General features: G+C 73.3%; 49 protein-coding genes and 2 pseudogenes. 17 read left to right on the top strand and 34 right to left on the bottom strand.

The window, feature by feature from the left end; translation table 11 throughout:
- Positions 1 to 307 precede the first annotated feature (307 nt).
- The 3 genes from ACWDVG_RS26360 (at position 308) to ACWDVG_RS26350 (ending at position 4,104) form a co-directional block, all read left to right on the top strand.
- A complete protein-coding gene (locus tag ACWDVG_RS26360; protein WP_451702528.1) occupies positions 308 to 1,348 on the top strand; it encodes a substrate-binding domain-containing protein in 1,041 nt (346 codons plus the stop codon).
- A gap of 126 nt (positions 1,349 to 1,474) precedes the next feature.
- A complete protein-coding gene (locus ACWDVG_RS26355) occupies positions 1,475 to 3,067 on the top strand; it encodes a sugar ABC transporter ATP-binding protein (RefSeq protein WP_451702526.1) in 1,593 nt (530 codons plus the stop codon).
- Positions 3,064 to 4,104, top strand: a complete 1,041-nt coding sequence (locus tag ACWDVG_RS26350) for an ABC transporter permease (RefSeq protein WP_451702524.1) — start codon at positions 3,064 to 3,066, stop codon at positions 4,102 to 4,104. Before ACWDVG_RS26355 ends, ACWDVG_RS26350 begins: the two co-directional genes overlap by 4 nt.
- Positions 4,105 to 4,131: 27 nt before the next feature.
- Here the strand turns inward: ACWDVG_RS26350 and ACWDVG_RS26345 are convergent, their stop codons facing one another.
- The 6 genes from ACWDVG_RS26345 to ACWDVG_RS26320 all read right to left on the bottom strand — a co-directional run bounded on the left by ACWDVG_RS26345 (position 4,132) and on the right by ACWDVG_RS26320 (position 9,597).
- Positions 4,132 to 4,707: a hypothetical protein gene (locus ACWDVG_RS26345; RefSeq protein ID WP_451702522.1), complete on the bottom strand. Its 576-nt coding sequence runs from the start codon at positions 4,705 to 4,707 to the stop codon at positions 4,132 to 4,134.
- Entirely contained in the window at positions 4,704 to 5,879 is a 1,176-nt protein-coding gene (locus ACWDVG_RS26340; RefSeq protein ID WP_451702520.1) for an ROK family glucokinase, read from the bottom strand. The genes ACWDVG_RS26345 and ACWDVG_RS26340 overlap by 4 nt, the downstream gene beginning before the upstream one ends.
- A 37-nt stretch (positions 5,880 to 5,916) precedes the next feature.
- Entirely contained in the window at positions 5,917 to 6,717 is an 801-nt protein-coding gene (locus ACWDVG_RS26335) for an ATP-binding cassette domain-containing protein (RefSeq protein WP_451702518.1), read from the bottom strand.
- On the bottom strand, positions 6,714 to 7,763 hold the full coding sequence (locus tag ACWDVG_RS26330; RefSeq protein ID WP_451702517.1) for an ABC transporter permease: 1,050 nt from the start codon (positions 7,761 to 7,763) through the stop codon (positions 6,714 to 6,716). Before ACWDVG_RS26330 ends, ACWDVG_RS26335 begins: the two co-directional genes overlap by 4 nt.
- Positions 7,760 to 8,779, bottom strand: coding sequence for a sugar ABC transporter substrate-binding protein (locus ACWDVG_RS26325; protein ID WP_451702514.1), 1,020 nt, complete (start codon positions 8,777 to 8,779; stop codon positions 7,760 to 7,762). The genes ACWDVG_RS26330 and ACWDVG_RS26325 overlap by 4 nt, the downstream gene beginning before the upstream one ends.
- A gap of 98 nt (positions 8,780 to 8,877) precedes the next feature.
- A complete protein-coding gene (locus ACWDVG_RS26320; protein WP_451702536.1) occupies positions 8,878 to 9,597 on the bottom strand; it encodes a GntR family transcriptional regulator in 720 nt (239 codons plus the stop codon).
- Positions 9,598 to 9,736: 139 nt separating this feature from the next.
- Between ACWDVG_RS26320 and ACWDVG_RS26315 the strand changes: the two genes are divergently transcribed.
- The gene (locus tag ACWDVG_RS26315) at positions 9,737 to 10,828 is read left to right on the top strand and encodes a Gfo/Idh/MocA family protein (RefSeq protein WP_451702512.1); all 1,092 of its coding nucleotides are present in this window, start codon (positions 9,737 to 9,739) and stop codon (positions 10,826 to 10,828) included.
- On the opposite strand, the gene ACWDVG_RS26310 is transcribed toward ACWDVG_RS26315, so the two are convergent.
- The 4 genes and pseudogenes from ACWDVG_RS26310 to ACWDVG_RS26295 form a co-directional block, all read right to left on the bottom strand.
- Complete coding sequence (locus ACWDVG_RS26310; protein ID WP_451702509.1) at positions 10,817 to 11,242, bottom strand: PaaI family thioesterase; 426 nt, start codon at positions 11,240 to 11,242, stop codon at positions 10,817 to 10,819. The two genes, ACWDVG_RS26315 and ACWDVG_RS26310, sit on opposite strands and share 12 nt — an antisense overlap.
- A gap of 4 nt (positions 11,243 to 11,246) precedes the next feature.
- Positions 11,247 to 12,425, bottom strand: a complete 1,179-nt coding sequence (locus tag ACWDVG_RS26305) for a cytochrome P450 family protein (protein WP_451702506.1) — start codon at positions 12,423 to 12,425, stop codon at positions 11,247 to 11,249.
- 9 nt (positions 12,426 to 12,434) lie between these two features.
- Positions 12,435 to 13,123, bottom strand: a pseudogene (locus ACWDVG_RS26300) (response regulator).
- Positions 13,120 to 14,331, bottom strand: a complete 1,212-nt coding sequence (locus ACWDVG_RS26295; RefSeq protein ID WP_451702504.1) for a sensor histidine kinase — start codon at positions 14,329 to 14,331, stop codon at positions 13,120 to 13,122. The pseudogene ACWDVG_RS26300 and the gene ACWDVG_RS26295 overlap by 4 nt, the downstream one beginning before the upstream one ends.
- Before the next feature lie 145 nt (positions 14,332 to 14,476).
- Between ACWDVG_RS26295 and ACWDVG_RS26290 the strand changes: the two genes are divergently transcribed.
- Positions 14,477 to 14,698 (top strand): hypothetical protein, encoded by a 222-nt coding sequence (locus ACWDVG_RS26290; protein WP_451702502.1) that lies wholly within the window; start codon positions 14,477 to 14,479, stop codon positions 14,696 to 14,698.
- A 78-nt stretch (positions 14,699 to 14,776) separates the two neighbouring features.
- On the opposite strand, the gene ACWDVG_RS26285 is transcribed toward ACWDVG_RS26290, so the two are convergent.
- Both ACWDVG_RS26285 and ACWDVG_RS26280 read right to left on the bottom strand, forming a co-directional pair.
- A complete protein-coding gene (locus ACWDVG_RS26285) occupies positions 14,777 to 15,130 on the bottom strand; it encodes a hypothetical protein (protein ID WP_451702501.1) in 354 nt (117 codons plus the stop codon).
- 11 nt (positions 15,131 to 15,141) lie between these two features.
- Positions 15,142 to 16,077 (bottom strand): DMT family transporter, encoded by a 936-nt coding sequence (locus ACWDVG_RS26280; protein ID WP_451702499.1) that lies wholly within the window; start codon positions 16,075 to 16,077, stop codon positions 15,142 to 15,144.
- Between the two features lie 265 nt (positions 16,078 to 16,342).
- Here ACWDVG_RS26280 and ACWDVG_RS26275 point away from each other — a divergent pair, with 265 nt between their 5' ends.
- Positions 16,343 to 17,083, top strand: coding sequence for an SDR family oxidoreductase (locus ACWDVG_RS26275; RefSeq protein ID WP_451702497.1), 741 nt, complete (start codon positions 16,343 to 16,345; stop codon positions 17,081 to 17,083).
- 314 nt (positions 17,084 to 17,397) lie between these two features.
- On the opposite strand, the gene alc is transcribed toward ACWDVG_RS26275, so the two are convergent.
- Entirely contained in the window at positions 17,398 to 18,513 is a 1,116-nt protein-coding gene (gene alc / locus ACWDVG_RS26270) for an allantoicase (protein ID WP_451702495.1), read from the bottom strand.
- 1 nt (position 18,514) lies between these two features.
- Complete coding sequence (gene allB, locus ACWDVG_RS26265) at positions 18,515 to 19,849, bottom strand: allantoinase AllB (RefSeq protein ID WP_451702534.1); 1,335 nt, start codon at positions 19,847 to 19,849, stop codon at positions 18,515 to 18,517.
- Positions 19,850 to 20,178: 329 nt separating this feature from the next.
- Between allB and ACWDVG_RS26260 the strand changes: the two genes are divergently transcribed.
- Positions 20,179 to 20,979, top strand: a complete 801-nt coding sequence (locus ACWDVG_RS26260) for an IclR family transcriptional regulator (RefSeq protein ID WP_451702493.1) — start codon at positions 20,179 to 20,181, stop codon at positions 20,977 to 20,979.
- A gap of 26 nt (positions 20,980 to 21,005) precedes the next feature.
- Here ACWDVG_RS26260 and ACWDVG_RS26255 read toward each other — a convergent pair whose 3' ends face one another.
- Entirely contained in the window at positions 21,006 to 21,677 is a 672-nt protein-coding gene (locus ACWDVG_RS26255) for an ABC transporter ATP-binding protein (RefSeq protein ID WP_451702491.1), read from the bottom strand.
- Positions 21,674 to 22,756 (bottom strand): ABC transporter permease, encoded by a 1,083-nt coding sequence (locus ACWDVG_RS26250; RefSeq protein WP_451702489.1) that lies wholly within the window; start codon positions 22,754 to 22,756, stop codon positions 21,674 to 21,676. The genes ACWDVG_RS26255 and ACWDVG_RS26250 overlap by 4 nt, the downstream gene beginning before the upstream one ends.
- 112 nt (positions 22,757 to 22,868) lie before the next feature.
- Here ACWDVG_RS26250 and ACWDVG_RS26245 point away from each other — a divergent pair, with 112 nt between their 5' ends.
- Together ACWDVG_RS26245 and ACWDVG_RS26240 are read left to right on the top strand one after the other, a co-directional pair.
- A complete protein-coding gene (locus tag ACWDVG_RS26245; RefSeq protein WP_451702488.1) occupies positions 22,869 to 24,029 on the top strand; it encodes a histidine kinase in 1,161 nt (386 codons plus the stop codon).
- A complete protein-coding gene (locus ACWDVG_RS26240; RefSeq protein ID WP_451702487.1) occupies positions 24,026 to 24,652 on the top strand; it encodes a response regulator in 627 nt (208 codons plus the stop codon). Before ACWDVG_RS26245 ends, ACWDVG_RS26240 begins: the two co-directional genes overlap by 4 nt.
- Before the next feature lie 84 nt (positions 24,653 to 24,736).
- Here ACWDVG_RS26240 and ACWDVG_RS26235 read toward each other — a convergent pair whose 3' ends face one another.
- From ACWDVG_RS26235 to ACWDVG_RS26210, 6 genes are all read right to left on the bottom strand, one after another.
- The gene (locus tag ACWDVG_RS26235) at positions 24,737 to 24,943 is read right to left on the bottom strand and encodes a hypothetical protein (RefSeq protein ID WP_451702485.1); all 207 of its coding nucleotides are present in this window, start codon (positions 24,941 to 24,943) and stop codon (positions 24,737 to 24,739) included.
- A 122-nt stretch (positions 24,944 to 25,065) separates the two neighbouring features.
- On the bottom strand, positions 25,066 to 25,455 hold the full coding sequence (locus ACWDVG_RS26230) for an amphi-Trp domain-containing protein (RefSeq protein WP_451702483.1): 390 nt from the start codon (positions 25,453 to 25,455) through the stop codon (positions 25,066 to 25,068).
- Between the two features lie 42 nt (positions 25,456 to 25,497).
- Positions 25,498 to 25,695, bottom strand: coding sequence for a hypothetical protein (locus ACWDVG_RS26225; protein WP_451702481.1), 198 nt, complete (start codon positions 25,693 to 25,695; stop codon positions 25,498 to 25,500).
- Positions 25,696 to 25,792: 97 nt separating this feature from the next.
- Positions 25,793 to 27,430, bottom strand: a complete 1,638-nt coding sequence (locus ACWDVG_RS26220) for an MFS transporter (protein ID WP_451702479.1) — start codon at positions 27,428 to 27,430, stop codon at positions 25,793 to 25,795.
- Positions 27,431 to 27,575: 145 nt separating this feature from the next.
- The gene (locus ACWDVG_RS26215) at positions 27,576 to 30,233 is read right to left on the bottom strand and encodes a LuxR C-terminal-related transcriptional regulator (RefSeq protein WP_451702477.1); all 2,658 of its coding nucleotides are present in this window, start codon (positions 30,231 to 30,233) and stop codon (positions 27,576 to 27,578) included.
- Between the two features lie 148 nt (positions 30,234 to 30,381).
- Entirely contained in the window at positions 30,382 to 30,720 is a 339-nt protein-coding gene (locus ACWDVG_RS26210; RefSeq protein ID WP_451702475.1) for a DUF5955 family protein, read from the bottom strand.
- A gap of 187 nt (positions 30,721 to 30,907) precedes the next feature.
- On the opposite strand from ACWDVG_RS26210, the gene ACWDVG_RS26205 reads away from it, so the two are divergent.
- The 3 genes from ACWDVG_RS26205 to ACWDVG_RS26195 all read left to right on the top strand — a co-directional run bounded on the left by ACWDVG_RS26205 (position 30,908) and on the right by ACWDVG_RS26195 (position 34,784).
- Positions 30,908 to 31,522 carry a nucleotidyltransferase family protein gene (locus ACWDVG_RS26205; protein ID WP_451702473.1) on the top strand — a complete coding sequence of 205 codons (615 nt, stop codon included), beginning with the start codon at positions 30,908 to 30,910 and terminating at the stop codon, positions 31,520 to 31,522.
- Positions 31,523 to 31,747: 225 nt separating this feature from the next.
- Positions 31,748 to 33,370: a malate synthase A gene (aceB, locus tag ACWDVG_RS26200; protein ID WP_451702472.1), complete on the top strand. Its 1,623-nt coding sequence runs from the start codon at positions 31,748 to 31,750 to the stop codon at positions 33,368 to 33,370.
- A 268-nt stretch (positions 33,371 to 33,638) separates the two neighbouring features.
- Complete coding sequence (locus ACWDVG_RS26195; RefSeq protein ID WP_451702470.1) at positions 33,639 to 34,784, top strand: GDSL-type esterase/lipase family protein; 1,146 nt, start codon at positions 33,639 to 33,641, stop codon at positions 34,782 to 34,784.
- 75 nt (positions 34,785 to 34,859) lie between these two features.
- On the opposite strand, the gene ACWDVG_RS26190 is transcribed toward ACWDVG_RS26195, so the two are convergent.
- Entirely contained in the window at positions 34,860 to 36,656 is a 1,797-nt protein-coding gene (locus ACWDVG_RS26190; RefSeq protein ID WP_451702469.1) for a hypothetical protein, read from the bottom strand.
- A 66-nt stretch (positions 36,657 to 36,722) separates the two neighbouring features.
- A complete protein-coding gene (locus tag ACWDVG_RS26185; protein ID WP_451702467.1) occupies positions 36,723 to 37,727 on the bottom strand; it encodes a fibronectin type III domain-containing protein in 1,005 nt (334 codons plus the stop codon).
- A gap of 181 nt (positions 37,728 to 37,908) precedes the next feature.
- Between ACWDVG_RS26185 and ACWDVG_RS26180 the strand changes: the two genes are divergently transcribed.
- Positions 37,909 to 38,478: a hypothetical protein gene (locus ACWDVG_RS26180; RefSeq protein WP_451702465.1), complete on the top strand. Its 570-nt coding sequence runs from the start codon at positions 37,909 to 37,911 to the stop codon at positions 38,476 to 38,478.
- 115 nt (positions 38,479 to 38,593) lie between these two features.
- Here ACWDVG_RS26180 and ACWDVG_RS26175 read toward each other — a convergent pair whose 3' ends face one another.
- The 9 genes from ACWDVG_RS26175 to ACWDVG_RS26135 all read right to left on the bottom strand — a co-directional run bounded on the left by ACWDVG_RS26175 (position 38,594) and on the right by ACWDVG_RS26135 (position 46,580).
- Positions 38,594 to 39,247, bottom strand: a complete 654-nt coding sequence (locus ACWDVG_RS26175) for an aspartate/glutamate racemase family protein (RefSeq protein ID WP_451702464.1) — start codon at positions 39,245 to 39,247, stop codon at positions 38,594 to 38,596.
- A 59-nt stretch (positions 39,248 to 39,306) separates the two neighbouring features.
- Entirely contained in the window at positions 39,307 to 40,662 is a 1,356-nt protein-coding gene (locus ACWDVG_RS26170; protein ID WP_451702532.1) for a nucleobase:cation symporter-2 family protein, read from the bottom strand.
- Positions 40,663 to 41,047: 385 nt separating this feature from the next.
- Positions 41,048 to 42,439, bottom strand: a complete 1,392-nt coding sequence (locus ACWDVG_RS26165) for an 8-oxoguanine deaminase (protein ID WP_451702462.1) — start codon at positions 42,437 to 42,439, stop codon at positions 41,048 to 41,050.
- A 45-nt stretch (positions 42,440 to 42,484) separates the two neighbouring features.
- Positions 42,485 to 43,837, bottom strand: a complete 1,353-nt coding sequence (locus ACWDVG_RS26160; RefSeq protein WP_451702461.1) for a nucleobase:cation symporter-2 family protein — start codon at positions 43,835 to 43,837, stop codon at positions 42,485 to 42,487.
- Between the two features lie 112 nt (positions 43,838 to 43,949).
- The gene (gene pucL / locus ACWDVG_RS26155; protein WP_451702459.1) at positions 43,950 to 44,873 is read right to left on the bottom strand and encodes a factor-independent urate hydroxylase; all 924 of its coding nucleotides are present in this window, start codon (positions 44,871 to 44,873) and stop codon (positions 43,950 to 43,952) included.
- A gap of 5 nt (positions 44,874 to 44,878) precedes the next feature.
- Entirely contained in the window at positions 44,879 to 45,268 is a 390-nt protein-coding gene (gene uraH, locus ACWDVG_RS26150) for a hydroxyisourate hydrolase (protein ID WP_451702458.1), read from the bottom strand.
- The gene (uraD, locus tag ACWDVG_RS26145) at positions 45,268 to 45,786 is read right to left on the bottom strand and encodes a 2-oxo-4-hydroxy-4-carboxy-5-ureidoimidazoline decarboxylase (RefSeq protein ID WP_451702456.1); all 519 of its coding nucleotides are present in this window, start codon (positions 45,784 to 45,786) and stop codon (positions 45,268 to 45,270) included. Before uraD ends, uraH begins: the two co-directional genes overlap by 1 nt.
- Positions 45,787 to 45,942: 156 nt before the next feature.
- A complete protein-coding gene (locus tag ACWDVG_RS26140) occupies positions 45,943 to 46,281 on the bottom strand; it encodes a helix-turn-helix domain-containing protein (RefSeq protein WP_451702530.1) in 339 nt (112 codons plus the stop codon).
- 44 nt (positions 46,282 to 46,325) lie between these two features.
- Complete coding sequence (locus tag ACWDVG_RS26135) at positions 46,326 to 46,580, bottom strand: hypothetical protein (RefSeq protein ID WP_451702454.1); 255 nt, start codon at positions 46,578 to 46,580, stop codon at positions 46,326 to 46,328.
- 137 nt (positions 46,581 to 46,717) lie between these two features.
- Here ACWDVG_RS26135 and ACWDVG_RS26130 point away from each other — a divergent pair, with 137 nt between their 5' ends.
- From ACWDVG_RS26130 to ACWDVG_RS26115, 4 genes are all read left to right on the top strand, one after another.
- A complete protein-coding gene (locus tag ACWDVG_RS26130; protein WP_451702452.1) occupies positions 46,718 to 47,551 on the top strand; it encodes a TIM barrel protein in 834 nt (277 codons plus the stop codon).
- A gap of 65 nt (positions 47,552 to 47,616) precedes the next feature.
- Positions 47,617 to 48,507, top strand: coding sequence for a 2-hydroxy-3-oxopropionate reductase (locus ACWDVG_RS26125; protein WP_451702450.1), 891 nt, complete (start codon positions 47,617 to 47,619; stop codon positions 48,505 to 48,507).
- A 176-nt stretch (positions 48,508 to 48,683) separates the two neighbouring features.
- On the top strand, positions 48,684 to 50,141 hold the full coding sequence (locus ACWDVG_RS26120; RefSeq protein ID WP_451702448.1) for a catalase: 1,458 nt from the start codon (positions 48,684 to 48,686) through the stop codon (positions 50,139 to 50,141).
- Positions 50,142 to 50,624: 483 nt separating this feature from the next.
- A complete protein-coding gene (locus ACWDVG_RS26115) occupies positions 50,625 to 51,290 on the top strand; it encodes an HNH endonuclease (RefSeq protein WP_451702445.1) in 666 nt (221 codons plus the stop codon).
- Here the strand turns inward: ACWDVG_RS26115 and ACWDVG_RS26110 are convergent.
- A pseudogene (locus tag ACWDVG_RS26110) lies at positions 51,226 to 51,618 on the bottom strand (MFS transporter); the annotation flags it as partial. The gene ACWDVG_RS26115 and the pseudogene ACWDVG_RS26110 sit on opposite strands and share 65 nt — an antisense overlap.

Genomic DNA, 51,618 nt, shown 5'->3' with positions numbered 1-51,618 from the left:
GCCAACTCGATCTTCAACGACACCGTCGGCAAGGCCTACGTCAGCAACACCACCCTCACCGAAGGCCTGAAGGCCTGGCAGGACACCAGCGTCAAGTACGGCAACGACCAGGGATTCACGGTCAACAAGTAAGGCACCACCGCCCCGGGCCTCCCCCTCCGGGAGGCCCGGGGCCCCTCCCCCGGCTCGCGCCAACGGGCCACACCCTGCCCTCAGATGTTTGTATTTGTTTGTGTGCGAAGGGTTGTGATGGCCCGTCGGGCGCCTCGCGGCCCGCCCCTCGCCTCCCGGAATCAAGGAGCCACCGATGAACCGTTCCGCATCCCGCCGTGTCGCCGTCGCCACCGGCCTTCTCGTCACCCTCGGGCTGAGCACGGCCTGCTCGTCCGGCAAGACGTCCGCCTCGGACGACTCCGTCGCGAAGGTCGACGGCAAGATCTCGATCACGTACCTGCAGAAGCAGGGCGACCAGGAGTACTTCATCGGCGAGGCCGCCGGCGCGAAGGAGAAGGCCGCGCAGCTCGGCATCGACCTGAAGGTCGTCAACCTGGGGAACGACGCCAACAAGACCGTCAGCGAGGTGCAGTCGGCCATCGCCCAGAAGACGAACGGCGTCATCATCGTCGTCCCGGACCCGGCGGTCGGCCCGCAGGTCGTGCAGACCGCCAAGGACGGCGGCGTCGTGCTCCTCACCTCCGACGACCAGATCTGCACCACCGGCCCCGACCCGGCCGCCTGCGGCAAGGCCGACCTGGTGCCCCGCATCGGCTTCAGCGGCGCCCAGATGGGCGAGGAGGTCGGCAAGCGTGCCGCCGCCGAGTTCAAGAAGGCCAGCTGGACGGCCGCCGACACCCGGATCGTCTCCGCCTGGAAGCAGGACGTGACCGTGTGCGGCGACCGCGTCGCGGGCGCGAAGAAGGCGTTCGACGCGGCCGTCCCGGGCGTGAAGACCATCGACGTCCCCACCGACAACACGCCCACCGGCGCCCAGGACAAGATCGCCGCGACGGTCACCGCCAACGCCGGGGTGAAGAACTGGGTGATCTGGGGCTGCAACGACGAGAACGTGATGGGCGGCGTCACGGCGCTCGCCAACGCCGGCATCTCCGCCGACCGTGTGATCGGCGTGGGCCTCGGCGCCTACCTGGCCTGCAAGGAGTGGCAGTCGGACAAGGCGACCGGTATGAAGGCCGCGCTGTTCATCAACGGCAAGGACGTCGGCGCGCTGGCCGTCCAGACCATGTACGACAAGCTCAAGAACGGCAAGGACTTCCCGGCCGAGGCCTTCGCCCCGACCACCATGGTCGACCGGACCTCGTGGAAGAGCGCCGGCGTCACCTGCGGCTGAGGGACGCCCCGCCCCCGGTACTCCCGGCCAGCGGCCGCCGCTCGACGCGCCGCCGGCCGGTGAACCCCTCCCCTTCGTCGGGCCCTCCGACCACGACTGCACGCTGCCTTCGAGGTGAACCGATCCATGACACCAGCCCCCCACCCGGGTTCCGCCCCGGGTTCCCCCGACGGCCCGCCTCCCGCGGGCTCCCGCCCCCCGTCCGTCGGAGTGTCGGGCCTCGTCAAGCGCTTCGGTGAGGTCCGGGCCCTGGGCGGCGTCACCCTCGACTTCCCCGCCGGGCAGGTCACCGCCCTCATGGGCGAGAACGGCGCGGGCAAGTCCACCCTGCTGAAGACCCTCACCGGCGACCACCAGCCGACCGAGGGCCACGTGGTCGTGGACGGAGTCCCCGTCACGCTCGACTCCCCGGCGCGCGCCCGCGCCGCCGGCATCCGGATCATCCCGCAGGAGCCCGAGATCGTCCCGCACGTCTCGGTCGCCGAGAACGTGTACGCGGGCGCGCTGCCCCGCACGCGCGGGCGGGTGCTCGACCGGGCCGAGCTCGACCGGCGCATCAGGGCCGACCTGGACCGGCTCGGCTTCGCCCACGTCCTCGACCCCGATCTGCTCGGTTCACAACTCACCCCGGCGCAGAGGCAGTTGGTCGAGATCATGCGCGCGCTGACCGGTGACACGCCCGCCCGTCTGATCGCCTTCGACGAGCCCACCTCCTCGCTCTCCGAGAACGAGGTGGAGGCGCTGTTCGCGCTGATCCGGCGCCTGCGCGAGGAGGGCATCGCCCTCGTCTACGTCTCGCACCGCATGCAGGAGATCTTCCAGCTCGCCGACCGCATCGCGGTCCTGCGCGACGGCAACCTCGTCGGAGTCCAGGACGCGCGGACCACCGACGAGAACGAGCTGGTGCGCCTCATGGTGGGCCGTGACCTGTCCGCCATGTTCGTACGGCAGAAGGTCGCCACCGACCGGCTCGTCCTCGACGTCCGGAACCTCACCACCGACGACGTCACCGACATCTCGCTGCGCGTGCACGCGGGCGAGGTCGTCGGGCTGGCGGGCCTCATCGGTGCCGGGCGCTCCGAGCTGGCCCTCGCCCTCGCCGGCGACCTGCCCGTCCGGTCCGGGACCGCCACCCTCGACGGCGTACGGCTCCGCAGCGGCCGGCCCGGCGACGTCATCCGCGCGGGACTCGGCCTGGCGCCGGAGGAGCGCAAGGCCCAGGCGCTCTTCCTCCAGCAGTCCGTCAAGGAGAACACCTCCCTCGTCGTGCTCGACCGGCTGCGGCGCTTCCGCTTCGTGCGGCGGTCCGCGGAACGCCGCCTCGCCCAGGACTTCTCCGACCGGCTGAGGGTGCGCACCCCGTCGATCGACCACGAGGTGCGCAAGCTGTCCGGCGGCAACCAGCAGAAGGTCGTGCTCGCCCGCTGGCTCGCCCGCAAGCCGAAGGTCCTCATCCTCGACGAGCCCACCCGCGGCATCGACGTCGGTGCGAAGGCGGAGATCTACCAGATCGTCGCCGACCTGGCCGCCGAGGGCGTCGCCGTACTCGTCATCTCCTCGGAGCTTCCCGAACTCCTCGGTCTGGCCGACCGGGTCGTGGTCATGCAGGGCGGCCGGATCACCGGCGAACTCGACCGCGGTGAAGCCACCGAAGAATCCATCCTCGCACTCGCCATGGCCGACGACATCGCCGGCGCCGCACCTGGAGCCTCCTCATGACCCTCACCACCACCCCCGGACCGGATGTGAAGGAACCCCGCGACGGTGCCGCCCCCGCTCGGCGCCGGTCGGGCCTCCTCGCCGGCATCGGCGGTCAGAACATCAGCCTCATCGGTGCGCTCGTCGTCGTCCTCGTCCTCTTCGGCGTCCTCAACGAGAACTACCTGAGCCTGTCGAACATGCAGGTGATCGCCGAGGCGGCGACCATCACCGGGCTCCTGGCCGTCGTGCAGACCGTCGTCATCATCTGCGGCGGCCTCGACATCTCCGTCGGCTCGCAGGTCGGCGTCGCGTCCGTCGTCAGCGCGATGGTCTTCACGACGACCGGCTCCGGCGCGTTCCTCGGCATGGCCGCGGCGATAGTCGTCGGCGTCCTCATCGGCGCGCTGAACGGCCTGGTCATCGTCTACGGACGGGTCAACCCGACGATCGCCACCCTCGCCGGGCTCGCCGCCTACAAGGGCCTCGCCCAGCTGCTCTCCGACGGCCGCGCGCAGGGCTACGTCCTCAACAACGACGTCTTCGTCTTCCTCGGCCGCGGCAAGATCGCCGGGCTTCCGGTCATGGTGTGGATCCTGATCGTCGTCTCGGTCACGGTGCACCTGCTGCTCAAGTACACCGACATCGGCCGCAACCTGTACGCCATCGGCGGCAACGACACCGCGGCGCGCCTCGCCGGCATCAGCATCAACAAGTACCTGATCTGCGTCTACACCCTGATCGGTGTCGTCGCCGCCGTGGCCGGCATCCTGCTGACCGCGCGCACCGGCTCGGGCCAGCCCGTCTCCGGCAGCGAGGGCCTCGAACTGAAGGCCATCACGGCCGCCGCGCTCGGCGGCGCCGCCCTCAAGGGCGGCAAGGGCGGCATCGGCGGCACCCTCCTGGCGGTGGCGCTGCTCGGCTGCCTGGAGAACGGCCTCACCGTCGAGGGCATCAACACCTTCTGGCAGAACGTCGCCCAGGGCGCGCTGCTCGTCATCGCCGTCGTCATCCAGCAGCGCCGGAGCGGCGAACGCGCCGTCGGACTGCCCCACTGACGGCCGGTGTGCGCGGTCTCCGCGGCGTCAGGGACTCGTCGTGGAGACGGCGTACACCGTCGGGAAGGCCGGATCCGTCAGGTCGACGGTGATGTCCGTCGCGGGCCGGGGTTCCTCGCGGGTGACGGTGGTCCCGGACCAGGCCGGGCCCGGGGTGAAGGTCCAGCCGACGATGTCCGCGTCGCGGTCGCCGACGGTGACCCGGCCGGGGGTGAGCCCGGCTCGGCTCGTACCGGACTCGGCGAGGAAGGTGTCGAGCCCGGTGGCGGTCGTGGTGAAGCGGACGTAGAGGCGGCTGGTCTTCCAGTTGCTGGTCTCGTAGTACGCGACGCCCCACGAGCCGGCCGGGATAGGGACCTCGAAGACGCGGCGCTTCATCAGAGAGGGCCAGTTGTCCTGGAGGCCGACGACGGAGGACTCGCGCTCCTTGTCCAGGCCGCTGTCGCGGCTCTGGCCCGCGGAGATCACGAGGTAGCCGGCCGGGATGCCGACGAGCAGGACGATGATGATCGCCGTGAGCCACCGGCGGCGGATCATGTGCCGGTGGTCCTCCGGCAGCTTGTCCTCCCGGCGGGGTGGACTGGTCTGGTGGGGCACGGTCATGGACGGGGTTCCTCGGGGGTGCGGTCGGTGCGCCCCTGGGTGCCGTTGCGGAAGGCCTGGGCGTAGCGCTCGTACCGTTCGTACCGCTCGACCCGGCGCCGGTTGGCGCGGCGGAAGCGGCGGGCGACGAGCCGGGCGAGGTCGGCGGCGCCGACCATGCCGGCCTCGGGGCCGAGCTGGGCGCGGGTGATGCGGGCCTCGGGGCGGTAGCCGCGGCCGGTGAGGTGGCGCCGGAAGGCGTCCCGCGCGGGGCCGATGAGCAGGTCGTCGGCGGCGGAGACGCCGCCGCCGATGACGAAGCAGGACGGGTCGAGGGCCGCGGCGAGGTTGGCGATGCCGACGCCGAGCCACTGGCCGATGTCCTGGAGGAGCTCGACGCACATGGCGTCGCCCTCGCGGGCCAGCTCGGTGATGAGGGGCCCGGTGATCTCCGGGACGTTCCCCTTGACCCGCTCGATGATGTTGTACGCGACCGGGGAGTCGGCGGCGGCCAGCTCGCGGGCCTCGCGGACGAGGGCGTTGCCGGAGCTGTACTGCTCCCAGCAGCCGCGGTTCCCGCAGGGGCAGCGGTGGCCGCCGGGGACGACCTGCATGTGGCCGAACTCTCCGGCGACCCCGTACTTGCCGCGCTTGACCTGGCCGTCCTCCAGGATGGCGCCGCCGATGCCGGTGCCGAGGGTGATCATGACGAGATGGTCCTCGCCGCGTCCGGCGCCGAAGCGCCATTCGGCCCAGGCGGCGGTGTTGGCGTCGTTGTCGACCATGACGGGGACGGCGAGCCGGCCCTGCAGGGCGTCCCTGAGGGGTTCGTTGCGCCAGGCGAGGTGGGGGGCGAAGAGCACCCGGGCCCGGTCGGCGTCGACCCAGCCGGCCGCGCCGATGCCGACGGCGTGGACGTCGTGCCGGTCGGAGAGGTCGAGGACCAGTTCGACGATGGTGTCCTCGACGACCTTGGGGCTCTTGGACTTGTCGGGGGTCTCGGTGCGGAGCTTCTCCAGGATGTTGCCGTCGGCGTCGACGACCCCCGCCATCACCTTCGTACCGCCGATGTCGATGCCGACGGTCGGCACCCGGGGTGCCGTCAGGTGGGAGCGCCGCTCCCGGGTCCCGACGGTCCGCAGCACGGTCCCGCGCGCGGATCCTCGGTGGGCGAGGTCACGGTAGGTACTCATCGGCTCCGATTCTGCCAGGTGGGGTGTCGGGAGGCCGTCAGGTGGCGGTGGGCCGCTCCAGCTCGTGGCGGAGGTCCTCCAGCTCGCTGCCGCCTGCCATCTGGCGGGTCAACTCGTCGAGCGTGACGGAGTCCTTGGAGTGGCTCGCGGCCATGACGCCCCGCTTGAGGAGGACGAATCGGTCGCCGACGAGGTAGGCGTGGTGGGGGTTGTGCGTGATGAGGACCACGCCGAGGCCCTCGTCGCGCGCGGCGGCGACGTACTTGAGGACGACGCCGGACTGCTTGACGCCGAGCGCGGCGGTGGGCTCGTCGAGGACGAGGACCTTGGCGCCGAAGTGGACGGCGCGGGCGATGGCGACGCACTGGCGCTCGCCGCCGGAGAGCGTGCCGATGGGCTGGTCGACGTCGCGGAGGTCGATGCCCATGCGGAGCAGGGCCTCGCGGGTGGTGGTCCGCATGCGGGCGACGTCGAGCCGCTTGAGCGGGCCCCTGCCCTTGGTGGGTTCGGAGCCGAGGAAGAAGTTCCGCCAGACGGGCATGAGGGGGACGACGGCGAGGTCCTGGTAGACGGTGGCGATGCCGCGGTCGAGGGCTTCGCGCGGGTTGGCCAGGCTGACGTCCTCGCCCTCGATGCGGAAGGCGCCGGCGTCGTGGCGGTGCAGGCCGGCGACGATCTTGATGAGGGTGGACTTGCCGGCGCCGTTGTCGCCGAGGACGCAGGTGATCTCGCCGGCCCGGACCTCCAGGGAGACCCCTTCGAGGGCGCGGATGTTCCCGTAGTACTTGCTGACGTCGTCGAGCTCGACGAGCGGGGCGGTGGTGTTCGCCGTCGTCACTTGGTGGCCTCCACGCGCTTGCGGATCCAGGCGTTGAGCAGGGTGGCGAGCAGCAGCATCGCGCCGAGGAAGAACTTGAACCAGTCGGGGTTCCACTCGGCGTAGACGATGCCCTTGCTGGTCATGCCGAAGATCAGGGCGCCGACGGCGGAGCCGATGGCCGAGCCGTACCCGCCGGTGATCAGGCAGCCGCCGATGACGGCCGCGATGATGTAGATCAGCTCGTTGCCGACGCCTTCGCCGGACTGGACGACGTCGAAGGAGAAGAGCAGGTGCTGGCCGGAGACCCAGGCGCAGAAGGCCACGCCCAGGTAGAGGCCGATCTTCGTACGGAAGACGGGGACGCCGACCGCGCGGGCGGCGTCGGCGCCGCCGCCGACGGCGAAGATCCAGTTGCCGAAGCGGGTGCGCAGCAGGATCCAGGTGGCGAGGGCGACGAGGCCGAACCACCACAGGATGGTGACCTCCAGGTCGACGCCGCCGACGGTGAGGTGGGAGGCGAAGAGCGCGTGGGCGGAGGGGAAGCCCTCCATGTCGGCGATGGTCTTGGTGGAGACGGTGCCGGCGATCAGCTTGGTGAGGCCGAGGTTGAGGCCGGTCAGCATGAGGAAGGTGCCGAGCGTGATGATGAAGCTGGGCAGTTTCGTGCGGGTCAGCATGTAGCCGTTGAAGGCGCCGACCGCGAGGGTGACGAGCAGCGAGACGCCGACGCCGACCCAGACGTTCGCGGTCATCTGGTAGCTGAACATCGAGGAGACCAGCGCCGAGCTCGTGACGAGGACGCCGGCGGAGAGGTCGAACTCGCCGCCGATCATCAGCAGGGCGACCGGGACGGCCATGATGCCGAGGGTCGAGGCCGCGTAGAGGACGGTGCCGAGGCTGGAGGGGTTCAGGAAGCTGTCGGCGACGACCGCGAAGAAGGCGAAGACGGCGACGGCGCCGACGACCGAGCCCAGCTCGGGGCGGGCGAGCAGCTTCTTCAGCGGGGTGGTGCGGAGCAGTCGTTCGTCGACGTGGTCGAGGCCGGAGGGGGTGGTGGAGCTCATCGGGTGCCCCGCTCGGTGTACTCCTCGAGCGCGGCGGCCTGGTCCTTGGTGATGATCTGGGGGCCGGTCAGCACCGGCTTGCCGCCGCCGAGGACGTCGGCGTTGTAGCGGTAGAGCCAGAGCAGGTCGACGGCCTCGTACCCCTGGAGGTAGGGCTGCTGGTCGACGGCGAAGCCGAGGGTGCCGGCCTTGAGGGCGGCGGCGACCTTGGCGTTGAGGTCGAAGGTGTCGACCTCGGCCTTGCTTCCTGCGCTCTTCGCGGCCTGGACGGCGGCGTCGGCGAAGGGGGCGCCGAGGGTGACGACGGCGTCCACGTCCTTGTCGGACTGGAGCTTGGCCTCGATGGACGCCTTCACGTCGGGCATGTTGGTGCCGTCGACGTAGAGGTTGACCAGTTCGCCGCCGAAGGTCTCCTTGGCCCCGGCGCAGCGCTGCTCGTGGCCGACGTTCCCCTGCTCGTGCAGGACGCAGAGGGCCTTCTTCCGGCCACGCTTGTCGAGTTCCTCGCCGACGGCCTGGCCGGCGACGGTCTCGTCCTGGCCGATGTGGGTGAGCGCGCCGAAGGCCTTGGACTGCTCGGCGCCCGAGTTCACGGTGATGACGGGGATGCCGGCCTTGACGGCCTTCTCGACGGAGGCCTTCATCGCGTCGGGCTTGGCGAGGGTGACGACGAGCCCGTCGACGCCCTTGGCGACGTAGGAGTCGATGAGCTGCGCCTGCTGCTGCGCCTCGTCGCTGTGGGCGTAGAGGAAGTTGATGTTGTCCTTGACGGCGGCCTGCTTGGCGCCGTTCTGGACGATGTCCCAGAAGGTGTCGCCGTCGCCCGAGTGGGTCACCATGGCGAAGGTCCAGCGGGGGGTGTTCACGGCCGCCCTGCCCTGGGCGGCCGCCGCCTTGCGGGCGTCCTCCGCCCGCTTGCCGCCGGTGCTGCTGCACCCGGCGAGCGCTCCCGTGAGCGTGAGCGCGAGCACGGCGCCGACTGCGGCGCGTACCCCTCCTGTCCGAAGCCTGGTCACGAGGCCGTGCCCTCCTTTGTGTCCTTCTGCGTGCATTGCAGTATCGGTCATGCGGGTCGCGCCGCTCGTCAGGGGGGTTGCCGCGGCTCGCGGCGGGGCTACGGACGGACCATCAGCTGGAACTCGAAGGAGTAGCGGCCGGCCCGGTAGAGGTGCGCTCCGTACTCGACCGCGCGGCCCGTGTCGTCGAAGGTGGTGCGTCCCATGGTGAGGAGGGGGGCGCCCTCCCGCTCGTCGAGCAGGGCCGCCTCCTCGGCGGTCGCGGCGCGGGCGCCGACGGTCTGGCGGGCGCTGTGCAGGGTGCGGGCGGCGGAGCGGAGCAGCCGGTAGAGGCCGGTGGTGGCCAGCTCCTCGCTGTCGGCGGCGAGGAGCCCGGCGGGCAGGTGGTTGCGGAGGTACGCCATGGGCTCGCCGTGCGCGGTGCGGAGCCGTTCGAGGTAGTGGACCTCGGTGCCCTCGGGTACGCGGAGGGCGGCGGCGACCTCGGCGGTGGCGGGTTCGAGGCGGTCGACGAGGACGCGGGTCGCGGGGCGGTGCCCGGCCGCCTCCAGGTCGTCGAAGAGGCTGCTCAGCTCCAGGGGGCGGCGGACGGTGCTGTGGACGACCTGGGTGCCGACGCCCCGGCGGCGGACGAGGAGGCCCTTGTCGACGAGGGTGTGGATGGCCTGGCGGACGGTGGGGCGGGAGAGGCCGAGGCGGGTGGCGAGGTCGATCTCGTTGCCGAGGAGCGTGCCCGGGGTGAGGGTCCCGTTCGCCACCGCGCTCTCCAGCTGCTGGGCGAGCTGGAAGTAGAGCGGGACCGGGCTGCCGCGGTCCACGGCGAGCGGGGGCAGGGAGGAGCCGGGCTGCTTGGACACGCGTGGGAGCGTAGCCCCGCGCGCCGGGGACGGGAAGCCGTGCCGTCCGTTTGTCCTGACAAACCTTGACAGCGCGGACGGGCGCCTCCACGGTGGGCGCATGCGCATCGGACTGATCGGTACGGGACGGATCGGCGGTTTCCACGCGGGTGTGCTGGCCCGCCATCCGGCGGTCGGGGCGCTGGTCCTGGCGGACGCGGACCCGCTCCGGGCGGCCGGGGTCGCGCGGGTGCTCGGCGCGCGGGCCGTGCCCGACGTGGACGCGCTGCTCGGGCAGCCGCTCGACGCGGTGGTGATCGCCTCGGCGACGGCCGCGCACGCGGAGCTGATCGCGCGGGTGGCCGGGGCCGGTCTGCCGGCCTTCTGCGAGAAGCCGATCGCGCTGGACGTGCCGGGGACGCGGGCGGCGCTCGCGGCGGTGGCGGCGGCGGGGACGGAGCTCCAGCTCGGCTTCATGCGCCGCTTCGACGCCGGATACCGGGCGGCCAGGGAGGCGGTGCGCGCGGGGCGGCTCGGCCGGCTGCACACGGTGCGCGCGGTCACCTCCGACCCGGAGCCGCCGCCCGCCGCGTACCTGCCGCTCTCCGGCGGACTCTTCCGCGACTGTCTCGTGCACGACTTCGACGTCGTCCGCTGGGTGACCGGCCGGGAGGTCGTGGAGGTCTACGCGACCGGAGCGGACGCGGGCCCCGCCATGTTCCGCGCGGCGGGTGACGTGGACACGGCGGCCGCGCTGCTCACCCTGGACGACGGGACGCTGGTGACGGCGACCGCGACCCGCTGCAACGGCGCCGGGTACGACGTGCGGATGGAGCTGGCGGGCGACCGGGACCAGATCGCGGTGGGCCTGGACGACCGCACGCCGCTGGCCTCCGTCGAACCGCAGGGCCCGGCCGCGCCGGTCAAGCCCTGGCCGGGGTTCCTGGAGCGGTTCGCCCCGGCGTACGAGGCCGAGCTGGACGCCTTCGTACGGCTGGTGCGCGGCGAGGCGGCGAACCCCTGCGACGGCCGGGAGGCCCTGGCGGCGCTGCGCATCGCCGAGGCGTGCGAGCGCTCGCGCCGGGAGCGCCGCCCGGTGCGGCTCACCGAGGTCGGCGGGGCGGCGGCGGGCGGGCCGACGGTGGGCGGGGCGGTGGGCGGGCGCGCCGTGGACGGGCCGGCGGTGGGCGGCGGGGCTGGGTCAGCCGGCTGACAGCACCGTGCCCTGGGCGACCGCGCACAGGGTCTCCGTGCCGTGCTCGTCGACGGTCGACAGGTCGCACCGCACCACCGCCTGGCGTCTTCCGGCGTGGACCACCTCCGCCCGGGCCCGCAGCACGCCGTCCGTCGCGGGCCGCACGTACTGGATGGAGAACCCCGCCGTCAGCACGGCCGCGCCGAGCTCCGCGCCCGCGGCGAACGTGATCGCGTTGTCCGCCGCGTACGACAGCACCCCGCCGTGCAGGAAGCCGTTCTGCTGTCTCAGCTCCTCGCGGTGGTCCACCTCCAGGACCGCCCGGCCCTCGCCGAACGCGGTGAGGCGCGCGCCGACGAAGCGGCTGAACGGCTGCGCGTCGAGGACCTTTCGGGCGAGGTCGAGGTCGAGGGCGGGGTTCTGGTCGCTCAAGGCTTCACCACCGGACGGGGAGACGACGGGTCCCGCGCATGAGCATGCCGGGCAACCACTCCAACGGACCGGCACCCGTGTCGAGTTCCAGCCCCGGGAAACGGTCGAGGACCGTCCGGAGCGCGACCTGCGCCTCCAGGCGGGCGAGCGGGGCGCCCAGGCAGTAGTGGATGCCGTGCCCAAAGGCGAGGTGGCCGCGCGGGTCACGGGTGATGTCGAAGCGGTCGGGGTCGGGGAAGCGCTCGGGGTCGCGGCCGCCCGCGGCGAGGGAGACGAGGACCGGCTCGTACGCGGGAATCACCGTCTCCCCGACCGCCACGGCCTCCCGGCTGAACCGGAACGTGGCCGTCTCCACCGGCCCCTCCCAGCGCAGCGTCTCCTCGATCAGGCCGTCGAGCAGGCCGGGATCGGCCCGGAGCGCGGCACGCTGACCGGGGTGGGTGAGCAGCGCCCGTACGGCGTTGGCGATGAGGTTCACGGTCGTCTCGTGGCCCGCGAGCAGCAGAAGGTAGGCCAGGCCGCGCAGTTCGGGGAGCGACAGCCGGTCGCCGTCCTCGGCCCGGGCGGTGATCAGGGCGGAGAGCAGGTCGTCGGTGGGCCCGGCGGCCCGCTTGTCCTCCACGAGTTCGCCGAGGTAGGCGGCGAGGCTCTCGATCGCCTCCCGCTCGGGTTCCGCTCCGCTGGGCGCGACGATCTCGTTCGACCAGCGGCGGAAGGCGTCGCGGTCGGCCGCCGGGACACCGAGGAGTTCGCAGATGACGGTGATGGGCAGGGGGAAGGCGAGGGCGTCGACGAGGTCGGCGCGCCCGGCCGGTTCCATCGCGTCGAGGAGGTCGTCGGTGAGCCGCTGGACGCGGGGCCTGAGCGACTCGACGCGCCGCCCGGTGAACTCCCCGGCGATGAGCCGGCGCAGCCGGGTGTGGTCGGGCGGGTCGAGGACCAGCAGGTTGGGGCCGATGAGCTCCTCGTCGAGCATGGTCGTCCCCAGCACGGACGGCGACTTGGACAGCCTCGGGTCGCTCAGCGCGGCCCTCGCCTCCTCGTGGCCGACGACCAGCCAGACCACGGCCCCGTCGGGCGTGCGCACCCGGTGGACCGGGCCGGCCGCACGCATCTTCTCGTAGTACGGGTAAGGGTTCGCGGTGAAGTCCGCGCCGTACTCCCCCAGATCGATGACGGACATCGTCCGAGCCTAGACGCCGTCCTCGTCGGCCGACAGACCGGCCTCGTGCACCAGGAGGGCGCTCTGCACGCGGTTGTTGAGGCCGAGCCGGGCCAGGATCCGGGAGACGTACGTCTTGACGGTGGGCACGCCCATGTAGAGACCGGCGGCGATCTCTGCGTTGGAGTGGCCGCGGCCGACGGCGACGGCCACCTCCCGCTCCCGGTCGGTGAGTTCGTCGAGGCGGGCGGCGGCGGCCGCGCGGCCGGGGGCGGCGGCGTGCGGGGACGGGGGCTGCTCCCCCGCGACGTGGCTCATGAGCTGGCGGGTGACGGCCGGGGAGAGGACCGGTTCGCGGCCGCGACGCGGCGGACGGCCGCGACGATCTCGGCGGGCGGGGTGTCCTTGAGGACGAACCCGGCGGCCCCGGCGCGCAGGGCGCGCAGGACCTGTGCGTCGGCGTGGAAGGTGGTGAGCACGACGACCTCGGGGGCGCCGGGAAGGGCGCGGAGGCGTTCGGTGGCGGTGAGCCCGTCGACGCGCGGCATGCGGATGTCCATGAGGACGACGTCGGGGGCGAGCCGCTCGACGAGGTCGGGGACGTCACCGCCGTCGGCCCCCTCGCCGACGAGTTCGATGTCCTCGGCGCCGCCGAGCATGAGGGCGAGTCCCGCGCGGACGAGGGGGTCGTCGTCGACGACGAGCAGCCGGATGGTCATGCGGGCCACGGTAGCCAGGCGTGCAGCGCGAAGCCGCCGTCGGGGGCCGGTCCGTGCTCCAGGCGGCCGCCGGCGAGGGCGGCGCGCTCGGTGAGGCCGATGAGGCCCTGGCCGGAGCCGGGGACGTGCGGGACGGGCCCGGCGGGGGCGGGGTTGCTGATGCCGACGGTGAGGCCCTCGCCGGGGCGGCCGCGGACGGTGACGGTGACCTCGGCGCCGGGTGCGTGCTTGCGTGCGTTGGTGAGGCCCTCCTGGGCGATGCGGTACACGGTGCGGCCGGTGGCGGCGGGGACGCCCGTCGGGTCGTCGACGGTGGAGTCGAGCCGGACCGTCATCCCGGCCTCGCGGGATTCGGCGACGAGGGCGTCGAGGGTGGCGAGCGTGGGCTGGGGCCGGTCGGGGGCGCCGTCCTCCCCCGGGGCGCGCAGCACGCCGATGATCTCGCGGAGGTCCTGGAGGGCCTCGTGGGCGCTGTCGCGGATCACTCCGGCGGCGCGGGCGATCTGTTCGGGCGGGGCGTCGGGCCGGAACTCCAGGGCTCCGGCGTGCACGCTGAGCAGGGTGAGGCGGTGGGCGAGGACGTCGTGCATCTCGCGGGCGATGGCCTCGCGGGCGAGGCGCTGGGCCTGGGCGGCGCGGAGTTCGGCCTCGGCCTCGGCGCGGCGGGCGCGTTCGCGGAGCGCTTCGACGAGCTGGCGCCGGGAGCGGACGAGCATGCCCCAGGCGGTGACGAGGAGGACGAGGAGCAGGCTGAGGACGATGTTGAGCCCGGTCGAGGTCTCGGGGTCGGGGCGGACGAAGACCGAGACGACCGAGCTGACGAGGGCGAGCGCCGCGATCCAGGCGATGTCGCGGAAGGGGCGGCGCACGGCGAGGCTGAAGAGGCTCGCCAGGAGGGCGCCGGCGGCCACGGGGACGACGGTGGCGACGAGGACGAGGGCGATCGTGAGCCCGGCGGGCCACCGGCGGCGGAGCCAGAGGGCGCAGCAGGCGGCGGCGCCGATCACCTGGTCGGTGAGGGCGACGGCCTCGCTGGTGTACTTGGCGCTGGTCTCCGCGGCGAGCACGCCGACGAGCGCGGCGAGCAGGAAGAGGACGGTGTCGACGACCCAGTCGCGGACGGTGCGGCGGGGCGGGGCGGCTCCGTCCCCGCCCGGTTCGGCCAGGTGGGAGGGGAGCAGCCAGCGCTGCCGGTCCGTTGGTGTCATAGCGGCAATGTACGCAGGTCGGGGGCGGTCCTGCGGCCGTGCGGGCCGTCGGGATACCCGAGTCGCTCAGGTCGAGACTTTCGTATCGACGGGGCAAGACGATCGGCGGGCGCGACGGGCGGGGCGGCCCCGGCATGATCGGGCCATGAAGGGATTTCTCGAGGGCCTGGGGGCCCTGCTCGTGGTGGCCGGGGTGTGCGGAGTGATCCGCGAGCTCACGGACGGCTGGTTCAGGTTCGTCGGTCTGACCCGGTTCCTCACGGAGAACGTGGGGTTTCTGGAGGGCCGGGAGCTGTTCGCGAACATCGTCGTGGCGGCCCTGGGTGTGGTCCTCGCGATCGGCGCGAGCCGAATAGCGAAGGGCTGACCCGGCGGGAGCGGGCCGGGCGACGGGCGGGGGTGGCGACCGGGCGGGGGTGGCGACCGGTCAGGCGCTGGCGCGTGGTCAGGCGCTGGCGCGGTCCAGGCGGTTGACCTCGGCCAGGTGCTCGGCCATGCGGTGGGAGACGGAGCCGCTGGTGTAGAGGACGGTGCCGACGACGGTGAGGGGCACGGAGCCGCCGAGGAGGGCGAGGAGCCCGGGCCAGTCGCGGGACTCGACGCAGTCGTCCTCGTGGACGTATGCGCTGGTGAGGAGCGGGGGGCAGGGGCTGCCGCCGTCGGCGTCGTCGTAGGGGGTGAGGAGGAGGACGGCGAACCAGACCCAGAGCAGTCCCGCCACGGCGAGCAGGCCGAGGCCCCAGCCCTGGGTGCGCCGTGCGCGGGCGCGGAACGCGTTGTCGTAGACGAGTGAGCGCATGGTCGTTGAACCTATCGGGCGTCGCTGTCCACGGCGCGGCGGCCCCAGGTGGTGCCCGCGAGGACGAGGGCGGCGCCGGCCAGCCCGAGGGCGCCGGGGCGGTCTCCGGCGACGGCGATGCCCGCGGCGGCGGCCCAGAGGGGCTCGGTGCCGAGGAGGAGGCTGACGCGGGACGGAGAGGTGCGGCGGACGGCCCACATCTGCACGAAGAACGCGAAGAGCGTGCAGAAGACGGAGAGGAAGAGGAGCCCGGCCCATTCGCGGGGGCCGAAGTCGAGGGCCACGGCCCAGGGCGAGGCGCCGGTGCCGGGAAGGGCGGCGATCATCGCGAAGACGGCGACGGCGGAGCCGAGCTGGACGGTGGTGAGGGAGAGGGAGTCGGCCGACGCGACGGCCTTGATGCGGGCCATGGCGAGGACGTGGACGGTACGGGCGAGGGCGGCGAGCAGCATGAGGAGGTCGCCGAGGGAGGGGGCGGTGAACCCGCCGCCCTGGGTGAGCAGGACGACGCCCGCGACGGAGAGCGCGGCCGCGGCGAGGAAGGCCCGGGGCGGCCGGACCCGGGTGACGGCGGCCTCGGCGAGCGGGGTGAAGATCATGGTCAGGCTGATGATCAGGCCCGCGTTGGTGGCGGAGGTGTGGACGACGCCGTACGTCTCCAGGAGGAAGATCCCGCTGAGGATCAGACCGAGGACGCCGGCGCCGCGCCACTGGGCCGGGGTGAGGGCCCGCAGCCGCCGCAGCCCGGCGGCGACGAGGACGGGCAGCACGACCGCGAAGCGCAGGACGAGGACGGCGACGACGGTGTGGGTGGTGGTGATGCCCTTGGCGGCGAGGTAGCTGGCGCCCCAGACGACGGCGACGAGCAGCACCGGAAGGTCGGTGAGCCAGGCGCGGCGGGGGGCGTCGAACGGTACGGACGCGGCGATCGGGGACGAGGCTGCCATGGCGGGCCGGTTCTCCAACTGTGGGGGCGGTGGTGGAGACTTCGGCGGCTCGCACGGGGAGGATCACCGTACCGGGACAGGCCCGTGGTGGCTACACCTTTCAGTGGCTGCCGTGCTCGGGGCGGCCCGCGCGCCGGTAGGTGGGGGACGGACGCCTTCGATGAAGGGGAGGCGGATCTCGGTGTCCGATTCCTGCCAGCGCGGGGCCACCCGGCGACCGTTTCATTGAACCCGCAAGCACACGGTTGTTTTACGGAGGTTCGGGATGTCCACGATGAACGGTGCGGCGGTGCTGGTGACGGGCGGCAGCCGGGGGATCGGAGCGGCCACGGCCCTCCGCCTGGCCCGGGAGGGCGCGGACGTCGCCTTCACGTACGTCCGGGACGAGGCGCGGGCCAAGGAGGTGGCCGCGCGGATCGAGGCGTACGGCCGCAAGGCGTTTCCGCTGCGGGCCGACGCGGCGGACGCGGGGGACGCGGCGGGTGCGGTGGAGTGGGCGGCCGACGCCCTCGGCCGGCTCGACGTGCTGGTGAACAACGCGGGGGTGGGCGTCCTCGGCCCGTTGGAGTCGCTTCCCCTGACGGAGGTGGACCGGGTTCTCGCGGTGAACGTCCGCGGGGTTTTCCTGGCCTCGCAGGCCGCGGCGGCCCGCATGGGCGAGGGCGGGCGGATCGTCACGATCGGCACGTGCATGGTGACGCGGGTGCCCGGTCCCGGCGGCACCCTGTACGCCACGAGCAAGGCGGCCCTCGTGGGCCTGACGAAGGCGCTGGCGCGCGAGCTCGGCGCCCGCGGCATCACGGCGAACCTCGTCCACCCGGGCCCGATCGACACGGAGATGAACCCGGCCGACGGCCCGTACGCCCCCGGCCAGTCGGCGATGACGGCACTGGGCCGGTTCGGCACCCCGGAGGAGGTGGCCTCCACGGTCGCCTTCCTCGCGGGCCCGGACGCGCGCTACGTGACGGGCGCCGAGTTCGCGGTGGACGGCGGCCACGCCGCCTGACCCCGCGCGGTCACGCCCCGAGCGAGCGAGCCGAAGGGCGCCGACGGGGGAACGGCGGCGAGCGCGCGGAGCCTCGCGAGGAACGAGGGAGGCGAGCACGCACGACGCCGTGAGCCCGGCACAAGGCGCCCGGAGGCGAGCCGAGCCGTAAAAAGGGGCCCCGAGCCGAGCCGCAGAAGAGCAGGGCGCGCCGGTGCTGTCGGGCCGGCGCGCCCTCGCGGGCCGGGCGGGGTGTCGTACCCGCCCGGCGGGTGGCCCGGCCCGGCGGGCGGGGGCGAGCGGTGTCGGCCGCTCGGCCCCGGCCCGCCGGGGCGTCAGCCGCCCAGCTCCTGGTGGCGGGCGGTCAGCCGCGCCGCCCCGGCCTCCGTGAGGGAGCCGAAGAGACGGAGGCGGGAGATGCCGCCGTCGGGGTAGATGTCGATCCGTACGCGGGAGCCGACCGCCGGGGCGTCCAGGACGAACCGGTGGTTGGTGTCGGGCTGGAGGCGCGTGCGGGGCAGGATCTCGGTCCACTCCTCGGAGCCCTCGGCGGCGACGGAGAGGGCGGCCCAGCCCGCGCTGTTGCCCTTGAGGTACGCGGTGTCGATCTCGACGGCGCGGATCTCGGACTCGGCGGCCAGGCTGTAGCGGATCCAGTCGTTGCCCTTGTCGCGGCGGCGCCGGGTCTCCCAGCCGTCGTCCATCTTGCGGGAGCGCCCCGGCTGGATGGTGTTGGTGGCCGGGGAGTAGAAGCGGTCGGAGGCGTCCTCGACCTGGCCGCCGTTCTCGAGCGCGGCGAGGTCGAAGGTGCCGAGGACGGCCAGCCACGCGGGGTCGGGGGCGACCTCGCCGTACACGCGGAGGCGGGCGATGCCGCCGTCGGGGTGCTGGTTGACCCGCAGGTGGGTGAAGCGCTGCTCGACGTCAACGGCGAAGCCGTTGGCGGCGTGGCCGCCGACGGCGGTGCGCGGGACGAGGGTCGTCCACTTCACGTCGTCGGCGAGGAGCTGCTCGGGCGAGGGCGAGCCGGGGACGGAGGTGGCCTCGACGGACACGGCCTGCGGGTAGTTTCCGCGGAAGTGGGCGGTGTCCAGGACGATGCCGCGTACGACGCCGGGGGCGCCGAGCCGGACGAGCGCCCAGTCGTGGTCGTCCTCGGTGGGGTGGGGCTGCGCGGCGGAGACGCCGCGGCGGCGCCGGGTCTCCCAGCCGTCCATGATCTTGCCCTTGTGGCCGAAGTGCTCGGGGTCGAACTCCGCGGCCTCGGGCTTGAGGAGGTTCTCGCGCTCGGCGAAGAACTCGTCGTTGGCGGCGATCACGCCCGCGCCGAGGCGCCGGTCGGCGAGGTCGGCGTACTGGGCGAAGGGGAAGTCCGCGGTGCGGTAGTCGGCGTAGGGGTCGCCGCCGCCGTAGGGGCTGGCGTCACCGGTGAAGCGGGGTATGGCGGACACGTCAGTTGTTCCTTTCGAGGAGGCGGCCGGCGGGTTCGGTGAGCGTGCCGCGGTCGTTGATCCGCTGTCCGCGCAGCCAGGTGGAGGTGACGACGCCGCTGAGGGTCTTGCCCGCGTAGGCGGTGATCCGGTTGCGGTGCTGGAGTTCGGCCGGGTCGACGGTGAAGGTGGCGTCGGGGTCCAGGACCGCGAAGTCCGCGTCCCGTCCGGCCTCGATCGCGCCCTTGCGGGTCAGGCCGGCGAGTGCGGCGGGTCCGGCCGACATCCAGCGCGCGACGTCCTCCAGGGTGTGGCCGCGGCGGCGCGCCTCGGTCCAGATGGCGGGGAGGCCGAGCTGGAGGGAGGAGATGCCGCCCCAGGCGGAGGAGAAGTCCGGGGTCTTCAGGTCGGCGGTGGACGGAGAGTGGTCGGAGACGATGCAGTCGATCACTCCGTCGGCGAGGCCCTGCCAGAGCGCGTCCTGGTTCACCGACTCGCGGATCGGCGGACAGCACTTGAACTCGGTGGCGCCGTCGGGGATCTCCTCGGCGGTCAGCGTGAGGAAGTGCGGGCACGACTCGACCGTGATCTTCACGCCCTCGGCCCTGGCGGCGGCCAGCAGGGGCAGCGCGTCCGACGACGACAGGTGCAGGACGTGGACGCGGGCTCCCAGGCGGCGGGCCTGGGCGATCAGGTTCTCGATCGCGGTGTTCTCCGCGTCGCGGGGCCGCGAGGCGAGGAAGTCCGCGTAGTGGGCGGAGGACTTCTGGGGGGCGGCCGCCAGGTGGTGGGGGTCCTCGGCGTGCACGATCATCAGGCCGCCGAACCCGGCGACCTCCGCGAGCGAGGTGGCCAGCTGCTCCTGGTCCAGCTCCGGGAACTCCTCGACGCCGGAGGGCGAGAGGAAGCACTTGAAGCCGTAGACGCCGGCGTCGTGCAGCGGTCGCAGGTGCTTGACGTTGTCCGGCAGGGCGCCGCCCCAGAAGCCGACGTCGACGTGTGCCTTCGGCCTGGCGACGTCCTGCTTCACCCGCAGGTTCTCCACCGTCGTGGTCGGCGGCAGCGAGTTCAGCGGCATGTCGAGCAGCGTGGTGATGCCGCCGGCGGCCGCCGCGCGGGTGGCCGTCCAGAAGCCCTCCCACTCGGTGCGGCCCGGGTCGTTCACGTGGACGTGCGTGTCGACCAGGCCCGGCAGGACCACGTGGTCGCCGACGTCCTCCAGCCGGGCGCCCGACGGCACCTCCGCCTCGTACGGCCACACCGCCGCGATCGTCCCGCCGGCCACGGCGACCGATGCGGGGCGGGTCCCCTCCGGGGTGATGACGCGCGTCGAGCGCAGGACCAGGTTGACGTCCACCCGTACCCCTTCTTCCAACAACTCCAGCAGGAATTTCAACGAACTGTTGAAGGAGTCTTCACTTCCGGACGACATGTCGTCAAGGGCACACTTCCAGCATCGGGCGCCGGCGAACCCGTCTTGGACGTTTCCACGAAGTGGAATGTGAATTTCGTAAGGTAGAACGTAGCTCCCCACAGAGGGCGGCGAACCCGCACCGCCCCCGGCCCTCGCCGACACCGGACAAACACCCCCTGACCGGCCCGGACGGCGACACCGGGACATGTGTCACCCGACCGGCGGCCCGGTAGGCTGCTGCCTTGCCCGCCTGCCTCGAAAGGACCGTTGCCGTGCCGACGTCCAGCGCCAGCACCACCGACGCCGCCAAGCCCGCCGCGAGCGGGGGCGTCCAGTCCCTTGAGCGTGCCTTCGACCTCCTGGAGCGGATGGCCGACGCCGGGGGCGAGGTCGGCCTGAGCGAACTCTCCGCCAGCAGCGGACTCCCCCTGCCCACCATCCACCGGCTGATGCGGACCCTCGTCGCCTGCGGGTACGTGCGCCAGCAGCCCAACCGCCGGTACGCGCTCGGACCCCGCCTCATCCGGCTCGGCGAGTCCGCTTCCCGCCTCCTCGGCACCTGGGCCCGCCCCTACCTCGCCCGGCTCGTCGAGGAGACCGGCGAGACCGCGAACATGGCCCTGCTCGACGGGGACGAGATCGTGTACGTCGCGCAGGTGCCGTCCAAGCACTCCATGCGCATGTTCACCGAGGTCGGACGCCGGGTCCTCCCCCACTCCACCGGCGTCGGCAAGGCGCTCCTCGCCCACACCCCGGCGGAGGAGGTGCGCGCGCTCCTCGCCCGCACCGGGATGCCCGCGGCGACCGAGAAGACCATCACCACGCCCGAGGGGTTCCTCGCCGCGCTGGAGGCGGTCCGGGAGACCGGGTACGCCGTCGACGACAACGAGCAGGAGATAGGGGTGCGGTGCCTCGCGGTGTCCGTCCCCGACTCCCCCACGGCCGCGGCGATCTCGATCTCGGGACCGGCCGGACGCGTCACCGAGGCGGCCACGGAGAAGATCGTCCCGATCCTCCAGGAGGTCGCCCGCGAGCTCTCCACGGCCCTCACCACGACGACGCCCCCCGCGTAGCGACCCCGCCGGGGATCCTCCGGGGCTCAGGACGACGCCAGGCGGCCGTCCTGGGCCCTGAGCGTGCGGGTGGCGTGCGGGAGGTGTGCCGGATCGTGGGTGACGAGCACCGTCGCCGTCCCCCGCTCCCGGGTCAGGGCCGCGAGCAGCTCCACCACCGCCGCCCCCCGCTCATGGTCCAGCGCGCTGGTCGGCTCGTCCACCAGCAGCACCGACGGCTCGTTCATCAGCGCCCGCGCGATGTTCACCCGCTGCCGCTGCCCGCCCGACAGCTGGTGCGGCCGCCGGTGCCCCAGGTCCGCGAGGCCCACCGCGTCGAGCAGCTCGACCGCCCGGGTCCGCACGGACTTCGGCGGGCGCCCGGACAGGTGCGCCATGACCTGGAGCTGTTCGAGGGCGGTCAGCGAGGGCAGCAGGTTCGGCTGCTGGAAGACGATCCCGATGTGCTCGCGCCGCAGCTCGGCGCGGGCGGCCGGGGTGAGCGCCCCCGTCTCCGTACCGCCGACGACGACGCGTCCCCGGTCCGGCGTGACGAGGGTGGCGGCCACCGCGAGGAGGCTGGACTTGCCGGAGCCGGAGGGGCCGACGACCGCGGTGAGACCGCCCGCCGGGACGGCGAGGGAGACGGCGTCGAGGGCGGTGAGCCGCCCGTCCCCGTCGGGGTAGGTGAGGGTGACGGCGTCGAGTTCGAGGCTCATCGGACGCTCCCGAGCGCGGTGAGGGGGTCGACGGCGGTGATCCGCCGGACGGAGAGGGCGGCGCCGAGGACGCCGAGGACGCCGAGGACGGCGGCGGGCCCGAGGACGGTGAGCGGCTCCAGGACGAAGGGCACGTTCCCGCCGCTGACGAGCGCGCCGATGCCGGCGGCGAGGCCGGTGCCGAGCAGGGTGCCGGCGGTGAGCATGAGGACGGCCTGGCCGAGGGCGTCCTTCAGGAGGTACGGGGTGGAGGCGCCGAGCGCCTTGAGGACGGCGATGTCGCCGCTGCGCTGGATCGTCCACACGGCGAAGAAGGCCCCTGTGACCAGGGCGGAGATGACGAAGAGGAAGCCGCGCATCAGCTGCAGGGAGCCGTTCTCGGCCTGGTAGGACCCCAGGGCGGTGAGGGCGTCGTCGACGGTCCTCGCCTCGGTGCCGAGGGCCCGGTCGCCGGCCGCCCAGTCGGCGCCGCCGTCGCTTCCGGTGAGCGCGATGACGGTGGCCTGTTCCCGCGGGGTGCCGCCGGTGTGCCCGAGCAGCTGCCAGTCGTCGAGGGAGGTCCACACGACGGGCGTGTGGCTGTACGAGGCGTCGCCGGCGACCGCCGTGACGGTGAGGTGGAGCGGGCCGAGCCGCACCCGCGCCCCTGCCCCGGCGCCGAGTTCCTCGGCCGCGGAGGCGGAGAGGACGGCCGTACCGGGCGCGACGGCGGCGGGCGCGAGCCCGGCGTCCGGTTCGGTGCCGAAGACGGAGACGGCGGCGGTGCGGTCCCCGGCGGCGGCGTCGAGCGTGCGGATGCCGAGCGGCGCGGCGGCCGTGACGCCCGGCCGCCGCGCCCAGCCGCGCCACTGCTCCTCCGTGACCGCGGAGTGGGTGAAGGAGACCGGCCGGCCGGCGGGCGGGGCCGCGAAGGCGAGCCGGTCGGCGGGCAGCCCGGTGATCGCGGAGACGTTCTCCCGCGCGAGCCCGGCGGTGAGCCCGGACAACAGGCCGACGAGCAGGGTGATCAGTACGATCACCGCGCCCATGAGGGTGAACCGCCCCTTGGCGGATCTGAGGTCTTTCCATGCCACGAACATGCCGACCAGAGTGGTCCTCGTGGTCCCCGCGGGGCATCGCGCCTCGGATGGCTCCGGATTCAAACTTTCGGTTGAGCCGGGATCCCCGCGCCCTGTCTACGCTGGGAGGATCATGGATCCCCGCTCGCTCACCCCCGCCCTGCGCGCGCTGCGCCTCTGCCTCCACCTGCTGATGGCGGGGCTGCTGGTGCTCGCCGCGGTGCGGGCGGACTCGGCGGCCGGGACGGCCCTCGCCGCGGTCACGGGAGCGGTCTACGCGGCCGGGACCCTGCTGCCGCCGGTCCGCCGCTCCCCGCGGGCCGCGGCCCTGTGGCTGGGGACGCTCGCCGCGTCCTGGCTGGCGCTGCTCTGGCTCACGCCGGAGGCGCTGTGGGTGGCGTTCCCGCTGTACTTCCTCCAGCTCCACCTGCTGCCGGCGCGCTGGGCGCTGCCGGCCGTCGCGCTGACGGCGGGCGCGGCGATCCTCTCGTACGTGGGACACGGCGCCGCGCCGAATCCGGGGGTCTTCATCGGGCCGCTGCTGGGGGCGGCGGTCGCGGTGGCGACGGTCCTCGGCTACCAGGCGCTGTACCGGGAGAGCGAGCGGCGGCGCAGGCTGATCGAGGAGCTGATCGAGACGCGGGAGGAGCTGGCGGCGGCCGAGCGGCACGCGGGGACGCTCGCCGAGCGGGAGCGGCTCGCGCGGGAGATCCACGACACCCTCGCGCAGGGGCTCTCGTCGATCCAGCTGCTGCTGCGCGCGGCGGAGCGGGCGCTGCCGCCGGGCTCCCCCGCGGCCGGCCACATCGACCGGGCCCGGCAGGCGGCGCAGGACAACCTCGCGGAGGCGCGGCGTTTCGTGCGGGCGCTCTCCCCGCCGGATCTGGCGCACGGTTCGCTCGCGGCGGCGCTCGCGCGGCTGTGCGAGCCGGGCGCCGGGCCGCGGGTCCGCTTCTCGGTGAGCGGGACGCCGGTCGAGCTGCCCACCCCGTACGAGGTGGCGCTGCTGCGGATCGCGCAGTCGGCGCTCGGGAACGCCGTCCGGCACGCCGGGGCCTCGCGGGCGGAGATCACGCTGTCGTTCATGGACGCCTCGGTCACCCTGGACGTGGTGGACGACGGCCGCGGCTTCGACCCCGCCTCCGTGCGGCCCTCCTCGGAGGGCGGCTTCGGGCTTCCGGCGATGCGCTCGCGGGCGGAGTCGCTGGGCGGTTCGTTCACCGTCGAGTCCGCGCCCGGCCAGGGCACGGCCGTCGCCGTCTCCCTCCCCCTCCCCGCCGGAGCCCCCGCATGAGCATCCGACTCCTCCTCGCCGACGACCACCCGGTGGTACGGGCGGGGCTGCGCGCCGTCCTCGACACGGAGCCCGGCTTCGCGGTGGTCGCGGAGGCGGCGACGGCGGAGCGGGCGGTGGAGCTGGCCGCGGCGGGCGGGGTGGACGTGGTCCTGATGGACCTGCAGTTCGGCTCCGGGATGCACGGTTCCGAGGCGACGGCGGCGATCACGGCGCTGCCGGAGGGGCCGAAGGTGCTGGTCCTGACGACGTACGACACGGACGCGGACATCCTGGCGGCGGTGGAGGCGGGGGCCTCGGGCTACCTCCTGAAGGACGCGCCGCCGGAGGAGCTTGCGGCGGCGGTACGGACGGCGGCGGCCGGCCAGTCGGCGCTGGCCCCCGCGGTGGCGCACCGGCTGATGGACCGGATGCGGACGCCCGCGGAGGCGCTGACGAAGCGGGAGCTGGAGGTGCTCCAGCTGGTGGGCGAGGGCCTGTCGAACCAGCAGATCAGCAAGGCGCTGTTCCTGTCCCAGGCGACGGTGAAGTCCCATCTGGTGCACGTCTTCGCCAAGCTGGGCGTGGACTCGCGCACGGCGGCGGTCGCGGCGGCGACCGCCCGGCGGCTGATCCGGCGCTAGCGCCCACGCGGCCGGCGACTGGTCCGGCGCCGACGCCGACGCCCACGCCCACGCCCACGCCCACGCCCACGCCCACCGTCAGGATCAGGCCGTGCAGTCCGACGCGGGCCGTGCGACGTCCAGGAGGTCCTGGAACGACTGCATGCACGGCAGGCAGTGCCGGTCCGTGCTCGTTCCGTCGGCGCCGCGGTCGACGGGCTGACCGCACAGACTGCTGGCCGCCTCCTTGGCGATCACGTGCCAGACCAGAAGTCCGTTGGAACTGTCGGGTGCGATGTGCATCTCGTACATGACGTCTGCCGTTCTCCCGGTGACCGGTTTCCGTTCCACCCAACGCGCTCTCGGCGCCCACCGCACGCGGCCGGGCCGAGCGGGTGAATCGGAAGCACGCTCGTCGCCCGAACGGCCCAGGCTCAGGTGCGCTTCGCGGCGGGACGCCTCGCCCTCCCGGACGCGGTGGACTTGCGGCCGCGGGACGCGGGCGCCTCGGTCTTCGCCGCGGTCCCGGTCTTTCCCTCGGTCCCGGTCTTCGCCGCGGTCCCGGCCTCGGCCTCGCCGTCGACCGGCTCGGTCCCGCCGTCCGTCCGCCACTTCAGCTCGATCTCCAGCTCGATCTCGCCGCCGTCGACCTCGAACTCCACCTCGCTGCGCAGCTCGTCCGGAACCCGCAGGCTCAGCACGCCCTGCCCCAGCGGCAGCTCGGCGTCCTCCCCGGCCCTGAGCGCGCGGGCCAGCGCCTCCAGCTGGTCGGCTGCCTCGGCGCGGGACAGCGAGCTCTTCTGCTCGAACTTCAGGTCCGTCACGGTTACCTCCGGGGTGTGCGGGGGCCGCGCGGGAACGCGCGGTCAATCCGGCAGGCGCCGCAGTTCCACCACGTGCAGGCCGAGCGACTGGAAGCGGGCCAGCAGGCCGTAGAGATGGGCGGGGTCCACGAGGGGGCCGAACAGCACCGTCTGGCCCGAGATCATCACGTGCTCCAGCTCGGGGAAGACGTCGATCAGCGTCTGCGACATGAGCCCGTCGACGCGGATCTCGTACTGCATGGGAGCCCTCCCGAAGACGACTGCCTGAGGCCTGTGCTGCCCGTGGTGTCATGGTCGGCCGCGCGCGCCCCCTCCGTCCTCACCCGGTGCGGGTGACTCACGCGCCCGTGGGGCGGCGCTCTTCCCGGGCCGGTCCGCCCGGCGCCCGGCCCTGGCCCCGCGCGGCGCCGTTCGCACCGGGCAGCCCGCGCGTCACGAGGAAGCTCGCCAGGGTGATGCCGCCGGTCGCGAGAACGGCCGCCTTCAGGCCGTCGAGCTGGGCCTCGGCGTACGACTCGGTGACGGCGTCCACCTCGCCGGGCGGCAGTCCCGCGTCCCGGGCGGCCGAGCGGACCTGGTCCGTGGAGACGAAGCTGACCCCTGCCTCCAGGGCGACGCTCGTCTGCTGCCGCGCCTCCGCCGAGAGGCGCGGGTCGTCCTCCACCTGCCGGGTGAAGGCCTGGGCGAGGGCTCCGATCAGGAGCGAGCCGATCAGGGCCGTACCCAGGGCGGAGCCCAGGTTCTGGGCGGTGAACTGCAGGCCGCCGACCTCGCTGCGCTCCTCCTCCCCCGCGCTGGACTGCACGACGTTGCCGAGCTGCGAGGCGAGCAGGCCCGTCCCCAGGCCGAGCAGCGCCATGGCCGCGAAGAACTGCCCGTCGTCGATGACGGGGTCCACGGTGGCGATCAGCCAGACGATCGAGGCGAGCAGCACCACCAGGGCCACGCGGACGACCCGTCGCGGGCCCGCCCGGCGGCCCAGTCTCGCGCCGCCCAGCGAGGCAACCAGCATGGTCACGGAGACCGGCAGGAGCCGCAGTCCCGTCTCGAAGGCGTCGAGGCCCTGCACCACCTGGAGGTACAGCGGGATGGTGAAGAACAGGCCCAGCAGGATGAGGTTCTGGCTGACGAGGCTCATCAGACCCGAGCTCAGGGCGGGTCTGCGGAACAGGGCGAAGTGGACCAGGGGGTCCTCGCCCCGGGCCTCGCGCCGCTCCTCCCAGGCCCGGAAGAGGTACAGGACGCACAGGCCGGCCGCGACGACGAACAGGGTGGGGGCGAAGCCGAACACCGTGAAGGGCGGGTTGCGCGGCTGCACCCAGCCCCAGCTGCCGCTCTGCAGCACGCCGAGCACGCCGAGCGCCAGGCCCGCGGCGGACAGCACCGCGCCGACGACGTCGAGTCCCGGACGCCGCGCGGCCCGGGGCCCGACCGGGATCGCCTTCCGGCCGAGCAGCACGGCCAGGACCACCACGACCTCGCCCGCGAAGACCAGCCGCCACGTGAGGTACGTCGTCACCCAGCCGCCCAGCAGGGGGCCGACGGCGATGCCGGCGCCGGCCAGGCCGCCGATCACCCCGTACGCGACGGAGCGGTCCCGGCCGCGGTAGGACTCGGCGACCAGGGCCGCCATGGAGGGGAGCACCAGGGCGGCGCCGAGCCCCTCGACGACGGACCAGCCGAGGGCCAGGACCCACAGGGAGGGCGAGACGGCGGTCAGGGCCGAGCCGACGCCGTAGACCGCCATGCCGATCAGGAACACGCGGCGGCGGCCGAGGATGTCCCCGATCCGGCCGCCGATGATCATGAAGGCCGCCATGACCAGGGCGTACAGGGTGATGACGGCCTGGATCGCCGTCACCTCCGTGTCGAAGTCCTCGACCAGCCGGCTGATGGACACGTTCATGACCGAGGTGTCCAGCACCATCAGGAACTGGGCCGTCCCCAGCACGATCAGAGCACGCCAATGTCGCACGGTCGCCACCTCGCCGGGCCTGTCCGCCGGTCCTTCCCGGCGGTACGGGACACGTGCCCGTGCCTCCCATGGCACCCCATGCGGGCGGCGGGCGCCTCACCCGCTCCGGGTGAGGGCCGGGGGTTCGGCGCGGACGACGGTGCGTTCACAGCACCCCGAGCTCACGGGCGCGCCGTACGGCGTCGTTGCGCCGGTGCGCCGAGAGCTTCCGGTAGACGCTCTTGAGGTGGGTCTTCACCGTGTTCACCGACACGTGCAGGTCGGCGGCGATGTCCTCGGTGGACATCGTCCTGGCGAGCCGCACCAGAACCTCGCGCTCCCGCGCGCTGAGCCGTTCGACCAGGGGTCCCGGCCGGTCCGGATGGTCCGCGTGCGGCGCACCGCCGGGGACGAGCCAGCCCACGGCCAGCGCCCGCAGGGCGGGGTCCGCCAGGAGGGGGGCGATCCAGGGTTGCGCCTCGTGGAAGGGGCGGCGCAGCTCCTCGCGGCGCGCTGCCAGGAGGGCCCGGGCGAGCAGCTCCCGGGCGGCGCCGGGGTCTCCCGCCAGCGTCGCCGCGCGGGCCCGCACCAACGTGGCCCGGACCGCGACCGCCGGGCCGGTCCGCGGGTGTGCCGCGAGGCCGTCGAGCAGCTGGAGCGCCGTATCCGGGTCGCCCGCGGCCAGGTGGGTCCGCGCCGCGCCGACCAGGCACATCGGCTCCTGTCCGGTGACCGCCCGCAGGGCTTCGACGGCGTGGGCCGGGCGGCCTTCGGCCAGGTGGGCGGCCGAGACGACGAGGGCGGCCCGGTCGGCGGCCCAGGGTGACGGGTCGGCGGCGGGGACGGTCCCGGCGACGGCCGCCAGGGCGGATCGCGTACGCCCACGGGCCAGGTGCACGTCGGCCGTGACGAGGCGGCGGGCCTCCGCCGCCACCGGGTCGCCCGGCGCGCGGGCGGGAAGGCCGGCGAGGAGGGCCTCCGCGCGGTCCAGGTCGGCCCGGTCCACGGCGACCGCGGCCAGCACGACCTGCCCGAGGCCGGTGCCGGACGGCTGCGGGAGCCCGTACCGCTCGGCCTCGGCCGTCATCGCGAGGACCTTGCGTTCGGCCGCGCCCGGCCGTCCGTCGAGGTGGTCGAGGAACGCCAGGTGTTCCAGCGCCTCCCCGCGCGTCGGCGCCGTGGCCCCCGTGCGGGGCCCGCGCACCACCGCCGTGAGGTCGGCCCGCGCCTCCTCGAAGCGGCCGGCCCGGACCCGGACCGAGCCCAGGTGCGTGAGCAGCAGGGCGCCGACCTCCGGGTGGGCGTCCCGCAGGCGGGAGGGCAGGCGCGGCATGAGTCGCCGGGCGGTCGCGGCGGCCTCTTCGGCCCGCTCGGCGGAGCCCGCCAGCCTCCCGGCGAGCGCCTCCAGGAGGGCTCGGCTCACCTGGTCCGCCGGGGAGCCCGGCTCACGGTCGGCCGAACGGTCGGCGGAACGCTCGCCCGCGCGGTCGAGGTGGTCCAGGCCTTCGTCGACGTCGCCCCGCGACAATGCGCACGCCGCCCGTACGAGGTGGGTGGCCCGGTCGCCCGTCTCGGCCTCCGGCCCCGTGAACCAGTCGGCCGGTACGTCGGTGCCGCGCCCGGTGACCAGCTGCCCGATCGCGAGCTCGTCGACCAGCGCCCGGGCGAGGTAGGTCCAGTCCCGGGCGGCGGCTCCGTGGGCCAGCATGTCCGGCAGCGCGCCGGAGCGGTGCAGCCAGCGGGCGGCGCGACGGTGGAGCTCCCGTTCCAGGCCGGGGGCGCGCCGGCGCAGGTGGACCCGGAGGATCTCCCGGAACAGGGGGTGGAGCCGGTACCACCCGTGGCCGAGGTCCTCGACGAAGGCGTTGGCCCGGTGGAGGGCGGCGAGGGCTTCCGCGGCGTCGCCGCGCTCCGTCAGCTCGTCCGCCAGTTCGGGGCGGAACCGGTCCAGCACGCTGACGCGCAGCAGCAGGTCCTGGACCGGGGCGTCCTGCCGCTCCAGCACCTCGGCCAGAAGGAAGTCGGCGATCGTCCCGCGCCCCGCCTCGAACTCCTTCAGGTAGCGCTCGGGGTCCGGGCTCGCCCGCGCCGCGAGGGCGCTCAGCCGGAGTCCGGCCGCCCATCCCCCGGTGCGTTCCACCAGGGCCCGCGCCGACGCCCCGGACAGGGGCAGTCCGTGCCGCTCCAGGAGTTCGACCGCCTCTTCGGTCGTGAAGGCCAGGTCGGCGTCCCGGATCTCGGTCATCTCGCCGGCGAGACGGTAGCGATGGAGCGGAAGGAGCGGCTCGGTACGGGAGACGAGCACGAGGCGCAGTCCCGGGCTCGCGTGCCGCAGCACGAAGTGCAGTTGGCGGGCCACCTCCGGGTTCGTCATCCGGTCGAACTCGTCGATCACGACGACGGCGGGCGGTCGGCACTCGGACAACTCCGCGGCGAGGCGGCTCAGCAGCGCGGGGTGGACCCGGGCCGCGTCGGAGGGCAGGGCGGTCACGACGGACACGGGCACCTCCCCGAAGTGCAGGGACCTGAGGAGATGGGCCCAGAACGTCCCCGGCCCCTCCACCGCCTCGTCGAGCGTGAGCCAGGCGACGGGCTCCTCCAGGCCGGCCGCCCAGTCGGCGACGAGGAGCGTCTTGCCCGCGCCCGCGGAGCCGTTGACGAGGACGAGCGGGGTCGGCGGGGGCGCTCCGAGGTGCTGGACGAGACGGTGCCGGCGCAGGAAGGTGGCCGGGCGGTTCGGCGGGGCGAAGCGCGTCCGCAGGAACGGGTCGTCCAGCGGATCCGTTCCCAGGGGTGCGCCCGTGGGCTCGTCGCGGCTCGGCACCGGTCCCACCGCCCTTTCGGTCGGGGCCCGCGGTGGCGGGCCCGTTCCTCCAGGGTGGGAGTCCCCTCGTTCGCCCGTCCACCGGAGGGAGCTGCGGGGCACCCTCCCGCCTCCGGGGCCCGGCCCGCGTCCGGGCGGGGCGGGCCGGTCAGGCCGGTCGGTCGCCGGCCGGGGGACCGGGGGGCGGCGGGCCGAAGAGTTCGACGGCGCTCCGGACGGCGGCGAGGCCCTCGGCGAGCGCGCTGACGGAGCCGACCGAACCGGCGACGAGGAGAAGCGAGCGGCGCAGGCGCCGGACCTCGGGCGCGCCGCTGACCGCCATGGCGTCGAGCGCGGCGAGTTCGTCCTCGGCGATGACCCGGTCGGCGAAGTCGGCTCGGTGGGCGGCCAGTTCGCGGCGGAGCCGGGAGACGGCGGCCCGCAGTTCGGCCACTCTGGGGTCCACGCCCTCGCCGGTCACTCGCCTCTGCCCCACGCTTCGCAACATGGTTCTCCCCCTCGCACGACCCTGTGCGCAGAACTCCCCGCTCCGAAGGCTGCGGGCAGAGCCGTCCGACGACGGCCGGACGCCCGGAGCCGCGGCCAGTTAACTCCTTCGCCACCCCGGCGCGCCACCCTTGGTGGACGGAATTCAGGCGACCGTGTCATTCCGCCTGATGGGGTATGCAGTTCTCATGAGAGCTGCGCAGGATCGAACACCCGTCGTCGCCGGACTGCTGCTCGCCGCCGGGGGCGGCCGCCGTCTCGGCGGGCGGCCCAAGGCGCTCCTGACCCACCGGGGGCGTCCGCTGGTCGAGCACGCGGTGCGCGTGCTGCGGGAGGGGGGCTGCGAGGTGGTGCACGTCGTCCTGGGCGCCGCCGCCGGGGACGTACGGGAGCGGGCGGAGCTGTCCGGGTGCGTGCTGGTGGAGAACCCGGAGTGGGCCGACGGCATGGGTTCCTCGCTGCGGGTGGGGCTGGCCTCGCTCGCGTCGGATCCGCGCGGGGCGGACGCGGCCCTGGTCTCCCTGGTGGACCAGCCGGGGATCGGGCCCGCGGCGGTGGCCCGGGTCCGGACGGCGTACGGCTCGCGGGAGTCGCTCGCGGCGGCGTCGTACGACGGGAAGCGGGGGCATCCGGTGCTGTTCGGCGCGGACCGCTGGGCGGGGATCGCCGAGGGGGCGGTGGGCGACCGGGGCGCGCGGGACTATCTGGCGGCGCACCGGGATGCGATCACCCTGGTGGACTGTTCGGATGTGGCCGAGCCGTACGACATCGACACGGAGGCGGACCTGGCGCACCTGGAGTGAACGGCCTGGCACCCGGAGCCACGTTGTGTCGACCCGAAGAATCTCGACATCAACAAACCATTGAACTTCCACCATGAGGAAACTAGTATCCACTGTTCAGAAGCGCCTGATCCTCTGACGGCGCTCGCGGCCGTATCTCGGCTCCTGCGGCACTCCGTGCCGTCCCGTGACGCCCGGCGGCCGCCTGGCACCGCCCGCGAAGTCCGCTGAAGGAAGTGACAGTCCATGTCCGCACCAGCGCCGTCCCCCCTGGCCGTCGTCGAAGCCGAGCCCCTGCCGCGTCAGGAGGAGGTGCTCACCGAGGCGGCGCTGGCCTTCGTCGCCGAGCTGCACCGGCGGTTCACCCCGCGCCGGGACGAGCTCCTCGCCCGCCGGGCGGAGCGCCGCGCCGAGATCGCCCGCACGTCCACGCTGGACTTCCTGCCGGAGACCGCGGCGATCCGGGCCGACGACTCCTGGAAGGTCGCGCCCGCCCCGGCGGCCCTGAACGACCGCCGTGTCGAGATCACCGGCCCGACCGACCGCAAGATGACGATCAACGCGCTCAACTCCGGCGCGCGGGTCTGGCTCGCCGACTTCGAGGACGCCTCCGCGCCGACCTGGGAGAACGTCGTCCTCGGCCAGCTCAACCTGATCGACGCGTACACCCGGAAGATCGACTTCACGGACCCGCGCTCGGGCAAGTCGTACGCCCTGAAGCCCGCGGAGGAGCTGGCGACGGTCGTCATGCGCCCGCGCGGCTGGCACCTGGAGGAGCGCCACCTCACCTTCGACGGACGGCCGGTGCCGGGCGCGCTCGTCGACTTCGGCCTCTACTTCTTCCACAACGCCCAGCGCCTGATCGACCTCGGCAAGGGCCCGTACTTCTACCTCCCGAAGACGGAGTCGCACCTGGAGGCCCGCCTCTGGAACGACATCTTCGTCTTCGCGCAGGACTACGTCGGCATCCCGCAGGGCACCGTCCGCGCCACGGTCCTCATCGAGACCATCACGGCCGCGTACGAGATGGAGGAGATCCTCTACGAGCTCCGCGACCACGCCGCGGGACTCAACGCCGGCCGCTGGGACTACCTGTTCTCGATCGTGAAGAACTTCCGTGACGGCGGGGCGAAGTTCGTGCTGCCGGACCGCAACGCGGTCACCATGACGGCGCCGTTCATGCGCGCGTACACCGAACTCCTCGTCCGCACCTGCCACAAGCGCGGCGCGCACGCGATCGGCGGCATGGCGGCCTTCATCCCGTCCCGCAAGGACGCCGAGGTCAACAAGGTCGCGTTCGAGAAGGTCAAGGCCGACAAGGACCGCGAGGCCGGCGACGGCTTCGACGGCTCGTGGGTCGCCCACCCGGACCTGGTGCCGATCGCCATGGCCTCCTTCGACGCCGTCCTCGGCGAGAAGCCGAACCAGAAGGACCGTCTGCGCGAGGACGTCTCCGTCGCGGCCGGCGACCTGATCGCCATCGACTCGCTGGACGCCCGGCCCACCTACGACGGTCTGCGCAACGCCGTCCAGGTCGGCATCCGTTACATCGAGGCCTGGCTGCGCGGCCTCGGCGCCGTCGCCATCTTCAACCTGATGGAGGACGCCGCCACCGCCGAGATCTCCCGCTCCCAGATCTGGCAGTGGATCAACGCCGGCGTCGCCTTCGAGAACGGCAGGACCGCCACCCCCGAACTCGCCCGCGAGGTCGCCGCCGAGGAGCTGGCCGCCATCCGCGCCGAGGTCGGCGAGGAGGCGTTCGCGGCCGGGAAGTGGCAGCAGGCCCACGACCTGCTGCTGCACGTCTCCCTCGACGCGGACTACGCCGACTTCCTCACGCTCCCCGCGTACGAGCAGCTCGTCGGCTGAGACCGCTGGACCGGCTGACCGCACAGCGGCCGACCAGCTTCACGACAGGGCCCCACCACCGGTGTCGCACAGCACCGGGGCGGGGCCCTGTCGCGTTTCCCACCGCCTTGCCCATGACTGTTTCCCGGTGGTCACACAGGGGACGTGACGCAACCGAGATATGCAGCTACCTAGCGGTAATAAGTCGCGCCGTGCGAGATTCCGCCATGCCACCGGCCGGCGGCTGTCCCCCACGTCACTGCGCACCGCACACCGCAGGAGCACAGCCATGCCCACGTCCCCCCACCGCGCCCTGCGCGCGTTCCTGGCTCTGTGTACCGCCGCCGGACTCGCCTCCGTCGCGGCCCCGACCGCCCAGGCCTCCCCCGGCTCCGGCCCCACCGCCGTCGTCGCCATGGGCGACAGCTACATCTCCGGCGAGGCCGGGCGCTGGCAGGGCAACGGCCTGTCCAACTCGGGCAGCCGCTACGGCACCGACCGCGCCTGGACGGGCAGCGGCTACGACCCGTCCCGGGTCTACGGCAGCACCGCGGGCGGCTGCCACCGCTCCGACACCGCCGAGGTGAAGAGCGCCGGACCGATCGCCGCCACCCTGATCAACCTCGCCTGCTCGGGCGCCACCACGCAGAACGTCTTCCGCGCCTCCCAGGGCGGCGTCGCCTACAAGGGCGAGGCCCCGCAGGCCGACCAGCTCGCCGCCGTCGCCGCCTCGCACGACGTGGAGCTGATCGCCCTCTCCGTCGGCGGCAACGACCTCGGCTTCGCCGACATCATCAGCACCTGCGCCACCGACTACATCGTCTGGTACTCCTACTGCCACGACGACCAGCAGGCCGAGGTCGACGCGAAGATCGACGGCGTGATGGCCTCGGTCGGCAAGGCCGTCGACGAGGTCCGGGCCGTGATGGCCGCCGCGGGGTACGCCTCCGGCGACTACCGGATCGTGCTCCAGTCGTACCCCTCCCCCATCCCCCGCGCCGCCGAGAACCGGTACGCGGAGAGCGGCTGGGCCCGTACGAACACCGGCGGCTGCCCCTTCTGGAACGCCGACTCCACCTGGGCGAGGGACTCCCTCGTGCCCCAGATCGCCGGTCGGCTGAAGCAGGTCGCCGTGGCCAAGGGCGTGCAGTTCCTGGACCTGCGCGACGCGCTCCAGGGCCGCGAGGTGTGCGCGAAGGCGAGCCGGCAGGCGACCTCGACGATCGCGCCGTCGGCGTCGACGAGCGAGTGGGCCCGCTGGATCGACAGCCAGAGCACCCAGGGCCTGGTCCAGGAGTCGATGCACCCCAACGCCTACGGCCAGCAGGCCCTCGGCCGCTGCCTGGCGCTGATCCACGCCGTCCCGTCCGGCCACCGGTCGTGCCGGAACACGGCGGGCGCGGGTGCTTCGGGGATGTACCTCACGACGGGGTGACGGTGACGGCGCCGGGCCGTGACCGTCAGGGCACGGTGACGCCTCGGCTCGGCGCCGGAGCCCCCACCCTGACCGTCACGGCAGGGTGATGCCGAGCGGGCCGAGGACGCGTTCCGTCTCGTGGGGGTCCGCCTCGGCCATCGCCCGGACCAGGGCGGCCGAACCGCCCGGCCAGTCCGCCGCCGCCGCGTCGAACGCGGCGCGGCGCGACTCCAGCGGACCCCTCTTGCCGGGCAGCTCGTCCAGGACGTACAGCGCGCGGGCCGAGATCGGGACCTGGAGGTGGTCGGCCTCTTCGCCGCGGGCGCGCAGGGCCCGGTGGGCGTATGCGCCGACGACCGGGTCGCGGAGCGCGCCGCGCAGGGCCTCGGCCGGCGCGGTGTGCGTGTCCAGGACGGCGAGCAGCCTCCGTACGGCGGCGGCCTCGGTGGTCCTCGCGTGGACGGTGCCGAGGGCGGCGAGCAGGTCGGACCAGGCCCGGCCGGTGTCCACGCGCGCGTGGAGCCAGTGCGCGAGGACGCGCGCGGCGGTCGTGGCGGGCCAGTCGGCGGCCGCGGCGACGAGGGTCGGCGCGCTCCACGCGGCGGCCTCCGCGGCGTCGGGCGCGGTCACGCCGCGGACCCGGAGCAGATAGCGGACGGCGCCGGCGCCGCGCGGGGTGAGTCCGAAGGCGTCACCGGACCGGAAGACGAGTCCGGTGGCGGCGAGCCGGTCGACGACGGCCGCGAGCTCGCGGGCCGGGCGGTCGAGCCGGGACCGGTCCGCCTCGCTCAGTCCCGCGAGGCCGAGGAGCCGGACGAGTTCCGGCAGGGGCGGGACGGCGTACGCGTCGGGGGCGTCCGGCGGGACGGTCACCTCCACGTCCTCCACGGCGGGGTCGACGGACCAGTCCTCGTACTCGGCGGCCTTGCGGGCGACGGACTCGGCGGTGCCGCCCCGCTGGTAGACCAGGTAGAGCAGGTGCGGCGCCTCGCCCCCGTACGGCTCGAACTCCTCCTCGGCGAGCTCCTCGACCGCGGCGATGAGGGCGTCGGCGTCCTCCTCGACGGGCCCGGCCTCGATCGCGGGCGGCGGCGGCAGCGGCACGCCCGGGTCGCCGTGGTAGTCGAGGTGCTCGTCGAGCAGCGCGTCGGCCAGGACCAGATGGGGGAAGGCGTCGGGGCCCGGCGCGAGGCGCGCGAACGGCCCGGCGAGCTGCTCGGCGAGCCCGGCGGCCGTCCACCGGTCGAGGAGCGCCCCGGCCAGCCGTCCGATGCCGGTCGCGACGGCGTGGTCGCTGAGCAGCGGCCCGGCCGTCGGCGTCTCCTCCGCGTCCCGTACGTACGCCCGGGTGAGCGCCTCCGCCAGGAGGACGTCCGCGAGGGCGGTCCGCCCCATGAGGTCGGCGCGGCGCACCCCGTCCGGGAGCGGCGCGCCGTCGAGGGCGGCGAGCCTGCCGCGTACGTCGTCGGGGTCGCGGAGGTCGGTGCCGCAGGCCCGCAGCAGGGAGGCGTACCAGCGGTGCCAGGTGAGGTTGCCGGGGTCGTTCATGGCGCGCTCGAAGTCGGGGGCGGCCTCGGCGACGGCGGCGGCGACCCGCTCGCGCAGCTCCCCGTCGAAGCAGCCGGCCAGCTCGCCCAGCACGGCGGGATAGGCGTCGAGGTCGCCGGGCGCCGCGTACACGAACGCGGGCAGGTCCTCCACGAGCAGCTGGCGTACGAGGGCGGGCGTCGGCTCGGGCATGCCGCTGGCGCGGTCGGCGCCGCGGAGGGCGAGCAGCCCCAGCACGGTTTCGGCGGCGCGCGTGAATCCGGGGTCCCGGTGCTCCGGCCTTCCGTCGAGAAGGTCGAGGAACCGGTCGAGCCCGGTGTTGGTGAGAACGGTCTCGGCCACGCTCCCAGGGTAGTTCCGGGGCCCGGTGGTACGCCTGCGACGCGTGGGGCGGCCGGGTGGGTCCTTTCAGCGCACCACGACCGTGCGGGGGGCGGAGAAGTCGCCCCAGGTGCCGTCGGGGAGGCGGGCGCGGAGGGTGAGGGCGCGGCGGGTGCCCGGGGGGTCCTGGACGGTGAAGGTGTAGGTGGCGCGGCCGGGGGGCGGGGCGGTGCCCCAGACGATGGTGGTGGCGAACCGGCCGTCCAGGTGGAGTTCGTGGTGGGTGACGGGGCCTCCGGTGTCCGGCGGGGTCCAGGTGAGGGTGACGGCGCCGCGGGTGGCGGTGGCCGTGAGGTCGCGGGGTGCGGTGTTCGGGGGTGCGCCGGGGGCGGGGGCGGTGACGACGTCGGCGGGGGCGCTGTGCGGGGAGGAGTTCTCGGCGGCGTCGCGGGCGCGGAGCGTGAAGGAGTAGGCGGTGCCGGGGCGCAGGCCGGTGAGGCGGGCGGCGGTGGCGGTGCCGGGGACGGTGTGGATCCGGGCCTCGCCGGAGTGGACGTCGTAGGCGGTCACGCGGGTGTCGTCGCGGGCGGGGGTCCAGGTGAGGACGGCGCCGCGGCTGCCGTCGGGCGTGGCGCGCAGGGCGGTCGGGCTGGTGGGGGGCGTACGGTCCGCCGCAGCGGCGGCGAGCGTGGTGGCGGTGACGGCGGTGCTGGGGGGCGAGACGTTCCCGGCGGCGTCGCGGGCGCGGACGGTGAAGGTGTGGCGCGCGGCGGGGGCGAGGCCGACGACGTCGGTCATGAGGGTGGTGGCGGGGAGGTCCTTGATCTTGCGGCCCTCGCGGTAGACGGCGTAGCCGGTCACGGCGCGGTCGTCGGTGGCGGCGCTCCACATCACGTGGACGGTGGTCGAGCTGCCGGCGGTGGCGGTGACGCCCGTGGGGGCGGTGGGGGCGCGGGTGTCGGGGGGCGGGGTGGTCGTGCAGGCGGTGAGGGCGAGACAGGCCAGAAGGGCGGCGCGGAGGGGGTAAAGGGCGGCGAGGCGGGTCGGGCGGGAGGCGCGGAGGGACGGGAGGCGCTGGGGATGGGACGCCAACAGGCCTGCGGGCCAAGGGGGTTGCACGGGCCTGCCTCCGTCCGTCGGGTCCGCGGGAAAGGTCTGGACCTATATCCCACGACCGGGGCGGGTGCCACAAGAGGGCGGTCACGAGGGGCGTTGTCAGTGGGGTGCGCTTCACTGGAATTCGTCACGCTGAGTAGTCGACGGAGGGGAAATCATGACGGACCGTACGATCTATGTGTCGCACGCCGGGGTACGGAGGCGCGGCTGGACCGACGCCCTGGTGCGGGAGCTGCTCGGCACGCCCGACGTGCAGGGGCGGGACCCGCGCCGCTGGTCGCTCGCGCCCGTGCGGCTCTATCTGCTGGCGCGGGTCGAGGCGCTGGAGCGGACCCCGGAGTTCGCCGCGACCGCGGCGGGATCCGCCGCGGCGACGGCGTCGGCGGCGCGCCGGAGGTCGGCCGTGCTCGCCTCCGTCCGGGCCCACCCGATCCAGGTGCCGCGGCTCCCCGGGCCCGAGCTGGAGCGGCGGGCCGTCCGCCACCGGCGGCTCCTCGGGGCGCGCGGCCCGGGAGGCCCGGCGGCGAGCGGGTCGCTGGTGCGCTGGCAGGTGAGCTATCTGCGGCACGCGCTGTCCCGGTACGAGACGCTGCTCGACGGGCTGTACGGGGACGCGGGCCGCCGGGAGGCCGAGCGGCTGCTGCGGCGACGGCTGTACGAGGCGATCGCCGTCGCGTACCCGGACCTGGCAGCGGAGTGCCGGCGGCGGATCGCGGTGGAACAGTGATCGGCGGCCGGGCGACGGCCGGGGCGCGCGGCGGGGGCCTGGCGCGGCTCGCGGTGGAGGCGGTCGCACGGGTGGCCGGGGCCCGGTGGCGGTGGTGGTGGAGGCCGGGGTGGGGTCAGCGGGCGGTCGGCAGGGTTCTGGTGACGGCGCGGCAGGCGGCGGGGATGGGGGCGACGATCCGCGCCGCGCAGCGGGTGCGGAGCGCCTCGGCGGCCTCGCCGAGCGGACCGCCGCCGATGACGACGGCCCTCGCTCCGTCCCGGTCGACGCAGGCGCGGACCGCGCGCTCCAGTCGGTCGAGCAGCAGCTCGGGGTCGGCCGCGAGGCGCTCGGGGCGGCCGGCCGTGAGCCTGAGCCCCGTGTACGAGGCGGTGAGGCCCAGCGCGGCGACGCGTTCGCCGATGGCGTCGGCGAGGAGGGGCGTGATGGTGGCGATGCCGAACGGGACGCCGTCGGCGGCCGCTTCCAGGAGCGCGGCCTCGCCCAGGCCGACGACGGGGACGCCGCTCGCCGCGCGCAGCTCGTCGAGGCCGGGGTCGCCGAAGGCGGCGACGAGGAGCGCCGCGCAGTCTCCGCCCGCGACGGCGCGGAGTCCGGTGGCGAGGACCTCGGGGGCGGCGGCCCGCAGGGCGGCCGGGTCGGTGAGCACGGCCGGGCCGCGGTCGACGGTGACGCCCCGGACGGGGACGGCGGGGCCGAGGGCGCGGCGGGCCAGTGCGGTCATCGCCGTCGTCGTCGCGGCCGAGGTGTTCGGGTTGACCAGCACCACGGCCCCGGGCCCCGCGGCGTGCGCGGGGACCGGGGCGGGCGGTGGCGGGGCGAGCGGGCTCAGTGGGCGTGCGCCGCCTTCGCGCCGCGGGTGCCGGAGATCTCCTCGCCCGGCTCCATCGGTGCGGTGACCTCGTCGTCGTCCTTGCCCCGGCCCAGGTGGTTGAAGACCACGTTGAGCAGGACGGCCGCGACGCAGCCGGTGGAGATGCCCGAGTCCAGGATGATCTGCGCCGTCTCGGGGAAGGCGTGGTAGAACTCCGGCTTCGTGATCGGGATGATGCCGACGGCCAGGGAGACGGCCACGATCAGCACGTTGTTGTCCTTCTCCAGGCCGGCCTTGACCAGGGTCTGGATGCCGCTGGCGGCGACCGAGCCGAAGAGGACCACGCCCGCGCCGCCCAGGACCGGGCGGGGCACGACCGAGATCAGCGACGCGGCGACCGGCGAGAGGCCCATCAGGACCAGGAAGCCGCCGCCGCAGGCGACGACGAAGCGGCTGCGGATCCGGGTCATGGCGACCAGGCCGATGTTCTGTGCGAAGGCGCTGCACATGAAGCCGTTGAAGAGCGGGCTGATGGCGGAGCCGAGGGTGTCGGCGCGCAGGCCGGCCGCGATCGTCTTCTCGTCGGCGGGACGGTCGACGATCTCGCCGAGCGCCAGCATGTCGGCGGTCGACTCGGTCATCGAGACCAGCATGACCACGCACATGGAGATGATCGCGGCGAGCGCGAACTGCGGGGCGCCGAAGTGGAAGGGGGACGGGAAGCCGACGATGTCGGCCTCGGCGACCGGGGAGAAGTCGGTGACGCCGAACGGTATGGCGATCAGGGTGCCGATGACGAGGCCGACGAGGACCGCGATCTGCTTGAGGAAGCCGCGGGTGAAGCGGCGCAGGACGAGGACCACGACGAGCGTGATGCCGGCCAGGGAGAGGAACGTGGTCGAACCGTAGTCCTTGGCCTGCGGGTTGGGGCCCTGGGCCCAGCCGAAGGCGACCGGGAGGAGGGAGACGCCGATGAGGGTGATGACGGTGCCGGTGACGACCGGCGGGAAGAACCGCACGAGGCGGGAGAACCAGGGGGCGGCGAGGAAGCCGAGGAGTCCGGCGACGATGATCGCGCCGAAGATCACGGGAAGGGCGTCCGCCTTGTTCTCGGTGGTGTCGACGATCGCCAGCATCGGCGCGACGCCGGCGAAGGTGACGCCGTTGACGAACGGCAGGCGGGCGCCGATCTTCCAGACGCCGAGCGTCTGGAGGAAGGTGGCGAGGCCGGCGGTGAAGAGGCTGGCGCCGGTGAGGAACGTCAGCTCGGTGCCGGACAGGCCCACGGCCGCTCCGACGATCAGGGGCGGGGCCACCACGCCCGCGTACATCGCGGCCACGTGCTGGAGGCCGCTGGTGAGCATCTTCATCGGGGGCAGGGTCTCGTCGACCGGATGCTTGGTCCGGTCGTCGGTGGCGGTGCCTGCGTCTGGTGCATTGCGAACCTGGGGCTTGTCGGCCACGGCGGTTCCTCCGGTCGGGTACACGTCGGCGGAGACGCGGGTGTCAGGGAGGTGGTGCGATGCGGTGCGGGGTGCAGGAGGTGCGGCTCGTTGCGGGGTGGTGCGGTGCGCGCGCGAAGGGGGTGCGGCGCCGGGACGGGAGGTCCGGTGGGGAGGGACGGATGTCACCGTCCCGGGCGGTGCCGTACGACTTGTGCGTACGGCACCGCCCGGACCGGCTGCCGCGGGCCCCGCTCGGGTCCGCGGCGACCGACCGAGGGCCGTCCCCCTCGGTCGGACTCCATGGGGAGGGTCAGCCCTGGGCCGCCACGCGGGCCAGGCGCTGCGCCTCCGTGCGCGCGTCGCGCGCGATCTGCTCCTCGTCCGCGAAGAGCAGACGGTTGTTCTCCACGATCTGCTTGCCGTTGACGAAGGAGGCGGTCACCGGGGCGGCCGCGCCGAAGACGACGGCCGTGACCGGGTCGGCGATCGAGGAGTGGCCGAGGCCGTCGATCTTCCACAGGACGAGGTCGGCGAGCTTGCCGGCCTCCAGCGAGCCGATGCTGTCGGCCCGGCCGAGGACCTGGGCTCCGCCGAAGGTGCCGAGGCGGAGGGCCTGGCGGGCGTTGAGCGCCGCCTCGCGGTGGGCGCCGAGACGGTTGATGAGGAGCGCGTTGCGCAGCTCGGTGTGGAGCTCGCCCGACTCGTTGGAGGCGGTGCCGTCGACGCCGAGGCCGACGGGGACGCCCGCCTTCAGCATGTCGGGTACGCGGGCGATGCCGGCGGCGAGGCGCGCGTTGGAGGACGGGCAGTGGGCGACGCCGGTCTTCGTGCGGGCGAAGGCGGCGATGTCGGAGTCGTTCATGTGGACGCAGTGCGCCATCCAGACGTCCTCGCCGAGGAAGCCGGTGGACTCGAAGTAGTCCGTCGGGCCCATGCCGAAGAGCTCGTGGCAGAACTTCTCCTCCTCCACGGTCTCCGAGCCGTGGGTGTGCATGCGCACGCCGAGGCGGCGGCCGAGCGCGGCGCCTTCGCGGAGCAGCTCGGTGGAGATGGAGAAGGGGGAACAGGGGGCGACGGCGACCTGGGTCATCGCGTCGAAGGAGGCGTCGTGGTACTTCTTCACCGTCTCCTCGGTCGCGGCGAGCGCGCCCTCGGTGGTCTCGACGGCGAAGTCCGGCGGCAGGCCGCCGTCCTTCTCGCTGCGGTCCATGGAGCCGCGGGCGAGGGTGAAGCGGACGCCCATGTCGGAGGCGGCGCCGATGATGGCACCGGAGAGGTCGCCGGAGCCCCGCGGGAAGACGTAGTGGTGGTCCATGGCGGTGGTGACGCCACCGCGGGCCATCATCGCGAGGGAGCCCTGGGCGGCGACGCGCACCATCTGCTCGTCGATCCGCGCCCACGTCGGGTAGAGCGCGACCAGCCAGTTGAAGAGGTTGTGGTCGGTCGCGAGGCCCCGGGTGATCCACTGGTAGAAGTGGTGGTGGGTGTTGATCAGACCGGGCGTGACCAGGTGACCGGTGGCGTCGATCCGCCGGACCACGTTCTCCAGGCCCTCGGGGGCCCGCCCCGCGCCGACGGACTCGATCTTGTTGCCGGCGATGACGAGGTACCCGGAGGCGTACTCGGTGTCGTGCGCGTCGACCGTGGCGATCGCCGCGTTCTCGATGACGATCCGCTGGGGGGCTGCCGCAGGTGCTGCCATGGCGGTGGTTCCTTCGTTCCTCGGTGGTGTGGGCACGGCAGGACCCTAGGAGGATTTGAGTGCCGGGGCCGCGTGACGGCTCCGGGTGCCGAGATGGTGGAAGAACAGGTTGAGCAGGACGGCGACGAGCGCGCCCGCGCTGATGCCGGAGCCCAGCACGGTCTGCGCCCAGGCGGGGAATCCGGCGTAGAAGGTGGGTGCGGCGAGCGGGATGATGCCCGCTCCGAGCGCGACGGCCACCAGGATGATGTTGGAGCTGTCGTCGAGTCCGGCCTCGGAGAGGGTCCGGATGCCGCTGACCGCGATGGAGCCGAAGAGGACGATGCCGGCGCCGCCGAGGACGGGCATGGGGACCATGGAGACCACCGCGCCGAGGACGGGGAAGGCGCCGAGGACGAGCAGGGTGGCTCCGGCGGCGGCGACCACGTACCGGGAGCGGACCCGGGTCAGCGAGACGACGCCGACGTTCTGGGCGAAGGCGGAGGTCGGGAAGCCGCCGAAGACGGGCCCGAGCAGGGTGGCGATGCCGTCGGTGCGCAGGCCGCGGGTGATGGTCCTGCCGTCGCTCGGCCGGTCGCAGATCTCGCCGAGGGCGAGCATGCCGGCGCTGGACTCGGTCATCAGCACCAGCATGACGATGCAGAGGGAGAGGATCGCGGCGGGCTGGAACTCGGGGGCGCCGAAGGCGAAGGGGGTGGGCAGGGCGGCGACCGGTGCCTCGCGCAGGGCGGAGAAGTCGGCCATCCCGAACGGGATCGCGGCGAGGGTGCCGATGAACAGGCCGAGCAGCAGGGCGATCTGCCTGACGAAGCCCTTGCCGAAGCGCTGGAAGAGCAGGACGACGACGAGCGTGAACCCGGCGAGCGCGAGGTACTTCATGGCGCCGAAGTCGGCGGCGGTCGCGTCGCCGCCCTGGGCCCAGCCGACGGGCACGGGCATCAGGGTGACCCCGATGAGGGTGATGACGACGCCGGTGACGAGCGGCGGGAAGAAGCGGAGGAGCCGGCCGAAGAAGGGGCCGACGGCGAGGCAGAAGACTCCGGCGACCATCACGGCGCCGTAGATGGCGGGCAGTTGGTGGCCGGGGGCGCTGGTCTCGGCGATGGCGAGCATCGGCGCGATACCGGCGGAGGAGGCCGCGTTCACGAACGGGAGCCGGTTTCCGGCGAAGCGTCGCAGGCCGAGGGTCTGCAGGAGGGTGGCGCAGCCGGCGATGAGCAGGCCGGCGGCGATGAGCCGGGTCATTCCGGCGGCGTCCAGTCCGACGGCCTGGCCGATGATGAGCGGAGGGGTGACGACACCGGCGTACATGGCCGCGATGTGCTGGAGCGCCGCGGGCACGAGCCGTGAGGCGGGGAGCTTCTCGTCCACCGGGTGGACGGCCGTTTGCCGTTCCATGCGGGCCTCCTGGCCGTCGTGGCTGGGCTGGTGACGGGAACGTCCCGCCGGTGGGCCGGTGGGGTCCCGCCCCCGAGGCGACTGCGGTGCCTCGGGGGCCGGTTCGTTCCGCTCAGAGGTTGGTCATGTCCACCGGGATCTGCGCCGTGGCGCCGTCCCGCAGCACGGTGGCCTCGATGAGGCCGTACATGCGGTCGGCCGCGTAGTAGACCTCGTTGTCGTTCTTGAGGCCGAAGGGCTCCAGGTCGACCAGGAAGTGGTGCTTGTTCGGGAGCGAGAAGCGGACCTCGTCGATCTCCGAACGGTGGTTGATGATGCGCGTGGCCATCTGGTACAGCGTCTGCTGGAGGGAGTACGAGTACGTCTCCGCGAAGGCCTCCAGCATGTGGCGCTTGGTCTGCTCGTACGACCGCTCCCAGTTGGGCATGCGCTGGTCGTCGTCGGTCCAGTTGAACCGCCAGCGGCCGGAGACCTGGGTGGCCAGGATGCGGTCGTACGCCTCCTGCAGGGTCGTGTACTTGTCCTTGATGTAGCCCCAGAACTCCGAGTTGGTGGAGTTCATGACGACGAGGTCCTTGAGGCCGGAGATGACCTCCCACTTCTCGCCGTCGTAGGTGATCTGGCTGACCCGGGTCTCCTGGCCCTTGCGGGCGAAGGAGTGGTTGACCTCGTCGGCGCCGATGAACTTGGAGTTGGCGTCGGAGGAGGCGATGCGCTCCCAGGAGTACTCCTCGATCCGGATGCGCGCCTTCTTGATCGGCTCCTGGCTCGTCACGAAGTGGCGGGCGAGGTGGATGCCGAACTGCTCGGCGGACTCGATGCCGTACTCCTTGGCGAACGCGAAGACGGTGTTCTTCGTCGTGTCGGTGGGAAGACAGTGGGCGTTGGAGCCGGTGAGGTGGACGTCGTCGAGGTCGCCGGAGAGGGCGACGGAGACGTTCAGGTCCTTGATGTGGTGGGTGGCGCCGTCCCGCGTGATCTTGACGACGCGGTTCTCTGCTTTGCCGTACTGGTTCTGGCCGAGAATCGTGGGCATGTCTGCTAGCTCCCTCGGTAAACGGAGTAGCCGAACGGGTTGAGCAGCAGCGGTACGTGGTAGTGCTCGCCCGGACGGACGGCGAACGTGATCGCCACCTCCGGGAAGAACGCACCGCTGTCCCTTACGCGGGGGGCGTCCTGCTGCGCCTCGGCTTGCTTCTTGGCGAAGTACGCCTCGGTCTCGAAGTCGAGACGTACGTGGGTGGTTCCCTCCGGCAGTGCCGGCAGGTCCTTGCAGCGCCCGTCCGCGTCGGTGGCGGAGCCGCCGAGCGTGACCCAGGCGGCCTCGGGGCCGCTGCGGGCCGCGAGGGTGACGGCGACGCCCTCGGCCGGTCGGCCGAGGCTGGTGTCCAGGATGTGGGTGGACACCGAGGCGGTGGTGTCGGTGCTCATCAGTTGTCTTCCTCGGGGGTCTCGACGAGCCGGGTGAGCCGGATGCGGTTGATCTTGCCCAGTTCGGTGCGGACGATCTCCCGCTCCCGCTCCGGCGGGTTGCCGATCCGCTCGCGGATCGCGTCCCGCATCTGCTCGCCGGTCCTGCCGGTGGCGCAGATGAGGAAGACGTGCCCGAACTTCTCCTGGTAGGCCAGGTTGAGTTCGAGCATCTCGGCCTTGAGTTCCGCGGAGGCCCCGGCCATCCCGCTCTGTTCGCGGGAGGAGGTCGGGTCCCCGGCCTTCGGACGACCGATCGGCGGGTGCCCCGCCATCGCCTCGGCCAGGTCCTCGGCGGTCAGCTCGGCCATGGCGGCGTCGCTGGCGAGGAAGAGGGCTTCGACGGTGGTGTACGGGCGCTGGGCGAGAATCCTGCTCCCCCACGCCGAGCTGGAACACACCTCGTGGAGCGCGGCGGCGGCCTCGCTGTCCGCGGAGGTGTTGAACCGGGTGAGGCCCGGTGTCGTACCTGAAGTCACGGGAAGCCTCCGTGGCTGTTTTTCGCTGTGCGTCGGACGGGCTGCGGATAGCTAACGCCCTCCGCAACATCACGTCAACACTTTGTTGAAAACTCGGTCACACAAAAGCCGCCGTCCCGACATCTGGACGACGGCCTTGTGCACCCGCTTGATCAACTACCCGCTCTTGGGGGCCTTTTCCCTGCTCAGAGCGGTCTCGCGATTCAGGTAGTTGTAGACGGTGAAGCGGCTGACCCCCAGCGCGCCGGCCACCGTCTCCACCCCGTGACGCACGGAGAAGGCACCCCGTGCCTCCAGGATCCGGACGACTTCCTGCTTGGTCTTGCGGTCCAGCTCGGCGAGCGGCATCCCGTGCCGCCGCTCCATCGCCACCAGGATGTGGTCCAGGGACTCCGACAGCTGCGGCAGCCGTACGGCGACCACGTCCTCGCCCTCCCAGGAGAGGACGACGTCGTCGGCCTCCGCCTGGCCGGGGCCGAGCAGCTCGGCCCCCATGGCGTCGACCAGCGGCTTCACCGCGGCGACCAAGGGGTGTTCGGTCACTTCTCGCCCTCCCCGATCACGTTCACCTGGAGCGAGACCCGGGTGGCGCCGGCCGCGAGGGACTCGCGCAGCAACCGGTCCACCGCCGTGAGCACGGCGTCGGCACCGCCCTCGGCGGTGTTGCCGAAGGGGCCGACGTCGACCGCGTCCAGTTCGGCCGACTGGATGACCTCACGGGCCACGACCGCGTGCGCCGGCGCCTCGTCGAGGTCGAACGGCTCGGTCGTGAACTCCACTCTCAAACGCACCATGCCCCCACGCTACGGGCCCCGGGGGGCGTGCGGGAGCCCCGGACCTGCGGGGACCTCTTGACAAGTGCGCCGCCCAGGTTGCAACCTTCCACCAGACAGAAACTGACTTCCGCGATACGGAAGGAGCGCCGCCCCTCATGGGATTCTCGGACCAGCGCTTCGATGTGAACCTGTCGATCCTCTTCACGGAACTCCCGCTCCTGGAGCGCCCCGCGGCCGCCGCCGCGGCCGGCTTCACCGCGGTCGAGCTGTGGTGGCCCTGGATCGACACCGCCACCCCCGAGCAGAGCGAGCTCGACGCCCTCAAGAAGGCCCTCGAGGACGCCGGCACCCAGCTGGTGGGCCTGAACTTCTACGCCGGACAGCTCCCCGGACCGGACCGCGGCGCGGTCTCCGTGCCCGGTGAGGAGTCGGAGCGCTTCCGCGCCAACATCGACGTGGCCGCGGACTTCGCCGCCTCGGTCGGCTGCAAGGCGCTCAACGCGCTCTACGGCAACCGCGTCGAGGGCGTGGACCCGGCCGTCCAGGACGCCCTCGCCCTGGAGAACCTCGTCGTGGCCGCGCGGGCCGCCGACCGCGTCGGCGCGATCCTGCTGATCGAGACCCTCAACAAGCCGGAGTCGCCGCTCTACCCGCTGGTGAGCGCCCCCTCCGCGATCGAGGTCGTCGACAAGGTCAACGAGGCCACCGGACTCGGCAACGCCAAGTTCCTCCTCGACATCTACCACCTCGCCATGAACGGCGAGGACGTGAGCCGGGTCATCGCACAGTACGCGGACAAGGCCGGCCACGTGCAGATCGCCGACATGCCGGGCCGCGGCGCGCCGGGCACCGGCGAGCTCCCGCTGGAACAGCTCCTCGACGAGCTCAAGAAGGCCGGTTACGACGGCTGGGTCGGCCTGGAGTACAAGGCCGCCGACGCCGCCGCGTCCTTCGAGTGGCTCCCCGCCGAGGCCCGCGCGGCCAGGTAGGTCCGGGCGTTCCGCCAGGCAGCCCCCGAACTTTTCGTACGAAGCTTCAGAGAAGGACCCTCACCATGAGCACCCTCCCCAAGATCGCATGGATCGGCCTCGGCATCATGGGCTCCCCCATGTCCGAGAACCTGATCAAGGCCGGCTACTCCGTCACCGGCTACACCCTTGAGCAGGACAAGCTGGACCGTCTCGCCGCGGCCGGCGGCACCGCCGCCAGCTCGATCGCCGAGGCCGTCCGGGACGCCGACGTGATCATCACCATGGTGCCGGCCTCCCCGCAGGTCGAGGCGATCGCCTACGGCCCCGACGGCATCCTGGAGAACGCCAAGCGCGGCTCCCTGGTCGTCGACATGTCGTCGATCACCCCGCAGACCTCCGTCGACCTGGCCAAGAACGCCGAGGAGAAGGGCATCCGCGTCATCGACGCCCCCGTCTCCGGCGGCGAGGCCGGCGCCATCGAGGCCGTGCTCTCCATCATGGTCGGCGGCGAGAAGGCCGACTTCGACGCGGCCCTGCCGATCCTGGAGGCGCTCGGCAAGACGATCGTCCTGTGCGGTCCGCACGGCTCCGGCCAGACCGTGAAGGCGGCCAACCAGCTCATCGTGGCCGTGAACATCCAGGCCTGCGCCGAGGCCGTGGTCTTCCTGGAGAAGTCCGGTGTGGACCTCCAGGCCGCCCTCGACGTCCTCAACGGCGGTCTGGCCGGCTCGACCGTGCTGACCCGCAAGAAGGACAACTTCCTGAACCGGGACTTCAAGCCCGGCTTCCGGATCGACCTCCACCACAAGGACATGGGCATCGTCACCGACGCCGCCCGCAACGTCGGCGCGGCCCTCCCGGTCGGTGCCGTCGTCGCCCAGCTCGTCGCCTCCCTGCGCGCCCAGGGTGACGGCGGCCTGGACCACTCGGCCCTGCTCCGCGCCGTCGAGCGCCTCTCCGGCCAGCAGGTCTGACCCAGAGCCCCGGTCGGCGGCGGCGCTGACACCTGTCCTGTCGCGCCCAGGCGCCGCCGCCGACCGGAACACCCGACTTCATTTTCAACAAACTGTTGACGTTGTTCGAGGCGCCTCCCTACGCTCCAGTCCAACCTCAGCAGTGCAGCTCCCGTACGGAAGGTCGACCCGACAAAATGCCTCAGCGCGTGCTCACGACCGAGTCCGGCGCCCCCGTCGCCGACAACCAGAACTCCGCCACCGCCGGCGTCGGCGGTCCCCTCCTCCTGCAGGACCAGCATCTGCTCGAGAAGCTCGCGCGCTTCAACCGTGAGCGGATCCCGGAGCGCGTGGTGCACGCCCGCGGTTCCGGCGCGTACGGGTACTTCGAGGTCACCGACGACGTCACCGGCTTCACGAAGGCCGCGTTCCTCTCCGAGGTCGGCAAGAGGACCGAGACCTTCATCCGCTTCTCCACCGTGGCCGACTCGCTCGGCGGCGCGGACGCCGTCCGCGACCCGCGCGGCTTCGCGCTGAAGTTCTACACCGAAGAGGGCAACTATGACCTCGTCGGCAACAACACCCCGGTGTTCTTCATCAAGGACCCGATCAAGTTCCCCGACTTCATCCACTCCCAGAAGCGCGACCCCTTCACGGGCAAGCAGGAGCCGGACAACGTCTGGGACTTCTGGGCGCACGCGCCCGAGGCCACCCACCAGATCACCTGGCTCATGGGCGACCGCGGCATCCCCGCCTCGTACCGCCACATGAACGGCTACGGCTCGCACACCTACCAGTGGACCAACGAGGCGGGCGAGGCCTTCTTCGTCAAGTACCACTTCAAGACGAACCAGGGCATCCGCTCCCTCTCCGCCGAGCAGGCCGCCGAGCTCGTCGGCAAGGACGCCACCTCGCACCAGACCGACCTGCTCCAGGCCATCGAGCGCGGCGTGAACCCCTCGTGGACCCTGTACGTCCAGGTCATGCCGGCCGCCGAGGCCCCGGCCTACCGCTTCAACCCGTTCGACCTCACCAAGGTGTGGCCGCACGCGGACTACCCGCTCCAGCGCGTGGGCCGCCTGGTCCTCGACCGCAACCCGGACAACGTCTTCGCCGAGGTCGAGCAGGCCGCGTTCTCCCCGAACAACTTCGTCCCGGGCATCGGCCCCTCGCCGGACAAGATGCTCCAGGGCCGCCTCTTCGCCTACGCGGACGCCCACCGCTACCGCCTCGGGGTCAACCACACCCAGCTGCCCGTGAACGCCCCCAAGGCGACCGTGGCCGAGAACTACGGCCGGGACGGCCTCATGGCCACCCGCAACGGCTCGCGCCACGACAAGAACTACGAGCCCAACTCGTACCAGGGCCCGGCCCAGACCGACGCCGCGCTCTCCGCGCCGCTCGCGATCCACGGCTGGACCGGCACCCACGCCGCCCCCGCGCACGTCAAGGACGACGACTTCTTCCAGGCGGGCGAGCTCTACCGCCTGATGTCCGAGGACGAGAAGGGCCGTCTGATCGCCAACATCGCCGGCGGTCTGTCCCAGGTCTCGCGCGAGGACGTCATCGAGAAGAACATCGCCCACTTCGCCGCCGCCGACCCCGAGTACGGCCGTCGCGTGGCGGAGGCCGTCCGCGCCCTGCGCGAGGACTGAGCGAGCAGCGACACCCAGACTGCGTACGGCACCTGACGGGAGGTCAGTGCCGTACGCGGTCCGGAGCGCCGGCCCGGATGAGGGGTGGCCGGCGAACCGGACAGCGTGAGGACCGCGGCGGAACCGAGCCAGTGCGGTGGTAAGGGCGTCGGGCCCCCTTCTTGACCTGAAGGAAGGGGATCGCCGGACACCCGTCGGCGCCGCCGCGGTCCCAACGCCCCCCGTGGGGCCCCCGGAACTCCGCCCGGCGGCGCGAACGTCCTGTCGCGCCAGCCTCGTGCCGTCGGGCGGTCACAGACGAGAGCGCGGAACCAGGTTTACGGTCCCTGGTTCCGCGCTCTTCCGTTTGCGCCCGGGCCCGGCGCACACCCCGGCGCACGGCCTCCAGCGCATCGTTTCTGCGGTGAAGATCGGCACCCGCTCGGCGGAGCGCACCGCGATTCGGGCCCCGTACGCCCCTGCCCCGGCGCTATCCACTCGTACATGATCAAGAACCTGATGCGCGGGCTCGCCCCGCTCGCCCTGATCCTGTCCCCGCTCGCCGTCCCCACCCCCGCCCTCTCCGCGAACGTGCTCCTCTTCCCCGACGCGCTCGCCGAGCTCACCGAGGCATCCGAGGACCCGGCCGGCTTCCAGGTCTCCGCCTTCCGGCACTGGAACCGGGGCCAGGACACGGCCGACGGCTGTGACACCCGCTCGGAGGTGCTCGTGGAGGAGGCCACCGACGCGCCCGCCGTCGGCGCGAAGTGCGCGCTCACGGGCGGGCGCTGGACCTCGTACTACGACGGGCAGAACGTCGGCGACCCGGCCGCGCTCCGCGTCGACCACCTCGTCCCCCTTGCGGAGGCCTGGGAGTCCGGCGCCTCCGGCTGGACCGCGGCGCGGCGCGAGAAGTACGCCAACGACCAGGGTGCCGCGGCGACCCTGGTCGCCGTCACCGCGCGCAGCCAGAAGGAGAAGGCGGGCCGCGACCCGGCCGGGTGGGTGCCCTCGAACGCCGCCGCCTACTGCCGTTACGTGGGCGAGTGGGTCGGCACCAAGATGCGCTGGGGCCTGAGCGTCGACAAGGACGAGCTGGAGGCGCTCAAGCTGTTCGCCGACGGGCCGTGCGAGGAGACGGTCGTGGTCCGGTCGACGGCTCCCCGGTGACCAGGAGCGCGGCGGTGACGGCGAGCGAGGCGGCCGCGAGCACCGTCATCGCCGTGCTCGGCGAGGTGAGCTGGGCGACGGCGCCCGCGAGCGCCGCGCTCAGCCCCTGGCAGGCGAGCATGCCGGAGGCGTGCAGTCCGAGCGCGTGACCGCTCAGCTCGTCCGGGACCAGCGCCGTGAGCCGCTCCTGGTGGAGCAGGCTCGCGCTGTAGCCGACGGCGGACACGGTCACGGCCGCCACGGCGACGGGCAGCCCGGGGTCGAGGACGAAGAGCAGGTACGGGGCTGCCAGCAGCGCCTGGAGCGGCGCGGCCAGTGGGCCGCGCCG

This window comes from Streptomyces sp. NPDC003327 (assembly GCF_053589515.1).
The sequence above is the reverse complement of the archived record's forward strand: the minus strand, read 5'-3'. Positions and strand labels throughout refer to the sequence as shown.

Excerpts from the sequence above, each read along its gene's own strand:
- ACWDVG_RS26360 (WP_451702528.1), top strand. The coding sequence starts at position 308 with ATGAACCGTTCCGCATCCCGCCGTGTCGCCGTCGCCACCGGCCTTCTC.
- ACWDVG_RS26355 (WP_451702526.1), top strand. The coding sequence starts at position 1,475 with ATGACACCAGCCCCCCACCCGGGTTCCGCCCCGGGTTCCCCCGACGGC.
- ACWDVG_RS26350 (WP_451702524.1), top strand. The coding sequence starts at position 3,064 with ATGACCCTCACCACCACCCCCGGACCGGATGTGAAGGAACCCCGCGAC.
- ACWDVG_RS26345 (WP_451702522.1), bottom strand. The coding sequence starts at position 4,707 with ATGACCGTGCCCCACCAGACCAGTCCACCCCGCCGGGAGGACAAGCTG.
- ACWDVG_RS26340 (WP_451702520.1), bottom strand. The coding sequence starts at position 5,879 with ATGAGTACCTACCGTGACCTCGCCCACCGAGGATCCGCGCGCGGGACC.
- ACWDVG_RS26330 (WP_451702517.1), bottom strand. The coding sequence starts at position 7,763 with ATGAGCTCCACCACCCCCTCCGGCCTCGACCACGTCGACGAACGACTG.
- ACWDVG_RS26315 (WP_451702512.1), top strand. The coding sequence starts at position 9,737 with ATGCGCATCGGACTGATCGGTACGGGACGGATCGGCGGTTTCCACGCG.
- ACWDVG_RS26305 (WP_451702506.1), bottom strand. The coding sequence starts at position 12,425 with ATGTCCGTCATCGATCTGGGGGAGTACGGCGCGGACTTCACCGCGAAC.
- ACWDVG_RS26295 (WP_451702504.1), bottom strand. The coding sequence starts at position 14,331 with ATGACACCAACGGACCGGCAGCGCTGGCTGCTCCCCTCCCACCTGGCC.
- ACWDVG_RS26290 (WP_451702502.1), top strand. The coding sequence starts at position 14,477 with ATGAAGGGATTTCTCGAGGGCCTGGGGGCCCTGCTCGTGGTGGCCGGG.
- ACWDVG_RS26285 (WP_451702501.1), bottom strand. The coding sequence starts at position 15,130 with ATGCGCTCACTCGTCTACGACAACGCGTTCCGCGCCCGCGCACGGCGC.
- ACWDVG_RS26280 (WP_451702499.1), bottom strand. The coding sequence starts at position 16,077 with ATGGCAGCCTCGTCCCCGATCGCCGCGTCCGTACCGTTCGACGCCCCC.
- ACWDVG_RS26275 (WP_451702497.1), top strand. The coding sequence starts at position 16,343 with ATGTCCACGATGAACGGTGCGGCGGTGCTGGTGACGGGCGGCAGCCGG.
- ACWDVG_RS26255 (WP_451702491.1), bottom strand. The coding sequence starts at position 21,677 with ATGAGCCTCGAACTCGACGCCGTCACCCTCACCTACCCCGACGGGGAC.
- ACWDVG_RS26250 (WP_451702489.1), bottom strand. The coding sequence starts at position 22,756 with ATGTTCGTGGCATGGAAAGACCTCAGATCCGCCAAGGGGCGGTTCACC.
- ACWDVG_RS26245 (WP_451702488.1), top strand. The coding sequence starts at position 22,869 with ATGGATCCCCGCTCGCTCACCCCCGCCCTGCGCGCGCTGCGCCTCTGC.
- ACWDVG_RS26240 (WP_451702487.1), top strand. The coding sequence starts at position 24,026 with ATGAGCATCCGACTCCTCCTCGCCGACGACCACCCGGTGGTACGGGCG.
- ACWDVG_RS26235 (WP_451702485.1), bottom strand. The coding sequence starts at position 24,943 with ATGTACGAGATGCACATCGCACCCGACAGTTCCAACGGACTTCTGGTC.
- ACWDVG_RS26225 (WP_451702481.1), bottom strand. The coding sequence starts at position 25,695 with ATGCAGTACGAGATCCGCGTCGACGGGCTCATGTCGCAGACGCTGATC.
- ACWDVG_RS26210 (WP_451702475.1), bottom strand. The coding sequence starts at position 30,720 with ATGTTGCGAAGCGTGGGGCAGAGGCGAGTGACCGGCGAGGGCGTGGAC.
- ACWDVG_RS26205 (WP_451702473.1), top strand. The coding sequence starts at position 30,908 with ATGAGAGCTGCGCAGGATCGAACACCCGTCGTCGCCGGACTGCTGCTC.
- aceB (WP_451702472.1), top strand. The coding sequence starts at position 31,748 with ATGTCCGCACCAGCGCCGTCCCCCCTGGCCGTCGTCGAAGCCGAGCCC.
- ACWDVG_RS26195 (WP_451702470.1), top strand. The coding sequence starts at position 33,639 with ATGCCCACGTCCCCCCACCGCGCCCTGCGCGCGTTCCTGGCTCTGTGT.
- ACWDVG_RS26180 (WP_451702465.1), top strand. The coding sequence starts at position 37,909 with ATGACGGACCGTACGATCTATGTGTCGCACGCCGGGGTACGGAGGCGC.
- ACWDVG_RS26170 (WP_451702532.1), bottom strand. The coding sequence starts at position 40,662 with ATGAAGATGCTCACCAGCGGCCTCCAGCACGTGGCCGCGATGTACGCG.
- ACWDVG_RS26165 (WP_451702462.1), bottom strand. The coding sequence starts at position 42,439 with ATGGCAGCACCTGCGGCAGCCCCCCAGCGGATCGTCATCGAGAACGCG.
- ACWDVG_RS26160 (WP_451702461.1), bottom strand. The coding sequence starts at position 43,837 with ATGGAACGGCAAACGGCCGTCCACCCGGTGGACGAGAAGCTCCCCGCC.
- pucL (WP_451702459.1), bottom strand. The coding sequence starts at position 44,873 with ATGCCCACGATTCTCGGCCAGAACCAGTACGGCAAAGCAGAGAACCGC.
- uraH (WP_451702458.1), bottom strand. The coding sequence starts at position 45,268 with ATGAGCACCGACACCACCGCCTCGGTGTCCACCCACATCCTGGACACC.
- ACWDVG_RS26140 (WP_451702530.1), bottom strand. The coding sequence starts at position 46,281 with ATGGGGGCCGAGCTGCTCGGCCCCGGCCAGGCGGAGGCCGACGACGTC.
- ACWDVG_RS26135 (WP_451702454.1), bottom strand. The coding sequence starts at position 46,580 with ATGGTGCGTTTGAGAGTGGAGTTCACGACCGAGCCGTTCGACCTCGAC.
- ACWDVG_RS26130 (WP_451702452.1), top strand. The coding sequence starts at position 46,718 with ATGGGATTCTCGGACCAGCGCTTCGATGTGAACCTGTCGATCCTCTTC.
- ACWDVG_RS26125 (WP_451702450.1), top strand. The coding sequence starts at position 47,617 with ATGAGCACCCTCCCCAAGATCGCATGGATCGGCCTCGGCATCATGGGC.
- ACWDVG_RS26120 (WP_451702448.1), top strand. The coding sequence starts at position 48,684 with ATGCCTCAGCGCGTGCTCACGACCGAGTCCGGCGCCCCCGTCGCCGAC.
- ACWDVG_RS26115 (WP_451702445.1), top strand. The coding sequence starts at position 50,625 with ATGATCAAGAACCTGATGCGCGGGCTCGCCCCGCTCGCCCTGATCCTG.